We start from the raw sequence: 56,265 nt of genomic DNA on the forward strand, positions 1-56,265 counted from the left end.
TCTCTGACTCCAGCGCGGCCGGCTCACATCCCCAAGCCGACTCTTCGGACAAGCCACTTCCCGGACCCGCCGACACCCAGCCTAGAACCTCACTCCCGGCGGCCTCTTGACATAGAGGGGAGCCATGTCCGCGCGTCCGGCAGGCGGCGGAAGGACGCGCCTCCGCCACCGCCGAGTCGCTCCTGGCCCGAGCGTCACCGATCCCATCTGGGGCCGGTTCTGTTCGAGCAGCTCAACATCGCGGAGACTGCTCGAGAGATCTCGACCCGAGCAAAGGAAGAACCGCCCACGGTCTCGGGTCCGCGAGCGGTTCTGAGAATGAATCTACGCCGAGGTTGTCCTCAGCGCAGGCACAGATGATGCCCGCTCGTGCCACTGAACAGCCAAGGGTTCGCAACAACGCACTCGAGGACCCGCCGCCCCTCGGTCCGTGATCCCGCAGGCCGACTCGCCGCGTATGACGCGCTTGCGGAGGCTGTCGCGTCTCTTCTTTCGGCCACTCCCCTGACGTGGCAAGGTGACCTCTTCCCGGGAGACCGGCCCACTAGCCTGACGCTGAGGGGATGACGTTGTTCCTGCTACGCAAGATTGGTCGGGGGTGGGGGGTCATCATGATGACCCTGGGCATCTTTGGCGTCGGATCCTCGGTGTTCGCTTCGGAGACGTCAAAGCCGACGTCCCTTGTCCTGAGCGTCATCCTGCTGTTCTGCGGCGCTGGACTGTTCTTCGTCTCAAACCGAGGTTCAGAGAGCGAAGGTTGACCTCCTCGGCAGCCGGAGCCCGCTCATTGGCACGGGAGAGCGAGATCTCCGCGTCCGATGGCGGTGGTATGACGCACTTGCGCCGACTGCCATCCGCCCTCAACCCGGTCGCCCTCCCAGTTGGGGTCCTGCACTCGTGCGCACGGTTCGCGGCTGTCCAGCACCGGACCACCACCAGACGGCGCCGACCTAGGGCACAATGCCCACATGACGCCCGTGCCCCGGGGTGGTAATCCCGAGCTGCGGGTCCGTCTTGCCGCGGAGGTCTCCAGCGTTCCCGGTGCGCGGAGGTTCATCACCGACGGGCTCTTGGACTGGGGCCGCGAGCATCTCGTGGACGATGCAGCACTGTGCGTCACCGAGATGGCGGCGAACTCCGCCCTGCACAGCGGCAGCGCCTACATGCAGGTCGGGATGAGCGACCTCGACCCAGCCGTGCGGCTCAGCGTCGAGGACGCCGGCGGGCTGGTCCCGCTCCCGGCGGTGAGACCGCCTCCTGTGCTCAGCTCCGGTGATGCACCCCCAGTCGACGCCTTGGGCACGACAGGGCGCGGACTGGCCATCGTGTCGGTGCTGGCGGAGTCTTGGGGCATTGAGGAGCGCGCCGACGGTCGGCGGATATGGGCCGACCTCGCCGGTGACGGAGTCGAGCACCAGGTCCGGCCGCCGATGGTGGCTGTCCGCGACGGGACGACACCGGGTCCGGGCGTGCTGCCCGCGGACTGGGCGAGGGTGCGTATGGTCCAGTGCCCGGTGCAACTCGCGCTTCGGATCGACCAGCGGCTCGACGACCTGATCCGGGAGCTTCAGCTCATCGATTCCGAGGAGGGCTCCAGCCCGCCGCGCGAGCTCGGCCTGCTCATCGAGCGCTTGGTGACACGCCCGGCCTTCGCACGGCACATGGGTCGCCGGATCGCCCTAGACGCCGCAGCGGCGGGGCTCGAGTACGTCGACATTGAGATGACACTGCCCCGCGAGTTGGCCTCCAGCGTCGGCGAACTCCTGGCCGCGGACAACCTGGCCGACGAGATCTGCGAGACCTATCAGCTGCTCACCCCCCGGTCCACACCCGAGATGGTGTCGCTCCGCACCTGGATAACCGAGTGCATCATCACCCAGGCGGGTCGTGACGCCGCCGCGGTGCCCTACGACGATTGGCTTCAGCACAGACCGTGAGGCCCACCTCACGCGGCGACCTTGCAAAGGGTCTAAGCCCCGCTCGTCGCCAACCCGGCCTACCCAAGCCACATCGACGCTAGTCCCGTGGGCTCGTCGTGACCGCGTTCACAGTCGGCGAAAGGACGCAGGGTCTGCCTGGTTGGTCGAATCAGGCGACCTGTTGTCGCAGACAAGACAGGGGAGATAGGAGAGTCCAAGAACTCGGTTGGCCGCGCTGCCTCGCTACGCTGAGACGGTCGAAGGGACTGCCATGGAGACTGTTGCGCTCGGCGTACTCGGCGAGAAGCTGTTGGCGGAGGCTCGGTCCGCATCAAGCGGCCGGTACGGCGTCACCATCCACGGCGGACATGTCCATTCGTTGCGCCGGACGTTGATCGGGGGTTGCCGCCGGCCACGCGCTCGAGGAGCACGAGAACACCGACGAGGTGACCCTCCACTTGATTCGCGGCCGCGCGGGTGATCGCGGGGCCCCACACTGCTGAGCTTGCCCCAGCGATTACGTCGTGCGCTCGAATGGGACTCTTTCGAGGCGCTCGAGGACACCGTGGTTCTACTCACGGCCCCCACTCGGGGCACACCGGACTGACATCCGCGCGGCAGCAGCGGGGTTTCCGTCACTCCGGTCCGTCAGCCGGGCGAAACCACTCGTCTGGCGCGAACTCACGACCGAAGTCAACACAGGCTTCGTTCTCGCACCTGCCTTGCGTCTCGAACGAGATCCCGGCGTTGCCGGAGGCGGTGACGAACGCAGCGTTCTCGCGTGACATGTGGCCGCCGTGGCGCAGCGGCTGTCCACACGTCGGGCAGCACGGATCGGAGCCCGCCTGCGCCTTGCTCATCCCTCCACGGTAGGCGTCGAAGACCCGCGTGACCATGCCCTCGGATCTGCTACTCGTCCGCGGTGGCCGCGGCAGATCAGGACGCTTCCGAGCGCATCCGTAGCGGAAATGGGACATTGCCGCTTCGCGGCGGTAAGACGCAGCTCTGAAGACGCCTGATCGCGGCTGGTGCCGCATCGTCGAGCTGGCGCGAGCTCCGGCGATACCGGGCGGTGGCTATTGTCACGCCCCGCGGCCGCCGCGCGTCACGTTGTGAGCGTCTTGGCCAACAGTCGAGAGAGGACGGGCTACAGCAGGGACAGCGGCCCGTGAACGGTGCCCTGCATCGGTTGGTAGCCAAGGTCCCTTTGGGCTGGCTGGCTTCGCTTCGATCGGACACTGTGCTCTTGGGTGTCAGCGGATGCGGATCCTGGCCCAGGCGCTGTAGGGAGAGGTGCCGAAGGCATTGGTGGCTGCGATTCGGAACTTGTAGCGGCCGGGCTTGAGCTGCCTGAACACGGTCTTGCGAGCAGAACCGCCCACCGTCTTGTCCTTGCCCTTGCTGATGTCGACCACATACTTGGACACGGCGCTGCCGTTGGCGCTTGCTGCGGTCCACCGAACGATGGCCTTGGTCCCCCGGACGACGAGCCTGGGTGCTTTCATCTGGCTGGGGGCGGTCGCGGGCAGCGGCGTCGGGGTGGAGGAGGCCGGCGGGGCTGGCACCGGGACGGGGCAGCCCTGGTTCGAGAGTGGGCCCGGCACGGTGAGGCAGGCGTCGGTCGTGTCCGGCACCCCATCGCCATCGGCGTCTCCGCCGGCGTCGGGGGGAGGCAGCTGAACCGGGCAGCCGTTGTTGCTCGCCGGCCCCGCAACGGTCGGGCACGCGTCGGTTGCGTCTTGTACCCCATCACCATCGGCGTCTCCGCCGGCGTCGGGGGGAGGCTGCTGGACCGGGCAGCCGTTGTTGCTCGCCGGCCCTGCAACGGTCGGGCAGGCGTCACTGGGGTCGGGGAGCCCGTCACCATCGGTGTCGGGTGGCGGGACCGGCACGCACGTCAGCGTCACGGCCGTGCACGGCTGCCAGCTCGAGCCGACGAAGCCGAGCTCGGCGCTCCACGGGGTCCAGATCTTGGTGGTCGAGGAGCCGTTGGCGCTCATCGAGAACAGCTCGACGCCCGAGCGCACGTAGGAGCCGTTCTGGCACGACACGTTGCGGTCGCCGGTGAACAGGATGCGCTGCCCGTCGGGCGACCAGCTCGCCTCTCGCTCCGACAGCTCGAACTCACCCGAGGTCGAACCCACCTTGCTCAGCGGGGCGTCGGGCGAGGCGGTCACCGTGAACAGGTCGGAGTTGTTCCACGCGCCTGTCTGGCCGATGGGGTGACAGGTCCCGCCTTCGGAGCCGTCGTCCATCGACGTCAGGATCAGGTCTTGGCTCGGGTGCCACTCGGCACCGCTGGGGACCGAGGCCAACATGTTGTTCGGGGGCTGACCTCGCAGGTTGGTGTCGGCGTAGCGCGCGTCCAGCGCCCCGTCCGCGACGTCGAAGCCGTAGATGCCCCAGCCGATCGGGTCGCTGTCGCAGTCCGCGGTCGCGACCGTGCTGAGCCTCGAGCCGTCCGGCGAGAAGCTGGCGCCGAGCTCGCCGTACTCGCAGCCGCGAAGCCATTCGAAGGCACCTCCGGGGATCGACAGCAGCCCGGTCCGGCTGTCGATCTCGACCGCCAAAGTGCCCCCGTCCGGTGACCACTCGAGATGGCTCACGCAGCCGGCCGCCAGGTGCTGCCGGTCGGTGCCGTCTGCCTTGATGGTCCAGACCTGTCCACTCGACGCCCAGGCGATCCGGTTGCCGTCCGGCGACCAGTCCAGGTCGAAGCCACACAAGCTTCGCTTCGCGGCGTCCGCCACCAGCACCTGCGCCCCGCTGCCGTCGGGCTTCATCACCACGAGGTCGAGCTCCTCGGAGATGTGGGCACCCTGCTGCCACGCGAACGTGGCGATCATTCCGTTGGTGACCGGTCCTGCGGCTGCCGCGCTCGCTGTTGCGGCGGATGGGGTCACGGTGAGACCCGGGCCCATCAGCAGCAGTGGCACGACGAGAGCCATTGCCACCGTCCCCCGAAGATGTACGGCCTTGTGCATTCGTATCGACATTGTGCTCCCTCGTGAAGCCCGAGAGCGCCGACAGTCCCACACCCCTGGGAGTGCCCATCCCGATTCATGCGTCCAGATGCCATGGTTTAGGTATGGCGCAGGCCGAGTGCGTCCTTCTGGGCGCAATGGGCTAGTCCTCGTCAAGCCTGTGGCATGCCAGCGGGGGAGGGCGAGGCAGGCTGGTACCCGAGACGCGTAGTGGGAACTCCGCGCGGCGGCGTGCACTCTCCTTTTGCAACTTTGGCGGGGGACCAGCAGGGGAGAAGGGCGAGCGCGTCAGCGCGGGCGACGATTGGAAGCCGATCCAGCAGTGCGGTCCAGTCCGCAAGTTCGCGATGACTACCCGAAAATGGCCCGGTCTAGTGATGTCCCCGACCCTGGCCTCTGCCAGCCTGCTGAGACGCGGGGTGACGTTGGGGTCTCCTGCGGTCGACTCGGGAGACATCATGAAACGACCCCTGGCTGTTGCCGTCATCCTCGGCGCCTTGGCGACTGCGCTGACCGCGCCGCCGGCGGAAGCCTTCAAGCCCTACACGCACATCAGCACCGCACAACCTGCACTGGCCGACGTTCAGGACGACGGCCAGGTCACCATCGGCGGCCGCGAGTACGCCGTGCGCCCGGCCGTCGTGCAGGCGCTGCGCGACTGGCCGACCTACTACCAGGCCGGCGTGATCGGCCCGGACGGGTTCCCGGATCTGACCTTCGGGCAGTCCACGATCCACCCCGACGAGACGGGCAAGTGGATCGGCCACCTGATGACGGAGTCCTGGGCCGCGCAGTCGGACCCGGCGTACAACGTGGCCGAACGCGGGCAGATCCTCGCCTTCACCTACGGTTTCGCCACTCACGCTGCGGGCGACATGTGGGCGCACACGTTCGTCAACGACTTCGCGCACGGCATCTTCCCGGCAGTCGGCGACATCGTCACCGACGTGGACAAGGCCGAAATCGCGCTGCGCCACATCATCGTGGAGGGCTACATCGGGGACGCGACGTCCGGGTACGACGGCAACCCGGACCGCACGCTGCTCGCGGATGGCGACGTCTCCAGCGACTCCACGCCCGCCATCGCCTTCGACGCCCCCAACCGGTGGATCTACGACGTCCTCGTCGACCCGGACACGCCGCTGCCGGTTGGTCGATGCGGCGACGGGCTCGACGACGATCAGGACGGCGAGCCTGACGACGGCTGCCCCGGAGGCGGCCCATTCACGGTCGGCGACAAGCCCGAGCCCGTGCGCGGCCCGCTGATCGACTACTTCCTCGACCTCCGCTCCGATCTCCAGATCCAGAAGGCCGTGCGCCAGGCCGACCGCTCCTACGACGACTGCGCGCTCATCGACCCGGACTGCTACGCGCGGACCGCGACCGTCACCATCGGCACGGTCCGTGGCCAGCGCTCCGGCACCTACCAGCGCAACGAGTGCATCGGCGCGACGATCGGCTGCCTCCCGGACCCATTCGAGGCGGGCGACGACCTCATCTTCCAGAACATCGTGATCGCCTACCTCAACGCCTGGATCGACGACATCGACGCCGGTCTGGAGGAGTGGGGAAGGGTCGGTCTGGGCTCCACCCGCGCCCTGTTCGACGCCCAGGCCCTGCGCAACACCCAGAACGACGAGTGCGAGCACCTCGGCTCCGAGGGCAGCCTCCCTCGCGCCAACTGTGAGGACGCCATCGGCGCCACAGACGTACTACTGCACGAGCTCGACCCGTTCATCAACGAACACATGATCTCGATGCTGGGTGCTCCCGATGTCGTCGGCGAGGCCCGCTCGATCCTGCAGTCCTTCTCCGCGATCCTCGACGACATCCTCGGTCCGGCACTCAACCCGCTCCGCATGGTGACCGCCGAGATCAAGGAGCTGGCGAAGGAGATCGTCATCGAGGAGATCAACAAGGCGTTCGGCGTCGATGTGGAGGTGCTGGCGTCGTTCCTCAAGCATCCCTCGTACTGGCTCGACGTGGAGCAGGTCTCCCTCGACCTCGGCCCGTTGGGCACCCAGCAGGTGGACCTGTTCGAGCCCGGCGACCACGCGCGGCTCGACGCGCTGATGGGCATGCCGGCCGACCACCACACCGACCGGACGATCGAGCTGCCCGGCGGCGGCACGGCCACGTCGTCGGAGCTGTCCGACTCGGCAGTCTTCGGTGACCTCGCCATCTTCGACAACTCCGTCACCACCGCGAAGATGGTGCTGCTCGACGCCTCCGCGCTCAACGAGCTCGCGGGCGACGAGCTGGCCGAGGCGGGCGTGGTGAGGTCGGCCTCGTCGATCACCACGTACGCCGACGCGCCCGGGCGGCCGGCCAACGTGATGGTCGACGGGCTCGGGGGCGTGAACTGGCTCTCGACGATCGATGGCGACCACGTGTGGCGTGCCGACGGCCTGCCTCGTTTCGGCCCCGAGGAGGACCCGGACGATCCGCACGGCGGCGCCGGGACCTTCCCGCTGTGGGAGTCGTGCGTGCTCAGGCCGGCGTTCCGGCGCCTCTTCGAGGACTGGGAGACCAACCCGGCGTGGTGGCCGAAGCTCGAGCAGCTCGAGATCGACGACCCGAACTTCCCGGCGCTAGGCGACGGCACATCCGCGGACCCGAGCGACACCTCGGCGCCGACGATGACGACCGTGGTCGGCGGTGGCCCGGTGTACGACGCTCCTGACGGCACGCACTTCGTGGGTCCCGGTACGTCGATCACGGTGACTGCGACGGACGCCGTGTTCACGGAGTCGCTCGTCGACGTCCAGTCGCGGGTCTACCGTCAGGGCACGACGCCTCCGGCCTGGGCCGATGCGCCCAACGGGGTGGCCGTTCCGCTCGCCTCGATGCCGGACGGTCGCTATGTCCTCGAGTCCCGGGCCGGTGACCCCTGCCATGCGGTGACCTCGGCGCCGGTGCAGACCACGGAGTTCGTCCTGGATACGACGGCGCCCGTCATCACCGTCACGTCCCCGGCACCAGAGGCTCGGGAGTTCGACACCGACGACCAGTTCCCGATCTCGTGGACCACGGACGACGGCCCGGACGGATCCGGTGTCGACTCGGAGAGTGCGACCCTCGACGGGTCGGCCGCGACGAACGGACAGCCGGTCGACGCGTTCCTGCTCGACGCGGGCCTGCATTCGGTTGTCGTGACGGCGGCGGACAACCTCGGCAACGTCGGCACACTGACGCGCACTTTCCGCGTCCGAGCCACCTCGGCCAGCCTTCTCTCCAACATCGTCCGCGCCTGTGAGGAGGGACTGATTACGAACACCGGCACCTGCAACGGACTGCAGGCCATCCTCCGGGCCGCCGTCGCGTCCCACGATCGCGGCGCCCACACGCCCACCGAGGTCAACCAGCTCGGTGCCGCGCTGAATGTCGTGGACGCGCAGACGAGCCGAGGCATCGAGCCGGAGTTCGGTGCCCGGTTGCGGGGCTGGCTGACCGACCTGATCACCAACCATTAAGCCAAGTAGGCAGGGCGCACTCAGGAGCACCTAAGGGGTTGTGCATGCCGAGTTCACAACGAGACATAGAGGCCATTGCTGCGGAGCAGGTCGCACGGAGCAACGCGACCGGTCGTAAGCCGGCAGCTCGCACTATTCAGGTCCGGCAACCACGCTCGCGCGCTGCCTCCCTCCGGCCGAGATCTCCGCGGCCAGCGGCAGCAGCGCCAGGAGCGCGGCCGCGGGCTGCACGTAGAACTGCACGACCCCGATCGGAATCACCCGGGAGAATCCGAACACGACCAGAGCGGCCGCGATCAGCAGGGCCTCGGTCCTTCCCCTTGGGGCGGACCGCACAATGGCCGCTGCGAACAGGGTCGTGCCGGCCGCGAACACCACGGATCCGCTGACCAGGACACTGATGAACCAGGGCTGGAGGGCGTCCTGGGCCGCCGCGATGTCGGTGCCGGTTTCGTGAGCCGCAAGCGCCGAGAACTCCATGCCCGGCAGTACGGCGTACAGCGTGTTCCCGACCACCACGAGCGCAAGTCCCACCGCGCTGAGCCAGCCGTCGCCTCGCTCACGGAGATAGCTCCGGATCCCGATGAAGGCGACGGTGATTGCGGCAGCGGCGACTGCCGCGGCCAGGTGGGACAGTCCCCACCTGGTGACGTCTGCGGCCGCCGCCTCAGCCACGGCGTCGTTGTCGGGTAACCGTCCCAGAAGCGGCGGATGCCAGAGCAGCGCCCCCAGAAGCAGCACCGGTCCGGCAGCGACGGTGATCGCGATTGCCTTCGAAGGGGACCGGGACGACCTCGGTGCTGAGGGTTGAACTGGCATGACGCCCTCCTATCGCGCTATGTGCGGCCTCGGTCCTTAGCAGGCTCTTTCGTCTGCGCGGGGGCCGCGATCTTCTTGACGACTACGTCGCGTCCCGGCCCACGCCGGGGAGCACCATCGAGCTGAGGGCGTACTGGAACGAGAGACCATAGAAGAAGAGGCCGGGTGCCGAGTCGACCACTCCACGGTACTCCCGCCGCCAGCCGTCGTCGCCGACTATCGGCACGTCCATCCAGTCGAAGGTCTGCCGGAAAGCCGGTGCACCAGATGCCGTTGGCGACGTCGAGCACCCGTCCGTCATCCAGCACCGGTCTCCCGTCGGCCGACACCGCGGACACCCTTCCGTCGACCACCTCGAAGCCGCGTTCGGGGAGGTGCTTCGCCTCGACCCGGAGCCTCGGAGCGCCGGGGAGCGCACCGCCTGCATCTGCTTGCGCCCCATCGGGGTGCGGCGGGTCAGCAGGTGCAGCCAGACGAAGACAATGATCGGCAGCACCTCACGGATCATCGGGGAGCCAGTCGAGAGGGACCAGTCCGTGGTCGGGACCGACCAAGAACGTCGGGCGCGCGGCGGCCCCCTCGTAAGCGATGTCGCACCCCGTGTGGGAGGCGCCGACCTCCAACGTCGGCCCAGGAGCCAGCTCGAAGGGTCGGCGGTACGCCGTGGAGTGCCCCTGCCGGGCGCACGGATCGAGTCGGGCGGCGAACCTCGGGAACTGCGGCGTACGGCTGTCTCGGTGCCGAGATGGGCGATGAACCCGCCGTCGACACGTGCTTCCAGCCGATCGACCCGGGTCTTGCCACAGTTCGACCATGACGAGCAGCAGTGTCACTGCCGCCGCGGGCATTTCGTGCCGGCAGGTCCATCTCGACCGTGACATCGGGCGGGACGCCTTCCAGACGTCGGGACTGTTCGGCACTGCTGGCGCTCGGGCGAGGTGTGTAGCAAGGGTTTGGCGCTGTGATCAGTGCAACTCTCGGGCCGAAGCGGACGCCCATTCTGGGCGGTGCGGGACGGGGTTCGAGGATGTGGACCCTCACGTCTGGAGTGCTTGATGCGGAAGCGGGACGAGCGCGTCGTGAGACGATGGCGAGACCCGTCCGCCGGCCAGGCATGAACGCCGACGCTCGGCGCGGATGACGCACAGGAAACGCATCTGCCCAGATCAAGGCTGCAGTGGTCTTCTTCACTGCGGTCAAGACCGACGAGGCCGCTTTGGTGTCCAATCGTCAGCTCGTTGAGCTGTTGCACGGTTTCAGGTGTGTAGTTGATTGGGCACGTCATGAACGGGCGGCCCACGTGGCCTCGAAACGAGCACGCACCGTCTCTGCAGGGATCGCGCGCGACGGGTCGGCCTTCAACGCGTCGAACGCCGGAGCGGGCCGCGGTGTGCTGCCCTCGGCAGCCCGGTCGAAAGCCTCATCCGACTCGACCGATTCGAGAAGCCTCAGGGCCACAATCTTGCGCACCTCAGGAGGCAGGGACATCCCCGCCTCGTAGAACTCCGATGCACTGAACGTCATGCGAGGAGCCTACGTCTGGCAGATGACAGCCGGCAGCCCTCGAGCATTCTGACCGCGGATCCGGGCGAGCCTAGCCGCCCCCAATCGGCGGCAGCAGTTCCGGCTCGTCACCGAGGCAAGTGCGTGTAGCCGACAAAGAGTTCGGGGCCGCCCGTGGGCAGCCCCGAACCCTTCAGTTGTCGCCTCTAGTGGACGACGATGTTGCCTCCCTTGAGCGGCTTGGCGCCGCCGGTCGTGAACACTGTCGTCCCACCGGAGGTCTGCACCAGCAGTGAGATGGTGTCGCCCTTCTTACCACTGGTGCCGTTGTCGACGACGCTCGCCGTGAACTTGTAACCGGCGACGCCGTTCCACTTACCGGTACCGGTCCAAGTGGCGGTGTTCCCGCTGCCGCTCAGGGTCAGCACCACCTTGCCGTGGAACTTCGCCTTGCTGGACGATGACGGCTGGATGGCGATCTGGCCGTGCAGTCCCGTGACGTCGCTCTTGGCGTTGAACCCGAACGACGTCTTGCCGGTGCCCTGGCTGATCCACCCGCCGCCGGTGACCTTGAACTTCGCGGGCGAGACCGTCACGATCGTCTCGCTCGTGGTCTGGCAGTTGTAGTAGTAGGCATCCCCGGCGAACGACGCGTTCAGCGCGTAGACCCCTTCTGCTAGCGGGACCGGGACACTCACCACGCCAGCGCCGTTCGTCGTGCCGGTGAACGGCCCGACGGGTCCGGAGCCATCGGTGCCCGAGAACGAGATCGTCTTCCCGGAGCGGTCTCCCGGGGATGAGTCCGGCTCGCCCAAGGTCGCGGTGAGCGTGGTGTTACCCGCAGCACTGGACTGGATCGTCACCGGTGCGGTGAGGGTGCAGTCCTCCTTGGTGATGGTGATGTCGTCGGACGACGTCGAGGAGTCGGTGCCGTCATTTGCCGTGTACTTCACCGGATACGCCGCGGGAACGGCGGTCGCGGTGCCACTCACGGAGAACCCGCCGGAGCCGTTGTCGCTGCCCGACAGTGCTGCCGGCAACGCCGTCGCGCTCATCGTCAGCGGGTCGCTGTCAGGGTCGGTTGCCGAAGCCAGCATCGTCGGCGCCAAAGCGTCGCTGTACTGCACCGTGGTCGAATCCGAGCTGATGTTCGGCGCGTTGTTGGCGGCGACCGACCAGGTGGCTGTCACCCGGTTGGAGCGCTGGGTGCGGCCGAGCCCGTCGAGGAACGTTGCCTCGATGGTGTCCTCACCGACGGCCGCTCCTGGGTAGGAGAAGGAGGCCACCCCCGAGGCATTGGTGGTGCCCGTTCCCGTCGTACCCGTGTTCGGACCGGCGATCACGGTGAAGGTGACCGTGGTTCCCACCACCGGACTTCCCGGCGAGGGGTCGTCCGAGGTGACCGTGGCAGTCACGGTGTGGGTCTGGCCCACCTTCTTGGCTGCCGTTAGCGGCGCGAGATCGATGTCCGAGACGACCGTCACCCCGCGAGCCAGGATGTACGGCGTCCCCACCGAGCCGTCAGTCGCTGTGTAGGACGTGCCGATGCCCTGCGCGATCGCCAGCACCTCGAAGGAGACCGGGAAGGAGTCGAAGGCCTCGTGGACCGAGCAGGACCAGTTCGACAGGGTAGCGTCGGTGAGCCCGGTCAGTGCCGGGTGGGTGGCGACGATGTGCGCGTCGTTGTAGCAGCCCACGCCAGTCATCGTGAAGGTGCCGAAACCGCTCAGCAGTGGCACCGGGGTGTTCGGTGCAGTGTCGTGGTAATAGCAGCTCAGAGAGATGTAAGCGCCGGTCTTGCCGGGTTGGGCCACGGTGAACGCCGCAGCGCTGGCCATCAACTGGTCGCCGCCCTGGGTCTCGTGGAAGGTCTCGTCGCTACCGATCGCGATGACGTTTCCGTCCACGACCGAGGACCAGACGGCGGCGTTCGCCTCAGCCGCTGCGGGAACCGACGCGCCGCAGTTCGGGTCCCCGAGCACGATCGCGTCGTAGGCATCGAACTGGGCAGCGGTCATCGACGCCCAGGTGGCATCGTCGACGACAACGGGCGTCTTCCCGGCCGCAACGAACTTCTGGGCCAGGGTGCTGCCTGCCCCGCCACTCACCGTGCTGTCGAGAACCAGCACTTCGCCAGCGGCGGCGTCCGCCGACGACACCGTTCCAGCTTGTAGGGCAAGCTGCGTGGCCGCCAGCGCCAGTGCGACAAACCCTGCTCGGGCACGCCTGGAAACATTTCGGACGCTCACGATTCCTCCTGTTGTCCTGCATTACCGGTCCTCGAGCACGGCCTCGTGTGGCCCCCCAGACAATCAGGGGTGGGGGGTGGGGGCATCCCCGATTTGGGGGCAAGCCGTCCGTGGTTGCCACCGAAGAATCGAAGGTCGTCCGCGGGGACTGGATCGTCCCCACTGCCGGGAAGGTCACGTTTGCTGTCTTCTACAACGGCTGGGCACCTCGACAGGTGTGGCTGTCCTCGACCCGGGAGAACGCCGATCTGGCCGCCGCCGGAGCGCCTTTCCGCGACCTGCCGCTGCGAACGATTCGGCGCTCGCACGTCGAGGCTTGGGTGAAACAGATGATTGCCACATCTGTGTGGTGGACGTTCGGGCTCTTGAGCTCTTGAGCTCTCGGGACTCGGTGAAGCCGCCAGCCCCGTGAGCGACCGCACCGCCTTGCACTCTCCCTTCTACTCGCACTCTCCCTTTTAAACTTTGGCGGGCGAAAGCTAAGACGCGGTTTGAGCCTGCAAATGCACCCTGCCCAGGTTGGTTGTCTGAGGGGCTCGTCAGTGGACCGTGGACCCGAGGTCGACGACTTGACAGGTCATACGAGCCGGTATGACGCAGTTGCACGTGCGCCTAGGAGGCACCAGCTGTCGCGGGCTCTCTACGGTGAGCATCTGCGAACCGCGGCAGGCCGCTTCGCTGCCTAGATCCGGATGGGGTTAGTCTCGCGTCTCCACGCTGGGGCAGAGATGCTTGCGCTCGCGGCCGCCACGACGTCCGAGACTCCGGTGAGACCATGCGGTCCCCGACACCCCGAGAACGTTGCGCCATGATCCCGAAGTCGGATGACGGGTGTACTCAAGAAGTGGATCACGCGGAGGAGAGACCTACAACGACTGGATGCTCCTCCACTGCCTCGTCGGTCGACACCTCACCGGAGCAGTAGCACGTTGGCGTCGGCCTCGACATGGACCCGCGATCCGAAGCGACGGCTGGCCTTGCGCAGGACCCGGTGCAGCCACCTCGTGTCCTCTTCCGTCGCGAGCCGCAAGCGCATCTGCCGCGACTGCAACGGCACCATCCGCAGCTCGTCGAGCCTTCCGGCTGGGTCGAGCCGGACGACGTACAACAGCCGCAGGTCATCACGGAACCGCTCCTTGCCTCCGATTCCCTCGTAGTCGTTGATCAGGTCGCCACAGCCGTAGAGCACGAGCCGGTCGCGATAGACCTCGATCGGACGCGGGTGGTGCGAGGAGTGCCCGTGGATCACGTCTACGCCGCTGTCGATGAGCCCATGGGCCAAGCGGACCTGCGCACGCGGCACCTCGTATCCCCAATTCGATCCCCAGTGGACGGAAACGACCGCGATGTCGCCCGGCTGTTTCACCCGGCGCACCCGCTCGCAGATCGCGTGGATGTCGGCGTCGGAGTGCTCGCTGAGGAAGGCGACTCCGGCGCCTCCCGGTCCTGCCGCCCAGCTGCGCGGCACACCGCTGGAGGCCGACCCCACCGACCAGACCAGGACCCGATGGCCATCCGCGGTCAGCACGACTGGGCGCCATGCCTGCTGCTTGTCGCATCCCGCGCCCACGGGTCCCAGGCCCGCCTGGGTGAGCACCTCGAGGGTCTCCTCCAGGCCGCCCACGCCGAAGTCCAGCACGTGGTTGTTGGCGAGCGCGCAGGCATCGAGCCGGGCAATAGTCAGGCAGGCGACATTGCCCGGGTGCATCCTGTACAGCACGGCCTTCGCGGGCTGGAAGTCGTCACTGCTGGTGATGCTGGTCTCCAGGTTGGCGATGCGGAAATCTGGCGCCAGCTCGTCGAGGACCTGCATCGCATCGCCCCACGGCCACGAGAAGTCCACCGGCTGAGGGATAGGACCGGACGCTGCCTCGACCAGCGCGACGTAGTGCCTAGCGCTGACGGCGTACTGCTCCCACAGACGTGGGTCACCCGCCGCAGGCAGAATCTGGTCCACACCCCGGCCCGTCATCACGTCACCGGTCAGGCACAGCACGACCACACTCCCATCGTGGCACTCACCGGCCGCGCGAGGATGGTCGCATGTGGCCGGCGGCGAGCACCCGACCGATCAATCACGCCACGCTGGATTTGCAGTGCGTGCGCAGTGAAGCTCGCTGGTGTCCCCGCGGACTGCACCCTGGACTCCAACAGAGCAGGGGTGGGGCGCTGACGCAGGCCTGCACGTTCCCACTGCTCGCCCGCGGATCAGCTGCCGGCCCCCTGATCCGCATGACAGGGGGATAGATCGCGTCCGGCGAGCCCTTGCCTTCGGATCCGTTCCGGAGGTACTGGTTGGTTATGACCAGTACACCGATCGAGCCAGGTTCCGACCCTGAAATCGTTCCCTCTGGTGATCCCGGGATGGATCCGTTGGATCCCGGCGAGGAGCCGGGTGCGCCCATCCCGGAGTTGGAGCCCACAGACTCCTAATCGGCATCGGCATCGGCAGCGTTCAGCCGCGCCGCCATCAGGGTTAGGCACTCAAGATGCGATCAACCCGGTCCGAACTCCTGAAGCCTGTTCTGCGGGCGACAGCTTGTCCATTCAGGCCAGTCGCGGCAGTGGGAGAAGCTGCGTCACAAGTTGCGGCACTCTTCGCCCATGCCCAATGGCGGCGGTAGGACGTGCAGCGAGGAGACCAGGTCGCGGCATGGCGGCCACGCCGAGGGGCCGCCGCTTGGGATTAAACGACAAGTCCCAGAAGTGTGGTCGTCACGCTGCCGCAGCTGGGCTGGCCAGCCGTTCACACGCCACGACGGTCCACGCCAAGCCGGGATGCCGATAGCGGAGGGCCATACCGTGGGACCGCACGACGGCGACCATCGCCTCGGGTGGGTGGACGAATGCCCTGAAGTCGGTGCCTCGATGCTTGCGTACCAAGTTGGCGAGGCCGAAGTTCGACCGTGTAAGGAGGTTGCACGGCGGGTGCGAGAACACCAGAAGCTGCCGGGCATGGCGCGCCGCCGCAGATTGCAGCCGCTCATAGTCCGGATAGCAGCACACCACCCGGTGGAGGACGACCATATCGCGCCGGCTCCACCTCGAGTCGGAACTTGGTGACCGCCAGATCCACGTCGCGCTCGCTCGAAGAGGCCGGACGTGGCGCGTAAAGTAGAGCGCGGCAGGCGCTTGTCATGGATCCACCGGGAGGTTTTCCATGAGCGCAACGGAGAGTCGCAAGATCGTGGTCGGGCTTGACCGATCGGTCGGTGGTCGACGGGCCCTCACTTGGGCTCTGGGTGAGGCAAGGCGCCGTGGCGCCGAGCTGCATGTGGTCACGGCCTGGCACTGGGACGGCATCGAGGAGGCGTTCCTCGGCGCGAGCAACCCCACCGAGGCGCGTGAAGCGGCGGAGCGGCATCAGCGCGAGGCGCTCGACGAGGCGCTATCGGATGTGGCGCAGCAGCTTCCTCCCATCGTCCCTCAGGTGCTGCGGGGCGACTCAGCGGATGTGCTGGTCCACGCGGGGCAGGACGCCGAGCTGCTCGTCGTCGCTAGCCATGGACGCCGTGGGCGACAGCGGCGAGCACCGCTTGGCTCGGTGAGCGCGCGGGTCGTGCAGCACGCGACGTGCCCCGTGGTGGTCGTCCCGGTGCCGCACGCCGAGCGGGGGAAGGACACTGCCCGAACGGCGGAGCACTCTCGGCGCTGAGCCGCGCGGCAGATCCGGTAAACCCACTGGCCCGGCTTCAAGGGGCGCGGCTCAGCCGGCCAGCCGGTTGAGCTTGCGGATCTGCTTGTCGAAGGCCCGGGCGGGCACGATCCGGCGCAGGGCGCTGACGCGTCCGGCCGTAGAGCCGGCGGTGTACCGCAGTTTGGGCTTCAGGTCGGTCGCGGCCGCGACGATTACCCTGGCGACGGTGGCCGGGTCGTCGCCGCCCTGGATCGCAGTGGCCATCACGCGGTCGAAGACCTGCCGCTGTTCCGCATAGATCGGCAGGGGTGTGTCGGGCTGCATGATGTTCGCATCGAACCCGGTCCTGGTGAAGGCGGGCTGGACGAGCAGTACCCGAACACCGTGCTCGCGGACCTCGTGGTCCAGGGACTCGGAGTAGCCCTCGACCGCGTGCTTGGTCGCGGCATAGGCGGCCATGTACGGCGCGGGGACGAACCCGAGCACGGAGGAGATGTTGATGATGCGTCCGCCTCCGCGGGCGCGCATGTGTGGCAGGACGGCCTTGGTCATCCGGATGAGGCCGAAGACGTTGATGTCGAAGACGCTCTGGTCCTGGGCGACCGAGCGCTCCTCGGCGGCACCCGCCGAGCCGATACCGGCGTTGTTGACCAGGACGTCGAGCCGACCGAACCGGTCGATCACCCGCGCGACCACGGTGGCCACCGACTCGTCGCTGGCGACGTCGAGATCGAGGAAGGTCACCCCGTCGCGCTGGCTGATTCCCGAGGTGTTTCGGCTGGTGCCGACCACCGCGAAACCCGCCTCGACGAGCCCGAGGGCGGCTGCCTTCCCGATGCCCGAGGATGCACCTGTCACGAGCGCGACCGGCTGAGTTGTCGTCATCTGAATTCCCTGTCTATTGGATTACGATTATCATAGTACGATCATCAGACAATAGACTAGGGTGGAACCAAGAGGCAAGCGGTCGGTCCAGCGAGCGGAGGAACCCCGTGGCGCGATACGGCGCGGAGCACAAGCAGGAGACCAGGCGGCGGATCATCGAGACCGCCGGACGCCGGTTCAAGCGGGACGGTATCTACGGCTCCGGGATCGCCACGCTCATGAAGGACGCGGGGCTGACCAACGGCGCCTTCTACGCCCACTTCGAGTCGAAGGAGGACCTCGTCGCCACCGCGGTCGCCGACCAGCTCCGCGAACAGCGCGAGCGGTTCAACGCGCAACCACTGACTGGCGGGATCGAGCAGTTCGTGCGGGGCTACCTCTCCGCTGCACACCGTGACAACCCCGACCGCGGCTGCCCCTCCGCCGCCCTGCTCGACGAGATCGGGCGCGGCACCGACGCCACTAGGCAGGCCTACACCGACGGACTGCTGGCCATCATCGACGACATCGCCGCCCGCCTGGCGCCGGAGGACCCGCAGTCGGCACGCGGCAAGACGCTCAGCCTCTTTGCCATGATGGTCGGCCCGCTGCAACTCTCCCGAGCCATCGCCGACCGAGAGCTCGCCGATGAGATCCTCCAGCACGGCACCCAGAACGCCCTCGCGATCCTGGGCGCCGAGCACTAGTGACGCATCGGCCAGACGCCGGCGAGGCCTGCAAAAGACCTGCCACGCGACGAGCATCGCCGGAACCCAGGCCCTGGGAGAAGACTGCTGCTCCGCCACGGGATCGTCTACTACGGCGGGCAGGCGTGGACCGGCAAGCACGACGTGTGGATGCGCCACGAGGCCCAGCCGCAGCTGACCTCGCGGGCGACGCGGCTGGCGTTCGACTCCGACTACGAGGTCACCCTGGCCGTCAAGGCACGACGTGACCGCCTCGACCTGGCGATAGGCGAGATGGCCGCCGATTCCGATAACCAACCCGACTCGTCTATGTCTGGTCAAGTGGTCTGCGGACCTCCTTCGGGGGCAGCATGGAGCGTGTTCAGTGTCCGGTAGAGCTGGCGGGTGAGGTAGCGCTTGAGAAAGCGCCGGATCTCCTTGGTGGTGCGTCCCTCTTGCGCGGCGTCGCTCGACGTAGGCACGGTCGCGACGTCGTGAGTCAATCGGGTGATGGTGGCCATGTGAAGAGCACGGTTGAGCCGACGGTCACCGCCACGGTTGAGCCGATGACGGGTGGTGTTTCCCGACGAGGCGGGGATGGAATTGACTCCGGCAGAGGCAGCGAACGCCGCTTCGGAACGAACCCGGCCGGAGTGGGACCAAGCCGCGTAGACGACCGCAGCGGTGACGGGACCGATCCCGGTCTTGTCCAGCGGGACCGCTGCCCTGCTGGCCCGGAGGAGTTTCCTCTTACGGAATCGCCTCGCTCGCCACTTCGACGAGCGGGACGGAAAGACGACGCGACTGTGGACTGCCGCACTCGGTGTCGCTGCTCGGGCTGGCTTCGGCAGGTCCTTCAGGGCGCGGCGTATTGGGCCAGGCGATGAGCCAGCGTCAAGCCGGTGAGAACGGGGTTGACCGAGCCTACGATCGGAAAGATCGCCTGATCGCAACAGTAAGCGTTGGAGACGTGGTGGAAGCGGCCGAGTGGATCGGTCACCGAGGTTGGCACACTCGGATCGACCGTGCGCGGGAGTGGGCGGCGCGGACACCAGGTCGCGCCGGCTATCCGTCGCGAGGAGTCGCCCCGGGGCCGGGCCGGGGCGCGATCCGGCGGAGGTCGCCTACCTCGTGTCCCGCATGGCAGGTCGCGACCATGCGCATCACGGCGTCGCAGTCGCGGTGCACGAACTGGACCGGGGGACCGGCGGGGTCGGCGAGGTAGCGGTCACCCCACTGGGCGATTGCGATCAGCACCGGATAGAGGTCGATGCCCTTGTCGGTGAGTCGGTACTCGTGGCGGGCACGCTCGCCGGGCGACTTGTACGGCTCCTTGCGCAGGATCCCGTGCTCGACGAGAAGCGCGAGCCGGTCGGTGAGCACCTGCCGGGGGATCGAAGTGTGTCGGCGCATGTCGTCAAAGCGGCGGACCCCGTTGAACACTTCGCGCAGCACCACGAAGGTCCAGCGCTCTCCGAGGATCGCCATCGCCCGGCCGACGGTGCAGTTATCGACGGAGAAGGCCAGAGCGGGCGGCGTACGGACTCCTTCTGGAATCGTGTTCACGGTCACATGCTAAGTCTACTTGACAGACTCAGCAAGGGTGGGCACGCTGGATCCATGACGCAGACCCAGGACCATGCCCGGGACAAGGCCGAGCAGTCACCCGATCTGTCGCAGTGGCAAACCGAGACCCGCGAGGTCAGGTGGGCGATGCCGGGCCAGTGGAACTTCGAGGCCCTCGCGGCGATGGATGGACTCGGTCAGCTCCAGGCGATCGAGCAGGGCCTGATGCCGCCGCCGCCGGTCATGGCCACCGTCGACATGTGCGGCTTCCACGCCGAGCGGGGCTCGGTGACGGTCCGGATGTACGCGCAATCCTTCCACTACAACCCCCTCGGCGGCGTGCATGGCGGAATGATCGCGACGCTGCTCGACACAGCGGCCGGGTGCTCGGTGCACTCGACCCTCGCCGTCGGCGAGGGCTACACCTCGCTCGACCTCAGCACGAAGTTCCTGCGCCCGGTCACCACCGAATCCGGCCTGCTCACCTGCGTCGGGAAGGTCATCTCTCGCGGCCGGCGAACGGCGCTCGCCGAGGCACAGCTCACGGACGAGACCGGCCGGGTGCTCGCGCACGCCACGTCGAGCTGCATGATCTTCAGCTGACTTGCCTTCGGCCGAGCGAGCGCACCAGCGGCAGCACCCGGTAGGCACCTGGGTAGCGGCCAGCCTCCTCTGGAGAGTCACCACGCTTTCCAACCCGCCTCCTTGTTGGCATAGAGGATCCCCTTCCGGGGACTGAGGGCTGAACGCCCTACGCCAGCGAACGGAGTCCTGATCCAACGGGACGCGGGTTTCACACTCATGACGGCGTTTTCCGCCTGGTCGAGCGTGGCCTTCCTACGGTTCGACTCCCCCGTCGCGCACGTGTGACAGGCCCCCGGGTCCTCGGATCCGGGGCTTCGTCATTTCCGACTCCGCTCGTTGTGCTGTCGCTGGGTTGCCTTCGCGACATTCGGTTGTCGCCGCTGCTGCGGCGTCGTCCTCCTCATCGACACGTACGGGTGCAACATTCGCAGCGTTGTGTCTGCGGCGGGATCGAGTGCGGCGGCCCGGCCTCAAGGCGAGCTGCGCGTCGTAGCGTGGGAGCGTGGCCACGCACGCAGCAGCGGGAAACCTGCCGGCCGAGCTGAGTACGTTAGTGGGGCGGCGTCAGGAGCTGTCCGGGGTTCGTTCTCTCTTGGGTCGTGCCCGTCTGGTGACGCTGACCGGGATGGGTGGAGTGGGGAAGACCCGGCTGGCCGTTCAGGTGGCCCGTTCGGCATGCCGGGCGTTTCGCGACGGCGCCTGGCTTGTGGAGCTGGCCTCGGTCGCCGAACCGGGGCAGGTCGCTGAGGCGGTCGCGGGGTCGCTTCGCATCCCGGAGCAGTCGGGGCGGGATGCGAAGGAGGCGCTGTCGGAGTTCCTGGCGCGCCGGGAGCTGCTGCTGGTGATGGACAACTGCGAGCACCTGACCGACGGGTGTACGCCGTTACTGTCTGAGCTGCTCAAGCGGGCGGAGGGGCTGCGGGTGCTTGCCACGAGCCGGGAGGTCCTCGGTGTGCCGGGCGAGGTGGTGTACGACGTGGCGCCCTTGGCGGTACCGGCAGAGGGCGGGCCGCTGGATGAGACGGCCTCGCCGGCGCTTGCGCTGCTGGTCCAACGCGCCGGGGCTGCGTCAGCGGACTTCGAGGTGACCGAGGGCAACCTCGGGACCCTGGCGGAGATCTGCCGGCGCCTGGACGGGCTCCCCCTGGCGATCGAGCTGGCCGCCGTTCAACTGCGGGTCTTGTCGCCACAGGAGCTCTCCAGTCGGCTGCAGGACCGGTTCCGGCTACTCGTGAGCCCGGGCCAGCATTCCGGCCGGCGCACGCTGCGCCAGACCGTGGAGTGGAGCTATGACCTGTGTGAGAAGGCGGAGCGGAAGCTGTGGACCCGGCTGGCCGTCTTCGCCGACGACTTCACTCTCGCCGCCGCCGCCGCGGTGTGTTCTGGTGAGGATCTCGACGAGGGCGATGTCACCGAGGCGGTCCTGAGGCTCGTGAACAAGTCCGTGCTGCTGTCCTCTGCTGATGGGGGGACCCGGCGATTCCGGATGCTGGCCACGCTGCGTGAGTACGGCCTGGAGCGGCTCCGCGACGAGCACGGGGTCGGCGGGGACCCCTCGCCGTCGGAGGTCGAGCTGAGAGCCCGGCACCTCGCCTGGTGCGGCCAGCTGGCCGCACGGTTCGAGGGTGAGTGGTTCGGCCCGGATCAGCCGCGCTGGCGGGCTCAGCTGGTGGCGGAGCTGCCGAACATCCGCGCCGCGTTGCAGTTCGCCCTGGACCACCCTGGGCACACCTCGGCCGGCCAGCGGCTTGCCGCGGACCTGCGCGCCTTGTGGCTCACCGGGCCGATGCGGGAGGGAACCGTCTGGCTGGCCAGACTCATCGACGCCGCCCCGGAGCCGAGCCCGGAGCTCGTGCACGCGCTGTCGGCGTTGTCGTGGGTGGCTGCTGCGGCGGGGTCGGCGGACCGGTCGACGGAGGCCGCACGGAGCGCGGTGGAGCTGGCCGCGGAGCATGCCCCGGAGCGGCTGCCCCGCGCGCTGCACAACCTCGGCATGAACCTCGCGGCACGGGGCGACCCTTCGGCGTTGCCGCTGCTGGAGGAGTCCGTGGCGAGGGCCAGGAGTGCGCCCGGCGAGCGAAGCGAAGAGCTGGCCTACGCGCTCTTCACCCTCGGGTTCTGCGTGGGAGTGCAGGGCGACCTCGCACGCAGCGCGGACCTGTATGCCGAGAGCGTGTCGATCTGCCGTGGCGCCGGAGAGCGGTGGTGGCTGGCCTGGATGAGACTGGCCGAGGCCTACCGCTCCTCGATCCTGGAGGACCCGGCTGCACTGGAGTCTGCGGTCAGGGAGGCACTGGACCTGGCCAGGCAGGTCCCGGACGACCACGCGTGCGTGACCGCCCTGAGCCACCTCGCCCTTCGAGCGGAGGGAGCCGATGCCCGGCGGGCCGCCTTCCTCCTCGGCATCTGCGAGCAGTACTGGCGCGACGCCGGCGGGTTCATGCTCGCCGTCGAGCCGTGGGCTTCCGCGATCGAGCAAGCCAGGGAGTGGTGCCGGACGGCGCTGGGCGAGGCGGCGTACGAGGAGGAGCATCGGCGCGGCGAGGCGGCCACCTTGGAAGAGGGCATCGCGATGGTGCTCGGTGAGCGGCCGTCGGCCCCGTCCCGCACGGGAGCGGCCGTCACGGCCACCGGGGTGAAGCTGACCAAGCGAGAGGCCGAGATCGCCCGCCTGGTCGCCGAGGGGCTCAGCAACCGCGACATCGCAGCCCGGCTTGTCCTGTCCTCTCGCACGGTCGAGACCCATGTGCAGAACATCCTCACCAAGACTGGTTTCACCAGCCGGACGCAGATAGCGGCCTGGTACGCCGGGCTTGGCCGATCGGACGACGCGCCGCCCCAGGGGCCTGACGGCTGGCCGAGGAACTGGTGACCGTTTTGAGACGCATGCGGGCAGGTCATCGAATTCCGACCTGTGGAGTGGAGGTTCGACCTCTGGTGGCGCGGCGCGGGGCTGGGCAGTGTCGTCAGACTGGGCGAGCTTCGAGACGGGCCCGGAACCCCGTGATCAGTGCCTCGAGGCCCACCTCGAAGGCCTGGTCCGCCCGGCGGGCGCCAGTCGGGAGCGCCGCCAGGCAGCGACTCAGGCCGGGGTGCCGCTCCTCGTCCACCTCGATCATCCCTTCGGGCATGACCAGGTCAAGGGCGGACCCGAGCAGGAAGCTCTCCACGGCGACGATCACGGCGAGTACGTCACGGTCGCGGAATCCGGCGCGGAGAAATGCGGCGACGGCCTTCTCGTAGACGTCGACCACCTCGGACATCCGCACCGGCGCTGTCGCGAGCATCCGGATCGCTTTGGGATGCTCGGCGAAGAGGTCTCGATAAGTCCGCGCCCACCGGGCGAGTCCCTCGTCCCATGGGTCGGCGTCCAGCAGCGTGTGGTCCAGTTCCTGGACGACCTCGGCCCGCAGCAACTCGACGATCTCGGCCTTGCCTTCGACGTGGTGGTAGAGCGACGAGGGACGCACCCCGAGTCCCGCTGCCAGCTCGGGCATCGTGAAGTCGCCCTTCTCGTCGACCAATGCGAGCGCGGCTCGAGCTATCCCACTGCGGTCGAGCAGACGCTCCGGTGGCCGAGGCATGCCTCCCCCTTGGTCGTCACGGCAGAGAGCGAACTGGACGGTTCGCCATGGCCAAACATACCGAATGAAATTCGATAAATCTCTTGTGGTCTGGCCGCACCGCCCCTAACATCCTCTAAACCGAATAACGTTCGGTAAACGAGTGGAAGGCCCGTGTCTACAACCAGTTCGTGTACGTCGACCCTCCCAGCGCCGTGACGATCGTCAAGCTTTCCGCGAACCACAGGTACGGGATGACGTCGGACGAGGCCACGAACAGGGAGAACGAGACCCTCGCGGTCCTCCGCACCATCGTTCAGGAGGCGAACCCTTCATGACCGCCAAGCGCTCCATCACCCGCCGCGCGCTCGCAGCCGCCGCGTTTGCGGTGTCCCTCGGCTCGCTCAGCGCCGTGCCCGTCGGATTGGCAGGTGGTGCCCACGCATCCGACAGCGTTCAGACGGCCATCGATCTGGACGATCCGACCAAGCCATCCGAGTTCGGCCGGCTGCTTCCCTCGACCCCGATCGCCCCGGCGCGACACGTCCGGGCGCTCCGCCGCAGTCACGAGCAGATACCCGCATCGGTGCCGTGGGGCGACGGACAACGCAAGACGATCGCTGACTTCCTCACGACCACGAACACCCGAGGCTTCGTGGTGCTGCACCGCGGTCGACTGGTGACCGAGTGGTACGACGACCACACCGGACCCACGACGAAGCTGGCGTCCTGGTCGGTGGCCAAGTCGATGGCCGGCCTGCTGACCGGTCAGGCGATCGCCGAAGGCCGCCTCACTCTCAACACCCGGGTCGTCACGATCCTGCCCTGGCTGCGGGTCGAGAACCCCGCGGACGGTGACCCGCGGTTCAACACCATCACCGTTCGCCACCTGCTCGACATGACCAGCGGCATCGACGCCGCCGAGGGATATCAGGTGGACCCGCTCGAGGACCCGAGTGCGGCGCTCTCGATGCTCACCGGCACCTACCTGATGCTGGTCCACCCCGACATGCACAGCTACGCGTTGAGCCACCGGCGCATGGTCTTCGACCCCGGCACCCGGGGCGAGTACGCCAGCTACAACACCCAGCTCTTGTCGATGGTGCTGAGCAAGGTGTTCGGCACCGACTACATCACCGCCTTCGTGAACCGGCTCTGGAGACCCGCAGGCGCCCAGCACGCGGCAACCTGGAACCTCGACCACGGCGGCGGTATCGCCAAGGCCTTCTGTTGCCTCAACGCCACCGCCCGCGACTTCGCCCGCCTCGGACTCCTCGCCGCCGAGGCAGGCGGCCCAGGCTCCCGCGTCAGCAGAGCCTGGCTCGACCGGATCCTCACGCCGCAGCCGACGCCGCTCGGGGGCTGGCCTTACTCGACCCAGTTCTGGCACGTGCCCGGCGACCAACACGGCAAGCGCGCCAACGATGTCAGCGCCATCGGCGTCTTCGGCCAGTACATCTACGTCAACCCGCGCACCCAGACCGTGATCGTCAAACTCAGCGACCACGGCATCGAGCAGGACGAAGCCCTCACTTTCCGCGCAATGCGCTCTATGGCCCGCTCCTGGCGCCACTGAGCCGGGAGCATCCCACGGCGATCAGCATGCTGTGATGGCCGGCAGCCCGCGCATCGACCGGCCGAAGCGGACGAACCCGACTTGCGCCTCCGCGTCGGCGCATGCTCGGCTCCAGTCACCTAAGTCGCCGGGCGGCAACCGCTTCCAACGGTGGCTCAGGCCGGCCAGCCGGTGTAGCCCTCGGCGAGGTAGGTCGAGCCGGCGGTGGAGCCCACGACCGACGCGAGCTCGCCGAGCTGGCGTCGTACGTCGAAGGCGGTCGCGCCGGGCAGCGTGTGGAGCATCGTCGTCATCCAGTACGAGAAGTGCTGCGCGCGCCAGACGCGGTCGAGGGCGCGAGGGCTGTAACGATCGAGGGCGCCGTCGTCGTTCTCGCGCACCGCCCGCTCGAGCAGTTCCGCGAGGACGCGGACGTCCGCCAGTGCCAGGTTGAGGCCCTTCGCGCCGGTCGGTGGAACCGTGTGTGCGGCGTCGCCTGCGAGGAGCAGGCGACCGTGGCGCATCGGCTCGGCGACGAAGCTGCGGAACCGCAGCACCGCCTTGTCGGTGATGGTGCCCTCGTTGAGGGTGAAGCCGTCGGGACCCGCGACCCGCGACTGGAGCTCCGCCCAGATCCGGTCCTCCGACCACTGGTCGACGTCCTCGTCGGGGTTGCACTGGAAGTACATCCGCTGCAGGGTCTCGGTGCGTTGGCTGATCAGCGCGAAACCGCGCTCGGAGTGGGTGTAGACCAGCTCGGGCGCGCTCGGTGCCGCCTCGGCGAGGATCCCGAACCACGCGAACGGGTACTCGCGGAAGTAGTGCCGCCGCCGCGCTTCGGGCACTTCCTGCCGACAGGTCGACCGGGACCCGTCGGCCCCGACGAGGTAGTCGCAGCGGATCTCCTGGGGCACACCGTCGGCGTCGGTGAACAGGATGCCGGGGCGCGGGCCGGTGAGGTCGACGACGCGGGTGTCGCGGATGCCGAACCGGACGTCGCCGGCGTCGCGGGTGCGGGCGTCCGCGAGGTCGATGAAGACATCGGTCTGCGGGTAGAGCCAGGCCGACTCGCCGACCAGTGCCTTGAAGTCGACCCGGTGGCTGGTGCCGCCGAACCGCAGCGCGATCCCGCCGTGTGCGTGCCCCTCGCGGTGCACCCGGTCCGAGACTCCGGAGTCGACGAGCAGTCGGACGCTGTCGGCCTCGAGGATGCCGGCCCGGACGGTGGTCTCGATCTCCCGGCGGGTGCGATGGTCGACCACCACCGAGTCGATGCCGCTGAGCGCGAGCAGGTGGGAGAGCATCAGGCCGGCTGGGCCACCGCCGACGATGCCGACGGTGGTGCGGGTGAGACGTGGCTGCATGGGTCCGCCCTTTCAGCGTCCGGTGCCATCGACGAGCGGGACGTCGACGAGCGCGGTGAGGTCGTCGTACTCGATCCCGAACAGGTCGCGCACGACGACGCCCTCGGGCTCGATCAGGAACACGGCGAGGTCGGTGTAGACCCGGCTCACGCACTGCAGCCCGGTCAGCGGATAGGTGCACTCGGGGACCAGCTTGGCGCGCCCGTCCCGGGACAGCAGATTCATCATCACGAACGTCTGCCTGGCCCCGATGGCGAGATCCATCGCGCCCCCCACGGCCGGGATGTCATCCGGTCGGCCGGTGTGCCAGTTGGCCAGGTCGCCGCGCGCCGAGACCTGGTAGGCGCCGAGCACGCAGATGTCGAGGTGGCCGCCCCGCATCATCGCGAAGGAGTCGGCGTGGTGGAAGTACGACGCCCCCGGCAGCTCGGACACGGCGACCTTGCCGGCGTTGACCAGGTCCGGGTCGACCTCCTCGGCTCGAGCCTCGGGGCCCATGCCGAGCATCCCGTTCTCGGTGTGCAGCATGACGCCGCTGTCCGGCGCCAGGAAGTTGGCAACCTTGGTGGGGAGCCCGATCCCGAGGTTCACGAACGAACCCGCCGGGATGTCGGCTGCCACCTGCCGGGCGAGGGCGTCGCGGTCGATGCCGGTCGGTAGTGCGCTGGTCGAGCTGGTCGTGGTCATCGGGCGACTCCGGCTGCGACGGTGGGTGCGAGGGTGCGCGTGACCGGGACGACGCGGTCGACGTACACACAGGGTGTGACGACGTGCTCGGGGTCGATGGATCCGACCGCGACCACCTCATCGACCTGGACCACGGTGGTAGTGGCGGCGGCGGCCATGATCGGTCCGAAGTTGCGTGCCGTCTTCCGGTAGACGAGGTTCCCGAGCTCGTCGGCGCGGTGGGCGGCGACCAGGGCCAGGTCCCCGGCCAACGCGTACTCCAGGACGTGACCGCGGCCGTCGATCTCGCGGGTCTCCTTGCCCTCGGCCAGCGGCGTGCCGTAACCGGTCGGAGTGAAGAACGCGCCGATCCCGGCGCCTGCCGCGCGGATCCGCTCGGCCAGGTTGCCCTGAGGCACCAGCTCGAGCTCCAGCTCGCCCGCGCGGTACTTCTCGTCGAAGCACCACGAGTCCGACTGCCGCGGGAAGGAGCAGATCATCCTCCGGACCCGGCCCTCGCGGATGAGCGCGGCCAGGCCGTGGTCGCCGTTGCCGGCGTTGTTGCTCACCACTGTGAGGTCCTTGGCGCCGCTCTCGATGAGGCCCTCGATCAGCTCGACGGGCTGGCCGGCCGAGCCGAAGCCGCCGATCAGGACGACCGCTCCGTCGGGGGTGTCGGCGACCGCTTCTGCGGCGTCGTCGACGATGATCACCCTGCTCATCGGTGCTCAGCTCCTTGGTTGTTCTCGAGGACGACGGCAAGGCCCTGGCCGACACCGATGCAGATGGCGGCGACGCCCCAGCGTTGCCCCGACTCCGCGAGCGAGCGGGCCAGGGTGCCGAGGATCCGCGTGCCGGAGGCGCCGAGCGGGTGCCCGATCGCGACGGCGCCGCCGTGGGCGTTGACGATCCCGGGGTCGATGTCCCAGGCCTTGGTGCAGGCGAGCGACTGCGCGGCGAAGGCCTCGTTGAGCTCGACCGCGCCGACCTCGCTCCAGGCGATGCCGGCGCGCTTCAGCGCCAGGTTGGCGGCCTCGACCGGGGCGAACCCGAAGTACCGCGGTTCGTTCGCCGATGCGCCGCGGCCGGCGATCCTGGCGAGCGGCGCGCTGCCGAGGATGTCCTCGGCGGCAGCGCTGCCGAGCACGGCCGCCGACGCCCCGTCGTTCAGCGGCGACGCGTTGCCGGCGGTGACCGTCCCGTCCGGGCGGAACACCGGCCGCAGGCCGGCGAGCTTCTCAAGCGTGGTGTCGGGGCGGATCGACTCGTCGCGGTCCAGGTCGACGCCGGGGACGGCGACTACCTGGTCGTCGTAGAATCCGCGGTCCCAGGCCTCGGCCGCCCGTCGGTGCGAGCGGAGGGCGAACGCGTCCTGCTCCTCGCGGGACACACCCTCGCGCTCCCGCAGCAACTCGGTGGCCGCGCCGAGCGAGACCGTCCACTCTGCGGGCATGGCGGGGTTCACCAGACGCCAGCCGAGGGTGGTCGACACCAGCGTCGCGTCGGTCGTCGGGTGCGCCCTCTCGGGCTTGGGCAACACCCACGGCGCGCGGCTCATCGACTCCACTCCGCCGACGACGACCACGTCGGCCTCACCGACGGCGATCTGCCGCGAGCCGATGAAGGCAGCGTCGAGGCTGGAGCCGCAGAGACGGTTGACGGTCGTCGCCGGCACCGACGTGGGCAGACCAGCCAGCAGCCCGGCCATCCGGGCGACGTTGCGGTTCTCCTCACCGGCGCCGTTGGCGTTCCCGAGCACGACCTCGTCGACCCGGGCCGGGTCGAGGCCGGGTGCGCGCCCTAGGAGCGCCTTCAGGACGTGGGCGGCGAGGTCGTCCGGCCGGATCCCGGCCAGCGCGCCGCCGTACCGCCCGAACGGCGTGCGCACGGCGTCGTACACGAACACGTCGGCGACCGTCACCGGGGTCCCTCCTCGTCGACGACTCTCCTGGCCACGGCGAACGCGTGGTTCGCGGCCGGGACGCCGCAGTACACGGCGCTCTGCAGGATGACCTCGCCGATCTCCTCGACGGTGAGCCCGTTGCGGCGCGCCGCGGCGACGTGCATCTCGAGCTCGTCCCAGTGGCCGTGGGCGATCAGCGCAGTGAGCGTGATCGCGCTGCGTGTCCGCCGGTCGAGCCCGGGGCGGGTCCAGATCTCCCCCCAGGCGTAGCGGGTGATCAGGTCCTGGAAGTCCTCGGTGAAGGCGTTCTTGGTCGCCTCCGCACGGTCGACGTGCTCGTCGCCGAGCACCTCGCGGCGGACCGCCATGCCGGCGTCGTGCCGATCGGCGTTCATCGGGTCGCCTCCTGTCCGATCAAGAAGCCCGCCGCCGCGGCGGCGGTCGCCACCGGGTCTTCCGCGGGCGGGAGGTGGCCGCAGGCGGCCAGGACTCCGAGGCCGGCCCCGGGCAGGCTGCTCCTGGCCGCTTCGGCGTCCGCGGGCGGCACGACGACGTCGTGCTCGCCGGCCAGCACCAGCAACGGCACGAGTGGTCGGGGTGTCCCTACCGCACGGTCGAGGTCGGCGAGCGCCTCGCAGGCCCAGGCGTAGGAGCGCGGGTCTGCATGGGACAGGGACGTCAGCAGCGCGGCCGCGCCTTCGGGATGCTCGTCGATGAACCCGGGCGCGAACCAGCGCGCAGCGGAGCTCGACACCATCACCGACGTGCCGGCTCGGCGCACTAGCGCGGCGCGCTCCCGCCAGGCCGCGGGCTCGCCGATCCGTGGCTCGGACGCGATGGTCACGACCGCGGTGAATGGTCCGGGGTCGGCTGCCAGCTCGAAGCCGATCACGCCCCCGAGCGAGACGCCGGCGTACGCCGCGGGCCGGCCGCCCGCCAGCCCGCTCGCACGGTCCCGGACCACGTCGGTGAGCTCGGCGACCGAGAACGGCGCCTCTGCGGCCGGGCTGCTCCCGTGGCCGGGAAGGTCCCAGCCGACGACCTCGAAGCGGTCGCCGAGCAGGGCGGCGCACGCGCCCCACAGCGCGGCGACCGAGGTGCCGAGGGACGGCCCGACCACCAGCAGGTGCGGCGACTCCGGGCCACCGGAGAGGCGCGAGAGCGTCAGGTCAGGCGTCACGGGGGCCTCCTCGGAAGCGGATGAGGGCCGCGTCGACGAAGGCGTGGGTCGCGCCCAGGTAGGTAGCGGGGTCGCCCGTGCCCTCACCGCCGCGCTCGGCGAGGAGCTGGTCGACCGCTGCGTGGGTCCGGCTGGCCATCGCCTCGGTGTCGACCTCGAGCCCCGCGACCAGCTCGGCGGCCTGAGCGGTCGCCACCACGCTCAGTCGGAGCAGCCGGCGCAAGGCCGGCCACTCGGCGTGCCAGGCGCCGGGCGGGCGCTCGTCGACGGCCTGGCTCGCGCACAGGTGGAGCTGCGCGCCCAGCTGCGGTGCCTGCAGGGCGGCGGCGTGCACGAGCGTGGCCAGCACGGGGTTCTGCTTGTGCGGCAGGGTGGACGATCCGCCGCGACCGGGCGCCGGCGCCTCCCGCACCTCGCCGATCTCGGGGCGCCCCAGGGTCAGGATGTCGGCCGCCACGACGCCGAGCGTGTCGAGGACCTCGACGATCGCGTCGCCGACCCTGGTCACCGGAGCCCGTCGGGTGTGCCACGGCAGGCCGGGCCACGCCAGCCCGAGCCGGTTCGCCAGCGCCGCCGCAGCCCGGGCTGGGTCCGGCACCAGGTCCGCAGCACGCGAGAGCGTCCCGGCTGCACCCCCGCACTGGACCGGCAGGGAGCGTCGTACGGCGTCGAGGTGGTCGGCGGCGTCCAGCACGCCGGTCAGCCACTGGGCGGCCTTGAGTCCGAAGGTCGTGGGAACGGCGTACTGCGTCAGCGTCCGGCCGGCCATCAGGGAGCCCCGGTGCTCGTCGGCGAGCCGGGCCAGCGCCTGCGCCGTACGGCCGAGGTCCTCTCGAAGCCGGGCCATCGCGTCCTGCACGAGCAGCATCAGGCCCGAGTCGAGCACGTCCTGGCTGGTGAGGCCCACGTGCAGCAGCCGGGCGGCTTCGGGGTCGTCGACCCGGGCGCGGAGGGCGCGGACGAGCGGCAGCACCGGGTTGCCCGCGTCCTCGACCTCGGTCGGGTCCAGGGTCGGCTGCCACCCGTGGACGGCGTGGACGACCGCGTCGACGTGGTCGGCCTTCGCGGCACCACTGTCGGCCAGCGCCTGCATCCAGGCGACTTCGACCCGCAGCATCGCCGCGAGCAACACCGCGTCGTCGGCGACGCCGTGGGCCCGGTAAGCACCGGGCTCGAGGGGCCCGCCGTCGTTCACGGTCGGTCCCGGTGGCGGGGGAAGGAGAGGAAGACCGTCTCCCGCTCGCCCTGGAGGTGGATGTCGAACCGGAGGCCGCCGTCGGGCTCGCGTACGGCGACGAGGCGCGCGCGCTCGTCGGCAGGCAGCCCCGCCAGCAGCGGGTCCGCGGCAAGGGCGGCTTCGTCGCTGGGCACGTAGGCCCGGGTGAAGAGCCGGTTGAGCAGCCCGCGGGCGAAGACAGTGACCGCGAAGCAGGCCACGCCGCCGTCCCGGGTCGGCCCCGGCTCCAGGGTGCTGAACCAGTAGTGGCCGGTCCGGTCGGTGGTGCTGCGCCCCCACCCGGTGAACGCGCCGCCCTGACGGCGGAGCGATCCCTCGACGGTCGGGACGGTGCCGGTCGGGTCGGCGTGCCTGATCTCCAGGAGCGCGTCCGGGATGCCGCTGCCGGCGCCGTCGTACACGTAGCCGTGGAGCCTCACGGCGTCGGCCCGGCAGGGTGGCACCAGCTCGCGGTCGTGGTCGTATGGAAGCGCGTGGTGGAAGAACGGGCCGATCGTCTGGCCGGGAGTGGGTGCGAGGTCAGTCATGGTCGCCGTCCTCGGGCTCGACGTAGGTGGCGTGGCTCCCGGTCAGCACGATGTCCCACCGGTAGCCGAGGACCCACTCGTGCTCGGACAGGTCGTGGTCGTACGACGCCACCAGCCGCGCCCGCGCGTCCTCGCCGGTGATCGACTGCAGGATCGGATCCAGCGCGACGAGCGGGTCGCCCGGGAAGTACATCTGGGTGATCATCCGCTGCGTGAAGTCCGTGCCGAACAGCGAGAAGTGGATGTGGGCGGGCCGCCACGCGTTGCGGTGGTTGCGCCACGGGTACGGCCCGGGCTTGATCGTGGTGAACCTGTAGCCGCCCCCGTCGTCGGTCAGGCAGCGGCCCAGCCCGGTGAAGTGGGGATCGAGCGGTGCGGGGTGCTGGTCCCGCTGGTGGACGTAACGGCCGGCGGCGTTCGCCTGCCAGATCTCGACGAGCTGGCCGCGGACCGGGCGGCCCGCGCCGTCGAGGATGCGACCGCTGACCACGATCCGCTCGCCGATCGGCTCGCCTCCCGACTGGATGGTCAGGTCCGCCTCGAGGGGGTCGACGTCGGAGTGGCCGAAGACCGGGGCCACCAGCTCCGCACCCTCGGGGTCGGCGGGGCGGGGGTCCCGGGTGGGGTGGCGCAGGACCGAGCTGCGGTACGGCGGGAAGTCCAGCAGCGGCTGGCTCAGTCCGGGCCGGGAAGCGTGGAGGTCGGCCATCTCCTTGCTGATCAGCTCCTGGGACTCCATGCCGGCAAGCCAACCGCGCGGGTCCCGGCCCGTCGAGGCTAACCTTCCACTGAGTGGAAGGGGTGTCATGGCCGGCAACACGTCCCGACCCGGCGCGACCGTGGTCTCGCGCGTCCTCGCGCTCCTCGGCGCGTTCGACGAGACGCATCGCCGGCTCACGCTCACCGAGCTGGCCCGGCGGGCCGACCTGCCGGTCCCGACCGCGCACCGCCTGGTCGGCGAGCTCGCCGCCCACGGTGCGCTCGCGCGCACGCCGTCGGGGGAGTACGTCGTCGGCCGGCAGATCTGGTCGCTGGGCGTGCTCGCACCGGTGCAGACCGGGCTCCTCGAGGCCGCGTCGCCGTTCCTGCACGACCTGTACGCCGCCACCCTGGCCACCGTGCACCTCGCCGTGCGCGACGGCACCCAGGTGCTCTACCTGGACCGGCTCTCCGGTCGCCGGTCGGTGCCGGTCGTCAGCACGGTCGGCTCTCGGCTCCCGCTCTACCCGACCGGCGTCGGCAAGGTGCTCCTGGCCCACGCACCGGAGCGTGTTCAGGTGGAGGTGCTGTCCTCGCTCACGCGGATCACGCCGCACACGATCACCCAGCCGGCCCGGCTCCGGGCCCAGCTCGCTCGGGTACGGAGCGACGGCTACGCGACCACGGTCGAGGAGATGACGCTCGGCGCGTGCTCGGTCGCAGTCCCTGTCCGCCGCAACGAGGCCGAGGTGGTGGCCGCGCTCGGCATCGTGGTGCCGAGCCTCCGCCGCGACCGGCCGCGCCTGGTCGCCGCGCTGCAGGTCGCCGCGCACGGGATCGGGAGGAGCATCAGCGACGGGTCATGAACCCATGCGCCGGGCGGGTCAGCGGGGCGTGTCACCGCTCAGCGCGTGGCGGCAGCGCACGAGGTAGGTGCGCAGGATCTCGGTCTGCCCGACATCGAAGCCCTCGAGCATCCGGGACTCGATGTCGGCGACCGAGTCGTGGAGCTCGTCGAGGACCCGCTGCCCGTCGGCGCTCAGCGACAACAGGTACTGCTTGCGGTTGCGCTCGTCGCGCTCGCGGGTGACCAGGCCGCGGCCGAGGAGGAAGGTCACCATCTCGGCCATCGACTGGGCGCGGACGAACGAGTTCCGCGCCAGCTCGGCTGAGGTGATGCCGGGGTGCCGCTCGAGCACGGTCAGCGCGGTGTACTGCGGCGTGGTCAGGTCGGCGGTGGCAACCACGTCGTCCAGCGCCTGCCGGACCGCCAGCTCCACCTGCTTGATCAGGTAGAGCAGCGTGACGTCGCGGTCGTGCCCGGACGCGGGGTGGGGAGCAGTGGTGCTCATGCGGCCTCACCGGCCTGTCGGCGATCCTGCATCATCTGTGCGGCCATCCCTCCCCATACCGTGCCGAGTCCTCCGACCGCGGCCATGATCACGTCAGGTGAACGACTCTACGGCCGGGAAGGATTGGGCTGACACGCGGCGCGATGATCCCCCCCGCTGCGCGTGCCCGGGTCGGATCACTCTTCGTCGGCAGCGGGCTCCGTGAGCCGGTGAAGGATCGCAACCATGACGCGGGACATCAAGGACGCGTCCTCCTCACCGAGGGGATCACGGAGGATGTCCGGGTCGGCGAACCACACGACGACCGAGCCGACCACGTGGGCCGCCATCGCCCGCGTGAGGTCACGGATCACGAAGGGCTGCCTCATCCGTAGCCCATAGGTGTCCAGCAAGGCTTGCCACGCCTGGTCCGCCACGTCGTAGAACGTGGCCTGTCGGTGTGCGATCGCCGCGCGTAGGCGGGCGTCGCCGGCGCCGAGCAGGAAGCTCAGCTCTACCCGGAAGAGCGGATCCTCACGGTAGTGACGATGTACCTCCTCCATGAGTCTCATGAGCACGGTCTCGAGCGGGAGGTCCTCGGACTCGGCCTCTCTGAACTCCACCACGCTCTCGGCGAGTCCAGGCACCAGGGCCGCCTGCAGGTCCGCGATGTGGAAGAGCAGATCGATCTGGAAGTCGGCCTGCGACGGCCACTGCTGGTAGATCGCCCCTGTCGTGATGGGTCGCGCGCCGTCATCGTGAGTCTGTTCCCGCACGATCGCCGTGGCTCGCTGCGCAACCTGGGTCAGCCGCAGGTGTGCCAGGGCGGCCGCCAGCACCTCGTCTCCCGAGGCCTGGGCACGCTCGCGGATGAGGTCGACGGCAGCACGCAGCATGAGGTCGCGGGTCTCCTCTGGAGTGCGCCTCGGCATCCGGGTTCCAGTACGGCGGGACATGAACCTCCAGTGTGGCGGGGTGAGGCCCGGCGACCCCGTTGACACTCACGTGCCCAGCCCCCTAACCTCATCCGTAGAAAATCTACGGATCTGACATTATCAGGCGGCCGGCGAGCGCCCGGTGCCACCGGTCGAGAGGTTGGACGACATGACGCTGACCCAGCTGGGCGACTCGCCTTCCACCCGCGACCCGAGCCGGCTGTGCGCGCTCCCCGCCGCCGAGCTCTCTCGCCGCATCGCGCGAGGCGATGTGACCGCACGAGCGGTGGTCGACGCGCACCTGGACCGGATCAACGAGGTCAACCCCACTGTCAACGCGGTCACGGCGGTCCTCGGGGAATCGGCACTCGCCGAGGCCGCCCGGATCGACAGCGCCGTCGCCCAGGGCCAGCCGCTCGGCCCCCTGGCCGGGGTCCCGTTCACGATCAAGGAGAACATCGACGTGGCCGGGCAGCCGACCACCGACGGTGTCGCGGCCTTCCGGGATCGGGTGGCCGCGGTCGACGCGCCGGCGGTCGCACAGCTCCGGGCAGCCGGTGCCATCCCCCTCGCCCGGACCAACATGCCCGACCTCGGCATGCGATGGCACACCGACAGCGGGCTGTTCGGTGCGACCCGCAACCCGTGGAACGCCGCCCTGTCAGCCGCCGGATCCAGCGGCGGTGAGGCGGTCGCGCTGGCAACCGGGATGTCGCCTCTGGGCATCGGCAACGACTACGGGGGCTCGATCCGGCTGCCCTCGGCGGCGGCCGGCACGGTCGGCCTCCGGCCCACCGCAGGCAGGGTGGCCTCGGCCAGCTCCACCAACCCCTTCCCGCCGCCGCCGACGCTGCAGCTCTTCGCCGTCGACGGCCCGATGGGGCGTCGGGTCGAGGACGTTCGGCTCGCCTACGAGCTCATGTGCGGACCGGACTCCCGCGATCCGAAGTGGGTGCCGGCACCGGTCCGGCAGCAGGTGCCGGACCCGATCAGGGTCGCGGTCGCCACGGATCCCGGCGCCGACGGCGTCCACCCCGACATCGCGTTGGCCGTTCGCCGTGCGGCCGACGCGCTTGCCGACGCCGGAGCGATCGTCGAGGAGGCCGATCCGCCGCAGGTGCTCGGGGCGGCCGAGCTGTGGCGCACGCTGACGACAGCAGAGCTCCAGGGAGCGCTCGACCACGTCATCCGTCCGCTGGGTTCGGCCGACGCATCGACCTATCTCGAGCAATCCATGGCGCACGTCGCGCGGCTCGACCTGGCTGGGTACGTCGACGGCCTGGCCAAGAGGCACGCCATCGCGGCGGCCTGGTCCGACTTCTACGCGGGTTACGACCTGGTCCTGGGCCCCGTCGCGACGCAGCCCGTGCATGCCGTCGGATTCGACCTCGGTGGCCCGGACAACGCCGACGCGCTCTGGCACTCGCACCGACTGGTCGTCACCGTCAACCTCTTGGGTCTCCCAGCCCTGGTGGTCCCGGTCGGGCTCGATCGGTCGCACCTGCCGCAGGGCGTGCAGCTGATCGCTGACCGTTTCCGGGAGAGCACCTGCCTGCACGCCGGCCTCCTCGTCGAGCGGGCACTCGGCTCGATCACACCCATCGACCCGACCTGAGCGGACACGCGCACGTCGAGTCCGCGGTCGGGAGCGTCGGTCACGGTCCGCGTCTGGCATGAGGGATCGGGATCAGACCCACACCGGCCATCACCTGCGTCGGGATCGCGCTGCGCTGTTCGACGCCGAAAGTCACGACGTCGCCAGGTCCTCCTGGTGGGTGCGAATCCATGCCGTCGCGACCCCACAGCTCGGCCAGGCAAACGCGGTGGCACAGGCGTCGATCACGAGCACCCCGTCGGCGCCGTGACGTTCGTCGGGTGAGCCGGAGCTACCTCGGGGGCTCGCCGCTCAGCGAGTGCCTGCAGCGCAGGAGGTAGGTGCGCAGGATCTCGGTCTGGCCGCCGTCGAACCCGTCGAGCATCTTGGTCTCGATGTCGGCGACTGCGTCCAACAGCTCCTCGAGCACGCGCTGCCCCTCCGACGTCAGGGTCAGGAGGTACTGCTTGCGATTGGTCTCGTCGCGCTCCCGCGCCACCAGCCCCCGGGCGAGCAGGTAGGTGATCATCTCGGCCATGGTCTGGGCGCGCACGAACGAGTTGCGCGCGAGCTCGGCCGACGTGATGCCCGGGTGTCGCTCGAGGACGGTGAGCGCGGTGTACTGCAGCGTGGTCAGGTCGGCGGTCGCCACCACGTCGTCGAGCGCCTGCCGGACCGCGAGCTCCACCTGCTTGATGAGGTAGAGCAGGGTGACGTCGCGGTCTCGGGCAGCCTCCTCGGCAGTGCTGGCCAACGGCACGCTCATCCCGGCGCCTCGACGCGCGCTCGCTCCAGCAGCCGGCCGACACCGGCGTCGACGCTCGGGACGACACCTCGTGGCATGAAGAGCAGCGCGAGCACGAGCAGGGCGCCGTAGGTGGCGTACTGCATGATCGGGGCCGCCGTCGGCGGGAGTCCGGGCTGGCTGCTGACCGTGTTGAGGACCTGGAGGAGCACCGAGACGATGACGGCTCCGACCACCCCTCCCCAGATCGTCCCGAGGCCGCCGACCACGGCCATGATCACGTAGGTGAACGACTCCAAGGCGGGGAAGGAGTCCGGGCTCACGTAGGGCGTGAAGAACGCCGAGAGTCCGCCCGCAAGCCCGGCATAGCCCGCCGACAGCGCGAAGATGGTGACCTTGCTGCGGTTGACCGGCACCCCCGCCGACTCTGCTGCGGTCTGGCTACCGGCCAGGGCCTGGATGCCGCGACCGAAGCGGCTGTGCACCGTCCGATGGCTCAGCAGCAGCACCAGCCCCAGGCAACCCAGCGCCAGATAGACGTAGGGCAGCTGCCCGACGACGACCCGGTCGCCCACACCCAGCGGCGGGATGCCGCTGACCCCGAGGGCGCCCCCGAGCACGTCGAAGGTGCTCATGGCCGCCTGCACCATCAACAACAGGGCGAGCGTCCCGAAGGCCAGGTAGTGCCCGTGCAACCGGAGGAGAGGTACGCCGACCAGCGCCGCGAAACCCGCCGCCACCAGCGGCGCGGCGAGCAGCGCGACCAGCGGTGGGAGCTCGAACCTCGTGGTGCCGACCGCCACGGTGAGCGCCCCGGCGGCCACGAACGCACCCTGACCGAGGGACGCCTGGCCGGAGTAGCCCATCAGCATCGACAGGCCGGTGACCACGATCGCGGCCATCACCATGCGCATGAAGAAGGTCAGGTCGGGAAGCACCAGAGGGGCCACGCACGCGGCCACGCAGGCAAGGACCACCAGGGCGGTCCGGGGCTGGGGTCGCGACATCACTCGCGACATCACTGGGGCCATCACTTTGCCTCCTCGTGGGCGAAGCTGCGGCTCCGCGCGATCATGATGACGATCATCAGCAGAAGGGCCACCTCGGTCTGGTAGGACCCATTGAGGTAACCCGCCGTGAGCTGGCCGGCGACGCCGAGCCCGAGACCGCCGACCAGGGTGCGCAGCGGGCTGACCAGCCCGCCGAAGACGGCGGCGGCGAACCCGCCGAGGGCCATCGGCAAGTCGGAGTAAAAGGACAGTGCGTTGCTGGGTGCGATCAACACGCCCGCCATCCCGCCCAGGATCCCGGAGAGTCCGAAGGCGACGAGTCCCATGCGACGTACGTCGATACCGACGAGCCGCGCGGCGAAGGGATTCGAGGCGCTCGCGGTGAGCGCCTTGCCGACGTAGGTGCGGGAGAAGAACAGTGAGAGTGCCGCGAACGCCACCAGCGTCACGACGAGCACCAGCAGTCGCTGCCGCTCCACCTCGGCACCGAGGATCGTCGCGAACCCGTCGAGACCGGGTGGCGACACGGGGTCCTGGCCCCACAGCCAGATGATGGCGGCGGAGAACACCATCGAGACGCCGAGGGTGACGATCAGCGAGATCAGGGGTGGGGTGCCGCGCCTGCCGATGGCGATGACGCCGACCAGCACGCCGACCACCCCGCACACCACGACGGTCACCGCCTCCCCCACCACGTGCGGCAGTCGCCCGGCCAGCAACGAGGCGGACAGCATCGCGCCGAGCACGGCCAGGGAGCCCTGCGCGAAGTTGACGACGCAAGTGACGCGGTGCACGACCACGAAGCCGCTGCCGATCAGCGCGAACGAGGAGCCCAGGGCGATCCCGGTGACCAGGTAGGTGACGAACTCACTCATCGGGACACCTCCACGTCGGCAAGCTCGGCGAGGTCGCCGAAGTAGGCCTTGCGTACGGCATCGCTCTCTGCGAGCTCGGAGCTCGGCCCGGTCACCACGACCCGGCCCGCCTCCAGCACACAGGCGCGGGCGCACAGGTTGAAGGCGAGCGTGACCTCCTGCTCGACCAGGAGGACGGCGGTGCCACGTTCGGTGTTGAGGTAGCGCAGGTGCTCGGCGAGCTCGTCGACCACGATGGGCGCGAGGCCCAGCGACAGCTCGTCGATGGCCAGGAGGTCAGGCCGCGCCATCAGGGCGCGACCGATCGCCACCATCTGCTGCTGTCCGCCTGAGAGCCGACCCGCCTTGCGCCGGCGCATTCCGGCCAGGTCCGGGAGCAGGTCGAACACCTCGTCCAGCTGTCGGTTCCGGATCGACCAGCCCCCGAGGAGGAGGTTGTCCTCGACGCTCATGTCCGGGAACATCTGGCGGCCCTCGGGGACCTGGGCCACGGTGCCCTCGACGACGACCGATCCAGATGCCGGCTTGAGCAGCCCGCTGACGGTGTTGATCAGCGTTGACTTGCCGGCCCCGTTGGGTCCGACCAGGGCGACCATCTCGCCCCGGCCGACGTTGAGGGACACCCCGTCGAGGGCCACCGCCGAGCCGTAGCGCACGACGAGGTCAGTGATGTGCAGCATGGTCTGCTCCGGTTCCGAGGTAGGCCTTGACGACGGCGGGGTCGGAGGTGACCTCCGCCGGGGTGCCGTCGGCGATCACCGTGCCTAGGTCCAGCACCGTGATGCGATGGGCCAACGAGGTGACCATGCCGACGTCGTGCTCGACGAGGAGGATGGTCGTGCCTGCCCCGTTCAGCTCGCGGATGAGGTCGGCGAGCTGCGTGCGCTCTGCCGCCCGCAGGCCGGAGGCGGGCTCGTCGAGAAGAAGCAGCCGTGGCCGGCCGGCCAGCGCCCGCGCCACCTGGAGGCGGCGCTGCTGGCCCAGCGGCAGGCCTTCGGCCGGCCGGTCAGCCAGCTCGAGCAGCCCGACGCGGTCCAGGCACTGCTCGGCCTGGGTCCGAATCTCCCGCTCCTCCCGGCGTTGGGCCGGCGGGCGGAACGCAGCCGACACCAGGCCCGCCCGCGAGCGCGCGTGCGCACCCACCATCACGTTCTGAAGCAGCGACATGCCCGCGAACAACCGGGCGCCCTGGAAAACGATCGCCACGCCTCGGCGCGCGCGGACGTGGGGTGGCAACCGGTCGATGTGCGCCCCGGCCAGGCTGATCGAGCCGGCGTCCGGACGCAGGTGGCCGGCGATCAGGTTGAACAGCGTCGACTTGCCGGCGCCGTTGGGACCGATCACCCCGCGCAGCTCGCCCTCGGCGACCTCGAGGCTGACGTCCCGGTTGGCGTAGACACCGCCGAAGTGCTTCGACATGCGTTCGACCTTGAGCATGCTGGCCTCCGCTGAGTGGTTGGGTTGTGCTGGCTGGTGTGGTGGGAAGGTGCGGGCCGGACGGCTGCGTGTCAGCCCGGCCCGCACCGGTCTCATGACGTCGGACCGCTGGGCCCGACTACTCGGGCAGGCTGGCCTTGAACGCCTCGAGGGAGTACGGCGTCGCCTTCAGGTCCCCGTCCTTGACCTCGACGATCGCGATGGCGTCCTTGCCGATGCCGCCGTGGTCGTCCTCGGAGAACTGGAACCTGCCGATGGGCGTGAGCACGTCGAGAGACTCCAAGGCGTCGCGCACCTTCTCCCGGTCGGTGGACTCCGCCTTCTCGATCGCGGCCACCAGCAGCTGGATGCCGGCGGCGCCGTCGAACGCGAACTGGGGCGGGTAGACGTCGTTCTGCTCCAGCCACGGGTTGGCGAACGCGTCGACGGCGTCCTTGAGCGGGCCGGCCGGCAGCTCGCGTCCCGGGACGGCGATGCTGCTGGTCATCACGACCCCCTCGGCCTCGGCGCCCGCGGGCTCGACGTACAGGTTCGAGGCCTGCGCACCGGTCATGATGAGGGGGATGCCGGACCCGGCGAACTGCTTGGTGATGATGACTGATGCCGGACCGGCGACCCAGACCAGGAAGGCGTCGGGCTTGGCGGCCTTCACCTTCGAGATCGCCGCGGTGAAGTCTGTCGCCGCGACATCGATCGCCTCGTCGACCACCACCTCGATGCCCGCCGCCTCGGCGGCCGCGACGGTCGCGGCGTGGCCGTTCTTGCCGTAGGGGTCCTCCGACGTGTAGGCAATCGCGAGGGACTCGATCCCTTCCGACTCGAGGTAGTCGACTGCCGCCTCGGCGTAGAGCTCGGGAATCGCCACGCACGTGAAGGCGTAGTCGTTCGAGCCGTCCTTGAAGGCGCTGACCGGCCCGAGGGCGATGGTCGGGATCCTGTTGCTCTCTGCGCTGGGACCGATCGCGGTCGAGGCCGCGACGTTGGAGGAGGACAGGATCGCGGTGTAGCTGCGGTCCGCGGCCATCTGGTTGTACTCGGTCACCGATTGTGGGACCTCGGTCTTGTCGTCCTTGATCGTCACCTCGAGGTCACGTCCCAGAACTCCGCCCTCGGCGTTGATCCGGTCCACCTCCTGCTCGATCGCGGCCTTGTCACCGATGCCGAGAGGCGAGAACGGTCCGGTGAGGGGCACGACGACGCCGATCTTGATCGGGCCCGACGAGCTCTCGGTCCCTCCTTCCGCAGACCCGCACGCGGCCAGGCCCAGGGCCAGGGCCAGCGCTCCAGCGACGGTCGGGACGGTGAGTCTTGTGCTGAACATGCGTCACCTCGAGGGATTGTCCGAGAGTCGGAAGTTATCAGGGTCCCTGTCTGTCAGGGAACCTGAAGATGGAGTATGATCACCGTCACACCGGGTGTCAATAGGCAGTTCCAGGCTGCTGCCAGCCGCGGTACGGAGCGGGTTTCACGCCTGCTCCGACTGCCGGCCACCGGTGGCCGACTGAGCATTGACAACGTGACTGTCGCCACATCACACTGTGTCTTCGACAGGAACCCTGATAACCTGGGATGGCAATGATGAGCGAAGAGGCACAGCAGCTCCCGCCCCGACAGCTGTTCGTCGGCGGCGCGTGGCGCGATGGGAACGCAGGCATGCGGCGCGACGTGGTCGACCCCGCCACCGGGGGCATCCTCACCACGGTGGTGGAGGCCGACGCGACGGATGTCGACGTCGCCGTACGCAACGCCCGCGAGGCGTTCGATGACGGCCCGTGGCCGCGGATGCCGGCCCGCGACCGGGCGCGCATCCTGCACCGGGCCGCCGACCTGATCCGGGAGCGAGCCGACGAGCTCGTCGCCCTCGAGAGCCACGACGTCGGCAAGCCGGTGTCCTTGTGCCGTGCGGTCGACGTCGAGACCGCCGCCCAGCAGTACGAGTACTGCGCGGCCCTGGCCCAGGGCCTCGACGGCGCCACCCGCTCCACGCCGATCCCGTCCTTCGCTTACACGATGCGGCTGCCGGTGGGTGTCGTGGGCGCCATCACCCCCTTCAACTTCCCGCTGATCCTGTCGAGCACCAAGATCGCCGCGGCCCTGGCCGCCGGCAACGTCGTGGTCCACAAGCCCGCCGACGACACCCCGCTCAGCGCGCTCTTCATGGCCGAGCTGTTGAAGGACGCCGGAGTGCCGGACGGAGTGCTCAACGTCGTCACGGGCAGCGGCCAGGTCGTCGGGGAGGCGCTGCTGCGTCACCCGGGCGTGGACAAGATCGCCTTCACCGGGTCCACGGCGATCGGCCGCCACGCGGCCAGCGTGGCCGGCGAGCACCTCAAGCCGGTCACCATGGAGCTCGGCGGCAACGCCGCCCACATCGTCTTCGACGACGCCGACCTCGACGTCGCCATCGGCGCGGTGATCAAGGCGTTCGTCTTCAACTCCGGCCAGTTCTGCATGGCCGGCCCGCGCCTGCTGGTCGCGCGGCCACTTCACGACACCGTCCTCGGGATCCTCGAGCACGCGGTGCCCACGGTGCCCATCGGCAACCCGCGTGACCCGGCGACGGTGATCGGCCCGATGGCCGGCGAGCGCCAGCTGAAGAAGGTCGAGGAGTACATCGAGCTGGCCCGCAAGGAGGGCGGCCGGATCGTCTGCGGCGGTGAGCGGCTCGACCTCGATGGCGGCTTCTACTACCGGCCGACCGTGATCGCCGACCTGCCCGCCGACTCGCGGGTGATCGCCGAGGAGGTCTTCGGACCGGTGCTCACAGTGCAGCCGTTCGACGACGAGGACGAGGCGGTGGCCCTCGCCAACAGCACGCCCTACGGACTCGCGGCCGGTCTGCAGACGCGCGACGTGACCCGCGCCCACCGGGTCGCGGCCCGTCTGGACGCCGGGATCGTGTGGGTCAACGACTGGGCGATGCTCGACCCGGCTGTGCCCTTCGGTGGCGTGAAGGACTCCGGCTTCGGCCGCGAATACGGCCCCGAGTCGCTGGAGGCCTACACCAGGGTCAAGTCCGTCGTCGTCTCCCTTCCCCCAGTGACCCAGGAGCAGTCATGACCATCACCACCCAGGCCGCCGTCGTCGAGTCGGGCGGCGCCCCCTTCACCCTGGTCGACGTCGAGCTCGACCAGCCCCGCGCCGACGAGGTGCTCGTCCGGATGACCGCGGCCGGGCTGTGCCACACCGACCTCGGCGTGGCCTCGGGCGGGCTGCCGTTCCCGCTGCCCGGCGTGCTCGGTCACGAGGGTGCCGGCGTCGTCGAGCGGGTCGGCTCGGCCGTCACCACAGTGGTGCCGGGCGACCACGTCCTCCTGTCGTTCACCTCGTGCGGGTCATGCCGCAACTGTCGCGGGGGGCACCCGGCCTACTGCGCCACCTGGTTGCCGGACAACCTGATCGGCGGCGCTCGCCGGGACGGATCGGCCACCATCTGTCGCTCCGGCGAGGCGCTCGGCAGCCACTTCTTCGGCCAGTCGTCGTTCGCCCGCCATGCGGTGGCGGACGAACGCAGCGTGGTCAAGGTCGACTCCCGCTCGCCGCTGGAGACCCTAGCGCCGCTCGGCTGCGGGGTGCAGACCGGCGTCGGCGCGGTGTGGAACGTGCTCAAGCCCGGCCCCGGCAGCACCGTCGTCGTCGCCGGCGCCGGCGCGGTCGGCCTCTCGGCGGTGATGGCCGCCGCCCTCACCCCGGCGCAGCGGATCGTGGCCGTCGACGTCTTGCCCCATCGGCTAGACCTGGCTCGCAAGCTGGGCGCGACCCACGTCGTCGACGCCTCGCAGGAGGACTACGCGGAGCGGATCGCCGAGATCACCGGCGGGGCCGGCTGTGACGGCGTCATCGAGACCACTGGCAACGTCACGGTGCTGCGCCAGGCGGTCGACAGCCTCGCCGCTCGTGGCACCGCGGTCATCGTCGGCGCGCCGCCCTTCGGCACCGAGGTCGGGCTCGAGGTCAACGGCCTCCTCGGCGGCAAGCACATTGTCGGCATCACCCTCGGCGACAGCGAGACCCAGACGTTCATCCCGCTGCTCGCGGAGATGGTCGCCGACGGGCGGCTGCCGGTCTCCGAGCTGATCACCACCTACGACTTCGCGGACATCCAGCAGGCGGTCGAGGACGTCAGGACCGGCGCGACCATCAAGCCGGTCCTGACCTTCGGCTGACCCGCGCACCATCCACGCACCACCCACCACCAGGAGCAGAGACCAGATGGACATCACCGGAAAAGTCGCCGTCGTCACCGGCGCCGGGCAGGGCCTCGGCCGCGCCTACGCCACCGCCCTCGCCGACGCCGGAGCGGCGGTGGTCGTCAACGACGTGAACGACGAGACGGCAGGCGCTGTCGTCGACGCGATCACAGCGGCCGGTGGCCGGGCAGTGGCCGAGGTCGTGCCGGTCGGCACTACCGCCGCCGCCGAGCGGCTCGTCGCCCGTGCCGTCGACACCTTCGGCCGGCTCGACGTCATGGTCACCAACGCCGGTGTGCTCCGCGACCGGGTGCTGTGGAACATGAGCGACGACGACTTCGACACCGTCATCCAGGTGCACCTCCGCGGCACGTTCACGTGCGTCCGCGAGGCGGCCAGGCACTTCCGGGCCCAGGGCGAAGGGGGACGCGTCATCCTCGCCGGGTCACCGGCCGGTCAGCGCGGCAACTTCGGCCAGACCAACTACGCCGCTGCGAAGGCCGGCATCGTCGCGATGGCGCGCACGTGGGCGATGGAGCTGGCACGGGCCGACGTCACCGTCAACGCCGTGGTCCCCAACGCCGCCACCGCGATGACCGAGACCATCCCGTTCCTGGCACCGTACGTCGAGCTGATGGAGCAGGGTCTCCCGGTCCCGTCGGTGGTTCGACGGGCCGCCTCGTTCGGCACCGCCGAGGACGTCGCCGGGCTGATCGTCTACCTCGCCTCGGACGCGTCCGCCGGTGTCACCGGCCAGGCGATCGGGATCGGCGGCGACCGACTCTCCCTGTGGTCGCACCCGACCGAGATCCGCAGCGCCTTCCGGGACGGGGGCTGGACCGCCGACGTGATCGCCGAGGCGTTCGAGTCGACCGTGGGTGAGGTGCAGGAGACCTACGGCATTCCCGCGCCCAAGCTCCCCACGCTCCAGCCGCAAGAGGCATAGAGGTCGACGTGCCCGAGCCCTACACCTCCCGGATCGACGTGTCGGCCCTCACCGCGATCGACGTGCACACGCACGCCGAGACCGACGGGTGCGGCCACTACTCGCTCCCCGAGAATCTCCGCGCCGGCGCCGACCACTACTTCGGGGTCGACGGTGGAGGGCCGCCCGACCTCGACCAGCTCGCGGCGTACTACCGCGAACGCCGGATGGCGGCCGTGGTCTTCACCGTCGACGCAGAGTCCGCGCTCGGCCACACCCGGATCGCCAACGAGGCCGTGGTCGAGGGCGCCAGCCGCAACGCCGACGTGCTGATCCCGTTCGCCAGCATCGACCCGGCCAAGGGCCGGGCCGGCGTGCGGGAGGCGCGGCGGCTGGTCGAGGAGCTCGGGGTGCGCGGCTTCAAGTTCCATCCCAGCGTGCAGGCGTTCTATCCCAACGACCGCGCGGCCTACCCGCTCTACGAGGTACTGGAGGAGCTCGGCGTGCCGGCCCTCTTCCACAGCGGGCAGACCGGCATCGGCTCCGGGCTTCGGGGCGGGGGAGGGATCCGGCTGAAGTACTCCAATCCCCTCCACCTCGACGACGTCGCGGTCGACTTCCCCGACCTGACCATCGTCATCGCCCACCCGTCGTTCCCCTGGCAGGACGAGGCGCTCGCAGTCGCGTCGCACAAGCCCAAGGTCTACATCGACCTGTCCGGGTGGTCGCCGAAGTACTTTCCGCCCCAGCTGGTGCGCTACGCCAACAGCCTGCTCAAGCACAAGGTGCTGTTCGGCTCGGACTTCCCGCTGATCTCGCCCGACCGCTGGCTGGCGGACTTCGACAAGCTCGAGATCAAGGACGAGGTGCGGCCATTGATCCTCAAGGACAACGCCGTCGCCGCTCTGGGTCTGACGGTTTCGGTCGTCGGGGCGGCGACATGATCGGCCCCGGCATCGGGAGCTGGCCCGCCCGCCGGGCGCGGATGAACCCCGCGACGGTGGCGCTGTGCACCGACGACGAGGAGCTCACGTACGCCGAGCTCGCCGTGCGGGTCGAGCACACCGCGGCCCGCCTCCGAGAGCTCGGGGTCTCGGCCGGCACCCGGGTCGCCTACCTCGGACCCAACAGCATCGACACCTGGGTCTGCTTCTTCGCGACCGCCCGTGCCGGCGGCATCTTCGTCTCGCTCAACATCCGGCTGGCCGCGCCCGAGATCGGCTACATGCTCGCCGACAGCGGCAGTCACGTGCTCGTCCACGGCCCGGAGTGCGCGGAGCTGGCGACCGCCTCCGACCCGGCCGAGCACGGCGTCGCCCACGTGCTGCCCGCCGCGGACCTCCGGCCCTCCAGCCGGCCGGAGGCCGCGGTCGGGTCGCCGATGCCTGCCCCGATCGCCGAAGAGGACCCGGTCGAGCTCGACGATCCCGTGCTGATCCTCTACACGTCGGGGACCACTGGCCGTCCCAAGGGCGCCGTCCTCACCCACGGCAACCTCACCTGGAACACGGTCAACCAGCTTGCCCACGTCGACGTGTTGAGCACCGACGTCGCGCTGTGTGTCGCGCCGCTCTTCCACGTCACCGGGCTGGGCCAGGTCTCGATGCCGACCCTGCTCAAGGGCGGCGCCGTCGTCGTCGTCCCGAAGTTCGAAGCCGGCGGCTTCCTGGCACTCATCGTCCGCCGTCGAGCGACCTGCTTCTCAGCGGTGCCGACCATGCTCCAGATGATGTGCGAGCACCCCGACTGGGAGTCGGCCGACCTGTCCTCGCTGCGCTACGTGATCTACGGCGGCTCGCCGATCGCCGAGGAGGTCGCGCAGGCCTGGCTCGACCGCGGCGTCGTCGTCCAACAGGGCTACGGCATGACCGAGGCCTCGCCGGGCGTGTTCATGGCCCTGCCCGACGGCGCCTCGTCGCGACCGGTCTCCGCCGGCGTCCCGCACTTCTTCACCGACGTCCGGCTGGACGCCGAGGGCGAGCCGGTCGCCGGACCTGGCCGCGGTGAGCTGCTGGTGCGCGGTCCCCACGTCTTTGCCGGCTACTGGAACAGGCCGGAGGAGACCGCGCAGGTCCTCGACAAGGGCTGGTATCGCTCCGGCGACGTGCTGCGGATCGAGGACGACGGCTGGGCGTATGTCGTCGACCGGGTCAAGGACATGATCATCTCCGGCGGCGAGAACATCTATCCCGCCGAGGTCGAAGCCGCGATCGCCGAGCTCGCCGACGTCTCGGCCGCGGCCGTCGTGGGCGTACCGGACCAGACGTGGGGCGAGGTCGGCTGCGCCTACGTCGTGCTCCGTTCGGGCGCCGATCTCGACGAGATCGCCCTGCGCGCCCACCTCGAGCAGCGACTGGCCCGCTACAAGATCCCGCGCTACGTCGAGATGTGCGACGAGCTGCCGCGCAACGCCACCGGGAAGGTCTTGCGCTCCGTGCTGCGCGAGCAGGCCCGCCAGGACCACCCCTCGGCCCACTGACCAGACCCCCGTCCACCGCACCACCACGACCCATGGAGGCCCCATGACCACGATCGCCCATCCCAAGGACCTGCTGACCATGATCGGCGAGGACCTCGGCAGCAGCCCCTGGCTCGACGTGACCCAGGAACGGATCAACCTGTTCGCCGACGCCACCGACGACCACCAGTGGATCCACGTCGACGTCGAGCGGGCCAAGGACGGCCCCTTCGGCGGACCGATCGCCCATGGCTACCTCACGCTGTCGCTGCTGATCCCGCTCTGGACCGAGATCCTCGTCATCGAGGAGATCGACATGGCCGTCAACTATGGCCTGAACAAGGTGCGATTCCCCGCACCCGTGCCTGCCGGGTCCCGGGTCCAGGTGAGCGCCACCCTCGCCGACGCCGAGGAGGTCCCCGGCGGCGGAATCCAGGCGACGATCGACACCGTCATGCGGGTCGAGAATGCCGACAAGCCGGTCTGCATCGCGCAGATGGTCCACCGCTACTACAAGGCGTGATCCGGATGACCCACGCCTACGACCAAGAGCTCGCCCCCTGGGCCCCGGCCTTCGCGCAGCTGTCTTTCGCCGACATCCCGGCCGCCCGCGCCGGGGAGGCGGAGCTGATCGCGGCGCTGCCGCCGTACGAAGCGCCCGTCCCGCTGCACACCGACGAGCTGCTGGTCCCGGGGCCGGAGGGTGCTCCCGAGGTCCGGGTGCGTCGATACCGCCCTGCCGACCACGAGGGGCCCCTCCCCGCGCTGGTCTACATCCACGGCGGCGGCTTCGTCGTCGGCAGCCTCGACCTCTACGACGCCGACTGCCGGCGGATCGCGGCCGAGGTCGGCGCGGTGGTGTTCTCGGTGGACTACCGGCTGGCACCGGAGCACCCGTTCCCGGCCGGGCTCGAGGACTGCTATGCCACCCTGGTCTGGGTCGCGGAGAACGCCGGCGACCTCGGTGTCGACCCGGACCGGATCGCGGTCGGAGGTGAGAGCGCGGGGGGCGGCCTGAGCGCAGGCGTTGCCCTGCTGGCTCGCGACCGCAGCGGTCCGCGCCTGTGCCTGCAGTTCCTCGGCATCCCGGAGATCGACGACCGGCTCGAGACGGATTCGATGCGGTACCTAGGTGTCGGCACCCCCATCACCACCGTCGCGAACGGCGAGATCAGCTGGGACAGCTACCTCGGGGCAGGGGTGCGCGGGACCGACCGGGTCTCGCCGTACGCCGCGCCTGCGCGGGCCACCGACCTCACTGGGCTACCGCCCGCCGTGGTGACCGTGTACGAGTTCGACGCGCTCCGGGACGAGGGCATCGCCTACGCCCAACGGCTGCTCTCGGCCGGGGTGCCGACCGAGCTGCACGTCTACCCGGGGGCCTTCCACGCGTGCACCTGGCTCTCGCACGCGGCGATCTGCCAGAAGATCCTGGGCGACCTGGTCGACGCCCTGCGACGCCGGCTGCACGCGGCGGTGCCGGAGGCCGTGTGAGATGACCGAGCTGATGCCGAGCGGCAAGGTGACCGCGAAGATCTTCCCGCACCCGCTCAACGCCTGGTACGCCGCGGCCTGGGACCACGAGGTCACCAGCAAGGCCCCGATGGCACGGACCATCGCCGGGAAGCCGATGGCGCTCTACCGCACGAGGGACGGCCGCCCGGTCGCGCTCGCCGATGCCTGCTGGCACCGGCTCGCCCCGCTCTCGATGGGCAAGCTGGTCGGGAACGACGAGGTGCAGTGCCCCTACCACGGGCTGCGCTACAACTCCGCCGGTCGCTGCACGGCGATGCCGGCGCAGGAGACGGTCAACCCGAGCGCGATGGTGCCGTCGTATCCCGTCGTCGAGCGGTACCGCTACCTCTGGGTCTGGCCCGGTGACATCACCATGGCCGACCCCGACCTGATCCCCGACATGCACCAGATGGTCGACCCGGGCTGGGCCGGCGACGGCCTCACCATCGAGGCGCCCTGCAACTACCAGCTGATCCTCGACAACCTGATGGACCTCACGCACGAGGAGTTCGTGCACGGCAGCAGCATCGGGCAGGAGGAGCTGAGCGAGTCGGAGTTCCGGACCCGGCTCGAGGACGACGGCAGCGTCACCGTCGAGCGGTGGATGCTCGATGTCGAGCCGCCACCGTTCTGGCGCAAGAACATCCGGGACCGGTTCCCGGACTTCGAGGGCAGGGTCGACCGGTGGCAGATCATCCACTACTACGCGCCCTCGACGATCTGCATCGACGTCGGTGTCGCGCGCGCCGGGACCGGCGCGCCCGAGGGCGACCGGAGCCAGGGCGTCAACGGCTACGTGATGAACACGATCACCCCGGAGACCGATCGCACGTCCCACTACTTCTGGGCGTTCATGCGCAACTACCGGCTCGACAGTCAGCTGATCACCACGCAGCTGCGCGAGGGAGTGAAGGGCGTGTTCGCCGAGGACGAGGCGATGCTCGCGGCCCAGCAGGCGGCGATCGACGCCAACCCCGGGCACGAGTTCTACAGCCTCAACATCGACGCGGGCGGCATGTGGGTGCGCCGGATCCTCGACCGGATGCTCCAGGCCGAGGGCCGCGCTCTGGCCGGGTCAGCGCGATGACCAGCAGTGCCCAGCCCGACTGGTGCACCGGCCGGGTGCTCGCCACCACCCCGGTAGCACGGGACGTCCAGCGGATCACGATCGAACGCCCGGCACGGGGTCGCGCGGCGCCGGGCAGCCACCTCGACGTGCGGGTGCCCGTCGGCGACTCCACCGACGTCCGGTCCTACTCCATCGTCGAGTCCGACGACGAGGGGTTGCTGCTGACGATCAGCGTGCTCCGGGTCCCACAGTCCCGTGGCGGCTCGACCTTCATGCACTCGCTCGTCCCAGGGGACGCGCTCCAGGTGACGCAGCCGCTGCAGAACTTCCCGCTCCGCATGGGCGCCCCGCGGTACCTGTTGCTGGCGGGGGGCATCGGCATCACCGCGGTGGCGGGGATGGCGCGCGCGCTGCGCGGCGCGGGTGCCGACTACACGCTGGTGTACGTCGGCAGGAGCCGGGACCGGATGGCCTACGTCGACGAGCTGGCGCAGCTCCACGGCGAGCGGCTCGTCCTCCGGGTCGACGACGAAGGCACGCCGCTCGACGTGGCGCAGCTGGTCCGGTCAGTCGACGCGCACCCCTTGCGTGGCGCGACCGAGCTCTACATGTGCGGGCCGATCCGGCTGATGGACGCCGTACGCCGGGAATGGGAGGCAGCCGCACTGCCGCCGGTCAACCTCCGCTACGAGACCTTCGGCAGCAGCGGCTGGTTCCAGCCCGTGGAGTTCGTGGTCAGCGTCCCGCAACGTCAGGTGCAGACGACCGTGCGCACCGACGAGACCGTCCTCGAGGCACTGATCCGTGCCGGTGTCGACCTCATGTACGACTGCCGCAAGGGCGAGTGCGGGCTGTGCCTGCTGGACGTCGACGCTGTCGACGGCGTGCTCGATCACCGCGATGTCTTCCTCAGCGCCGCCCAGAAGAACTGTGGGCGGTCGTTGTCCACGTGCGTGTCCCGAGTGGCCGCTCCCGAGGGCTCGAGCACGAGGCCGTGGGTCTCGCTCATGCTCCCGTGAACCAACTCCTGGGCACTCTCGACCGACCGACGGCCTCAACACGGGTGCACCACGGTGCTGGTGCCGGCATGGAACCAGGGGCACCGGGGTAGGAGCAGGAACGCGGCCTGCCCCGGGCGCCGCAAGACGGGTCGCGATGCAGCGGGCACCGCCATAGGATGCGCGCATGGCTGAGCAGCGGGGGCAGCAGAGGGGCGCGCCGCGCTCGCCGAGCATGGCGCAGGTCGCCCAGCGGGCGGGTGTGTCGCACCAGACCGTCTCCCGGGTGCTCAATGACGCTTCCCTGGTGAAGGAGGAGACGCGCCTCCGGGTGCTGGCCGCCATCGAGGAGCTCGGCTACCGCCGCAACTTCGCGGCCCGGCTCCTCGCCACGAACCGGTCGCGCCGGATCGGGGTGGTCTCGGCGCACCTGGTCCTCCACGGGCCGAGCATGATCGCGTCTGCGGTGCAGGAGGCCGGCCAGGCGGAGGGATACGACGTGTCCCTGATCGGGCTGTCGGAGTTCTCCGTCGAGGCCCTCGAGAGTGCGGTCGACCGGTTGTGTGACCAGGCTGTGGAGGCGATCGTCGTCGCCGTGGCCCACCGGGAGGCAGCCGAGATGACGCGGGCCCTGCAGCTGCCCATCCCCGTCGTGATCGTGCAGGGGGTCGTCGCGGGGCAGCCGCTGACTGCCGGCATCGACCAGGAAGCAGGGGCGATCATGGGCGTGTCCCACCTGCTCGACCTGGGGCACCGTCACGTCGCCCATGTCAGTGGTCCCCGCGAATGGACCGAGGCGAGCCAGCGTCGCCTCGGCTGGCGGAGGGCGCACGAGGAGCGAGGCCTGTTGCCGGGACCGGAGCTCGACGGCGACTGGTCGCCCGCCAGCGGCTACCGAGCCGGCCTGATGATCGCTGAGGACAGCGCGGTCACGGCCGTGTTCGCCGGGAACGACTCCATGGCACTGGGCCTGTTGAAGGCACTGCACGAGCGCGGCCGTCGGGTGCCGGACGACATCAGCGTCGTCGGCTTCGACAACGTGCCCGAGGCCGCCTTCTTCTGGCCTGCGCTCACGACCGTCGCCCAGGACTTCGCCGAGCTCGGCCGACGGGCCCTCAGTCTCGCGCTCGCCGCGGTGCGCGGTGACGAGGAGGCCTCCACCGACCTGATCGCTCCGAGCCTCTGTGTCAGGGAGTCGACCGCTGCACCCCGGCAGTCGCGTCCTGCCTAGGGAGTCACCGTCACCGCTCGTCCGGGTAGGCGGCGAGGAGTGCGCCCTCGGGGAGGCCGTAGAGGGCCTCGAGCCGTGCGCGCGTGCGGTGCAGTGGGCGAGCGCGACCCTGCTCCCACCCCCGGACGGTCGAGGGGTGGCACCCGCACCGCTCGGCCAGGGCACCCTGGGTCAGGCCGCTCCACTGGCGTAGCGCGACGAGTGCCTGGGGCAGGTCTCCCGGGGACCAGCGGCGCACGTCGAGCAGTGGCGGGGCGGACACGCCAGAGGCCCGGGCCACGCGGGAGACCGGTACGCCGTAGACGGCGGCCAGGCGGCGGACCGCCCAGAGGGGCGGCTGCTCCCCCCGCTCCCAGGCGCCGAGCCGGTGCCGGGTCGTGCCCACGCGCTGCGCGACGGCCGTCTGCGAGAGGCCCGTGCGTCGTCTGAGCCGACGCAGCTCGGAGGCGGGCTGCTCGCGGCGACTGGCCGGGGCATCGGCGAGGTGCCGCCGGAGTGCCGGCACCCCGATGCCCAGAAGCGCGGCCAGGTCCGGGAGGTGCTCGAGGGGGAGCCTGGCCCTGCCCGCCTCCCAGTTGTAGACGGTGGCAGGGAGCACCCCCAGTCGCCGCGCCACCCGGCGGACCGGGATGCCCGCTGCCTGCCGGAGGGTCCGCAGTCCGTGCGCGCGAAGGCCCACCGACGGCTCGGCGGTCGGACGAGCCTCGTCGAAGAAGCCGGCCACCATCGACGTCTCCAGGTCGAGCGTGCTCGCAAGCGCCTTGACGTGGCCCGGTCCCGGCAGGCGCTCGCGGCGCTCCCATCGCAGCACCGACATCGGATGGACGTCCAGGCGGCGGGCCACGTCCTCGGCGGACAGGGCCCGGTGCTCGCGCTGGTCGCGGAGGAACGTGTTCACGGGAGCTCCCTGATGAGAGTGCGGGCCCAAGGGTGAACGTTCACATTCTGTGTGGAAGATTCTCCCCAGAGGGCTTGACTCGCGTAATGTTAGCGCTCACACTCGACGCACAGTGACACCGGTCACACCGGGCGAGACAGCCCCTTTCACTTGGAGGAAGACCAGTGCTGAAGAAGACCCTGATCGCCGTCAGCGCGATCCCCCTGACCACCCTGGCGCTGACCTCGTGCGGCTCTGACTCGGCCGCCGGGGGGACCGATGACGACGGCACGATCACCATGGGCTTCGCCCAGGTGGGCGCCGAAAGCGGCTGGCGCACCGCGAACACCAAGTCGATCCAGGAGACCGCGGAGGCGGAAGGGATCGACCTGAAGTTCTCCGACGCCCAGCAGAAGCAGGAGAACCAGATCAAGGCGATCCGCTCCTACATCCAGCAGAAGGTCGACATCATCGCCTTCAGCCCCGTGGTCGAGACCGGCTGGGACACCGTCCTGCTGGAGGCCAAGCGGGCCGGCATCCCGGTGATCCTCACCGACCGCGCGGTGGACTCCGAGGACACCTCCCTGTACGAGACCTTCCTCGGCTCGGACTTCGTGCTCGAGGGCGAGAAGGCCGGCGAGTGGCTGGTCGAGAACGCCGCGGAGGCCGACGTCGACGGCGACGGCGACGTCAACGTCGTCGAGCTGCAGGGCACGACCGGTGCCGCCCCGGCGATCGACCGCAAGACCGGCTTCGAGAGCGCCATCGCCGCGGACGACTCGATCAGCATCGGCGCCTCGCAGACCGGTGACTTCACCCGCGACGGCGGCAAGAAGGTCATGGAGGCGTTCCTGAAGTCCGAGGACGGGATCGACGTGGTCTTCGCCCACAACGACGACATGGGCCTGGGCGCCATCGAGGCGATCGAGGCCGCCGGCCTGACCCCTGGCAAGGACGTCAAGATCATCACCATCGACGCCGTCAAGGACGGCATGGCGGCTCTCGCCGAGGGCAAGATCAGCTTCATCGTCGAGTGCAACCCGCTCCTCGGTCCCCAGCTGATGGACCTCGCCAAGAAGGTCCTCGCGGGCGAGGAGGTCCCCGAGCGGGTCGTGACCGAGGAGACCACCTTCACCCAGGAGCAGGCCAAGGAAGTCCTGCCCGAGCGGCAGTACTGATCGGCGCGCGGCCCGTGCCCCGCACGGGCCGCGCCCCAGTCACTCGGGTGACGAGGTCCGCGCGACGTGCATCGGGCCCGTCCGGACTGTCCGGCCGGGCCCGACACCACGCACGCGGAGACAGGCAGAGCCAGAGAGGATCGAGATGACCCAGATGGAGACGCAGCCGGCGGCCATCGCCCCAGGGCGGGTGGAGCCGCACCCTGTGATCGAGATGCGCGACATCACCATCGCCTTCGGCGGTGTGCGGGCCCTCGACGGTGTGGGGCTCAGGCTCTTCCCCGGAGAGGTGCACGCGCTGATGGGCGAGAACGGCGCCGGGAAGTCGACCCTGATCAAGGCGCTCACCGGTGTCTACTCCATCGACTCCGGCTCGATCCTCATCGACGGCGAGGAGCACACGTTCTCCACGCCGGCCGCCGCCCAGGGTGCGGGGATCAGCACGGTCTACCAGGAGGTCAACCTGGTGCCGAACCTCACCGTCGCGGAGAACATGCTGCTCGGTCGCGAGCCACGCAAGCTCGGGCGGATCGACGTGCGCGCCATGAACCGGCGGGCCCAGGAGACCCTGGACCGGCTCGGGCTGGACATCTCCCCGACGTCAGTGCTCGGCGAGCACCCCATCGCCGTCCAGCAGCTCGTGGCCATCGCCCGGGCGGTGGACGTGGAGGCCCGCGTCCTGATCCTCGACGAGCCCACCTCCAGCCTCGACGCCGACGAGGTGGAGAAGCTCTTCGAGGTGATGCGCAGCCTGCGTGACCACGGCGTCGCCATCGTCTTCGTCTCCCACTTCCTGGACCAGATCTACGAGATCTCCGACCGGATGACGATCCTGCGCAACGGCACGCTCGTCGGCGAGCGGATGGTGGCGGAGACGACCCAGCTCGAGCTGGTCAAGCTGATGATCGGCCGCGAGCT

At 69.7% G+C, this 56,265-nt stretch carries 53 protein-coding genes and 1 pseudogene (1 of these 54 only partly in view); 24 read left to right on the forward strand and 30 right to left on the reverse strand.

Annotated features, from left to right (window positions below; translation table 11 throughout):
* Window positions 1-563: 563 nt before the first annotated feature.
* Both DDE18_RS11875 and DDE18_RS11880 read left to right on the forward strand, forming a co-directional pair.
* Window positions 564-761, forward strand: a complete 198-nt coding sequence (locus DDE18_RS11875; RefSeq protein ID WP_116572499.1) for a hypothetical protein — start codon at window positions 564-566, stop codon at window positions 759-761.
* A 207-nt stretch (window positions 762-968) separates the two neighbouring features.
* Complete coding sequence (locus tag DDE18_RS11880; RefSeq protein ID WP_342748936.1) at window positions 969-1,937, forward strand: ATP-binding protein; 969 nt, start codon at window positions 969-971, stop codon at window positions 1,935-1,937.
* 617 nt (window positions 1,938-2,554) lie between these two features.
* Here DDE18_RS11880 and DDE18_RS11885 read toward each other — a convergent pair.
* Both DDE18_RS11885 and DDE18_RS11890 read right to left on the reverse strand, forming a co-directional pair.
* A complete protein-coding gene (locus DDE18_RS11885) occupies window positions 2,555-2,779 on the reverse strand; it encodes a hypothetical protein (RefSeq protein WP_133241218.1) in 225 nt (74 codons plus the stop codon).
* 393 nt (window positions 2,780-3,172) lie between these two features.
* Complete coding sequence (locus tag DDE18_RS11890; protein WP_165821132.1) at window positions 3,173-4,867, reverse strand: thrombospondin type 3 repeat-containing protein; 1,695 nt, start codon at window positions 4,865-4,867, stop codon at window positions 3,173-3,175.
* 494 nt (window positions 4,868-5,361) lie between these two features.
* On the opposite strand from DDE18_RS11890, the gene DDE18_RS11895 reads away from it, so the two are divergent.
* Complete coding sequence (locus tag DDE18_RS11895; RefSeq protein WP_133241219.1) at window positions 5,362-8,376, forward strand: hypothetical protein; 3,015 nt, start codon at window positions 5,362-5,364, stop codon at window positions 8,374-8,376.
* A 132-nt stretch (window positions 8,377-8,508) separates the two neighbouring features.
* On the opposite strand, the gene DDE18_RS11900 is transcribed toward DDE18_RS11895, so the two are convergent.
* The 4 genes from DDE18_RS11900 to DDE18_RS11915 all read right to left on the reverse strand — a co-directional run bounded on the left by DDE18_RS11900 (window position 8,509) and on the right by DDE18_RS11915 (window position 12,857).
* Entirely contained in the window at window positions 8,509-9,051 is a 543-nt protein-coding gene (locus tag DDE18_RS11900; protein WP_116572504.1) for a hypothetical protein, read from the reverse strand.
* Between the two features lie 226 nt (window positions 9,052-9,277).
* Window positions 9,278-9,427: a hypothetical protein gene (locus tag DDE18_RS22960; protein ID WP_165821133.1), complete on the reverse strand. Its 150-nt coding sequence runs from the start codon at window positions 9,425-9,427 to the stop codon at window positions 9,278-9,280.
* A gap of 1,049 nt (window positions 9,428-10,476) precedes the next feature.
* Window positions 10,477-10,719 carry a hypothetical protein gene (locus DDE18_RS11910; protein WP_116572506.1) on the reverse strand — a complete coding sequence of 81 codons (243 nt, stop codon included), beginning with the start codon at window positions 10,717-10,719 and terminating at the stop codon, window positions 10,477-10,479.
* 185 nt (window positions 10,720-10,904) lie between these two features.
* Window positions 10,905-12,857, reverse strand: coding sequence for a post-COAP-1 domain-containing protein (locus DDE18_RS11915; protein WP_116572507.1), 1,953 nt, complete (start codon window positions 12,855-12,857; stop codon window positions 10,905-10,907).
* A gap of 200 nt (window positions 12,858-13,057) precedes the next feature.
* Here DDE18_RS11915 and DDE18_RS22645 point away from each other — a divergent pair, with 200 nt between their 5' ends.
* Window positions 13,058-13,324, forward strand: coding sequence for a hypothetical protein (locus tag DDE18_RS22645; RefSeq protein ID WP_133241220.1), 267 nt, complete (start codon window positions 13,058-13,060; stop codon window positions 13,322-13,324).
* Between the two features lie 533 nt (window positions 13,325-13,857).
* Here the strand turns inward: DDE18_RS22645 and DDE18_RS11920 are convergent.
* Window positions 13,858-14,949 (reverse strand): CapA family protein, encoded by a 1,092-nt coding sequence (locus DDE18_RS11920; protein ID WP_211754528.1) that lies wholly within the window; start codon window positions 14,947-14,949, stop codon window positions 13,858-13,860.
* A gap of 1,158 nt (window positions 14,950-16,107) precedes the next feature.
* Here DDE18_RS11920 and DDE18_RS11925 point away from each other — a divergent pair.
* Entirely contained in the window at window positions 16,108-16,602 is a 495-nt protein-coding gene (locus DDE18_RS11925; RefSeq protein ID WP_116572508.1) for a universal stress protein, read from the forward strand.
* Window positions 16,603-16,653: 51 nt separating this feature from the next.
* Here the strand turns inward: DDE18_RS11925 and DDE18_RS11930 are convergent, their stop codons facing one another.
* Window positions 16,654-17,469, reverse strand: a complete 816-nt coding sequence (locus DDE18_RS11930; RefSeq protein WP_116572509.1) for an oxidoreductase — start codon at window positions 17,467-17,469, stop codon at window positions 16,654-16,656.
* Between the two features lie 107 nt (window positions 17,470-17,576).
* On the opposite strand from DDE18_RS11930, the gene DDE18_RS11935 reads away from it, so the two are divergent.
* Window positions 17,577-18,155, forward strand: a complete 579-nt coding sequence (locus DDE18_RS11935) for a TetR/AcrR family transcriptional regulator (RefSeq protein ID WP_116572510.1) — start codon at window positions 17,577-17,579, stop codon at window positions 18,153-18,155.
* A gap of 317 nt (window positions 18,156-18,472) precedes the next feature.
* Here the strand turns inward: DDE18_RS11935 and DDE18_RS23660 are convergent.
* The 3 genes and pseudogenes from DDE18_RS23660 to DDE18_RS11950 all read right to left on the reverse strand — a co-directional run.
* A pseudogene (locus tag DDE18_RS23660) lies at window positions 18,473-18,880 on the reverse strand (transposase); the annotation flags it as partial.
* Window positions 18,881-18,990: 110 nt separating this feature from the next.
* A complete protein-coding gene (locus tag DDE18_RS24255; RefSeq protein ID WP_425437564.1) occupies window positions 18,991-19,146 on the reverse strand; it encodes a GMC oxidoreductase in 156 nt (51 codons plus the stop codon).
* Between the two features lie 53 nt (window positions 19,147-19,199).
* Window positions 19,200-19,700, reverse strand: a complete 501-nt coding sequence (locus DDE18_RS11950) for a winged helix-turn-helix transcriptional regulator (RefSeq protein WP_245916644.1) — start codon at window positions 19,698-19,700, stop codon at window positions 19,200-19,202.
* A gap of 54 nt (window positions 19,701-19,754) precedes the next feature.
* Between DDE18_RS11950 and DDE18_RS11955 the strand changes: the two genes are divergently transcribed.
* Entirely contained in the window at window positions 19,755-20,303 is a 549-nt protein-coding gene (locus tag DDE18_RS11955; protein WP_211754530.1) for a PaaI family thioesterase, read from the forward strand.
* Window positions 20,304-20,895: 592 nt separating this feature from the next.
* Window positions 20,896-23,157 carry an ATP-binding protein gene (locus tag DDE18_RS11960; RefSeq protein ID WP_116572513.1) on the forward strand — a complete coding sequence of 754 codons (2,262 nt, stop codon included), beginning with the start codon at window positions 20,896-20,898 and terminating at the stop codon, window positions 23,155-23,157.
* A 94-nt stretch (window positions 23,158-23,251) separates the two neighbouring features.
* Here the strand turns inward: DDE18_RS11960 and DDE18_RS11965 are convergent, their stop codons facing one another.
* Window positions 23,252-23,869, reverse strand: a complete 618-nt coding sequence (locus DDE18_RS11965; RefSeq protein ID WP_116572514.1) for a TetR/AcrR family transcriptional regulator C-terminal domain-containing protein — start codon at window positions 23,867-23,869, stop codon at window positions 23,252-23,254.
* Between the two features lie 170 nt (window positions 23,870-24,039).
* On the opposite strand from DDE18_RS11965, the gene DDE18_RS22965 reads away from it, so the two are divergent.
* Window positions 24,040-24,186, forward strand: a complete 147-nt coding sequence (locus DDE18_RS22965; RefSeq protein ID WP_165821134.1) for a hypothetical protein — start codon at window positions 24,040-24,042, stop codon at window positions 24,184-24,186.
* The gene (locus DDE18_RS11970; protein ID WP_116572515.1) at window positions 24,183-25,424 is read left to right on the forward strand and encodes a serine hydrolase domain-containing protein; all 1,242 of its coding nucleotides are present in this window, start codon (window positions 24,183-24,185) and stop codon (window positions 25,422-25,424) included. Before DDE18_RS22965 ends, DDE18_RS11970 begins: the two co-directional genes overlap by 4 nt.
* Window positions 25,425-25,579: 155 nt before the next feature.
* On the opposite strand, the gene DDE18_RS11975 is transcribed toward DDE18_RS11970, so the two are convergent.
* Genes DDE18_RS11975 through pcaH form a run of 9 tightly spaced genes read right to left on the reverse strand, consistent with a single transcriptional unit; the run spans window position 25,580 to window position 33,019 of the window.
* Complete coding sequence (locus DDE18_RS11975) at window positions 25,580-26,767, reverse strand: 4-hydroxybenzoate 3-monooxygenase (protein ID WP_116572516.1); 1,188 nt, start codon at window positions 26,765-26,767, stop codon at window positions 25,580-25,582.
* Between the two features lie 12 nt (window positions 26,768-26,779).
* A complete protein-coding gene (locus DDE18_RS11980; protein WP_116572517.1) occupies window positions 26,780-27,454 on the reverse strand; it encodes a 3-oxoacid CoA-transferase subunit B in 675 nt (224 codons plus the stop codon).
* A complete protein-coding gene (locus DDE18_RS11985; RefSeq protein ID WP_116572518.1) occupies window positions 27,451-28,155 on the reverse strand; it encodes a 3-oxoacid CoA-transferase subunit A in 705 nt (234 codons plus the stop codon). Before DDE18_RS11985 ends, DDE18_RS11980 begins: the two co-directional genes overlap by 4 nt.
* Window positions 28,152-29,354, reverse strand: coding sequence for a thiolase family protein (locus tag DDE18_RS11990; RefSeq protein ID WP_116572519.1), 1,203 nt, complete (start codon window positions 29,352-29,354; stop codon window positions 28,152-28,154). Before DDE18_RS11990 ends, DDE18_RS11985 begins: the two co-directional genes overlap by 4 nt.
* Window positions 29,351-29,731, reverse strand: coding sequence for a 4-carboxymuconolactone decarboxylase (gene pcaC / locus DDE18_RS11995; RefSeq protein ID WP_116572520.1), 381 nt, complete (start codon window positions 29,729-29,731; stop codon window positions 29,351-29,353). Before pcaC ends, DDE18_RS11990 begins: the two co-directional genes overlap by 4 nt.
* Complete coding sequence (locus DDE18_RS12000) at window positions 29,728-30,516, reverse strand: alpha/beta fold hydrolase (RefSeq protein ID WP_165821135.1); 789 nt, start codon at window positions 30,514-30,516, stop codon at window positions 29,728-29,730. Before DDE18_RS12000 ends, pcaC begins: the two co-directional genes overlap by 4 nt.
* On the reverse strand, window positions 30,506-31,711 hold the full coding sequence (locus DDE18_RS12005; RefSeq protein ID WP_245916646.1) for a lyase family protein: 1,206 nt from the start codon (window positions 31,709-31,711) through the stop codon (window positions 30,506-30,508). The genes DDE18_RS12000 and DDE18_RS12005 overlap by 11 nt, the downstream gene beginning before the upstream one ends.
* Window positions 31,708-32,280 carry a protocatechuate 3,4-dioxygenase subunit alpha gene (gene pcaG / locus DDE18_RS12010; protein ID WP_116572522.1) on the reverse strand — a complete coding sequence of 191 codons (573 nt, stop codon included), beginning with the start codon at window positions 32,278-32,280 and terminating at the stop codon, window positions 31,708-31,710. The genes DDE18_RS12005 and pcaG overlap by 4 nt, the downstream gene beginning before the upstream one ends.
* Entirely contained in the window at window positions 32,273-33,019 is a 747-nt protein-coding gene (gene pcaH / locus DDE18_RS12015; RefSeq protein ID WP_116572523.1) for a protocatechuate 3,4-dioxygenase subunit beta, read from the reverse strand. The genes pcaG and pcaH overlap by 8 nt, the downstream gene beginning before the upstream one ends.
* Window positions 33,020-33,086: 67 nt before the next feature.
* Here pcaH and DDE18_RS12020 point away from each other — a divergent pair, with 67 nt between their 5' ends.
* Window positions 33,087-33,845, forward strand: coding sequence for an IclR family transcriptional regulator (locus DDE18_RS12020; protein WP_116572524.1), 759 nt, complete (start codon window positions 33,087-33,089; stop codon window positions 33,843-33,845).
* An 18-nt stretch (window positions 33,846-33,863) separates the two neighbouring features.
* Here DDE18_RS12020 and DDE18_RS12025 read toward each other — a convergent pair whose 3' ends face one another.
* Both DDE18_RS12025 and DDE18_RS12030 read right to left on the reverse strand, forming a co-directional pair.
* Complete coding sequence (locus DDE18_RS12025) at window positions 33,864-34,331, reverse strand: MarR family winged helix-turn-helix transcriptional regulator (protein WP_116572525.1); 468 nt, start codon at window positions 34,329-34,331, stop codon at window positions 33,864-33,866.
* A 176-nt stretch (window positions 34,332-34,507) separates the two neighbouring features.
* Window positions 34,508-35,266, reverse strand: coding sequence for a hypothetical protein (locus tag DDE18_RS12030; protein WP_133241222.1), 759 nt, complete (start codon window positions 35,264-35,266; stop codon window positions 34,508-34,510).
* Window positions 35,267-35,414: 148 nt separating this feature from the next.
* On the opposite strand from DDE18_RS12030, the gene DDE18_RS12035 reads away from it, so the two are divergent.
* A complete protein-coding gene (locus DDE18_RS12035; RefSeq protein ID WP_116572527.1) occupies window positions 35,415-36,860 on the forward strand; it encodes an amidase in 1,446 nt (481 codons plus the stop codon).
* Window positions 36,861-37,131: 271 nt separating this feature from the next.
* Here DDE18_RS12035 and DDE18_RS12040 read toward each other — a convergent pair whose 3' ends face one another.
* From DDE18_RS12040 to DDE18_RS12065, 6 genes are all read right to left on the reverse strand, one after another.
* Window positions 37,132-37,605 (reverse strand): MarR family winged helix-turn-helix transcriptional regulator, encoded by a 474-nt coding sequence (locus tag DDE18_RS12040; protein WP_116572528.1) that lies wholly within the window; start codon window positions 37,603-37,605, stop codon window positions 37,132-37,134.
* Complete coding sequence (locus tag DDE18_RS12045) at window positions 37,602-38,591, reverse strand: branched-chain amino acid ABC transporter permease (protein WP_116572529.1); 990 nt, start codon at window positions 38,589-38,591, stop codon at window positions 37,602-37,604. Before DDE18_RS12045 ends, DDE18_RS12040 begins: the two co-directional genes overlap by 4 nt.
* Window positions 38,592-38,614: 23 nt before the next feature.
* Window positions 38,615-39,469, reverse strand: coding sequence for a branched-chain amino acid ABC transporter permease (locus DDE18_RS12050; protein ID WP_116572530.1), 855 nt, complete (start codon window positions 39,467-39,469; stop codon window positions 38,615-38,617).
* The gene (locus tag DDE18_RS12055) at window positions 39,466-40,149 is read right to left on the reverse strand and encodes an ABC transporter ATP-binding protein (protein ID WP_116572531.1); all 684 of its coding nucleotides are present in this window, start codon (window positions 40,147-40,149) and stop codon (window positions 39,466-39,468) included. The genes DDE18_RS12050 and DDE18_RS12055 overlap by 4 nt, the downstream gene beginning before the upstream one ends.
* The gene (locus DDE18_RS12060; RefSeq protein ID WP_165821136.1) at window positions 40,133-40,888 is read right to left on the reverse strand and encodes an ABC transporter ATP-binding protein; all 756 of its coding nucleotides are present in this window, start codon (window positions 40,886-40,888) and stop codon (window positions 40,133-40,135) included. The genes DDE18_RS12055 and DDE18_RS12060 overlap by 17 nt, the downstream gene beginning before the upstream one ends.
* 136 nt (window positions 40,889-41,024) lie before the next feature.
* On the reverse strand, window positions 41,025-42,227 hold the full coding sequence (locus DDE18_RS12065) for an ABC transporter substrate-binding protein (RefSeq protein WP_116572533.1): 1,203 nt from the start codon (window positions 42,225-42,227) through the stop codon (window positions 41,025-41,027).
* Between the two features lie 257 nt (window positions 42,228-42,484).
* Between DDE18_RS12065 and DDE18_RS12070 the strand changes: the two genes are divergently transcribed.
* The 10 genes from DDE18_RS12070 to DDE18_RS12115 all read left to right on the forward strand — a co-directional run bounded on the left by DDE18_RS12070 (window position 42,485) and on the right by DDE18_RS12115 (window position 53,292).
* Window positions 42,485-43,966 (forward strand): aldehyde dehydrogenase family protein, encoded by a 1,482-nt coding sequence (locus DDE18_RS12070; protein WP_116572853.1) that lies wholly within the window; start codon window positions 42,485-42,487, stop codon window positions 43,964-43,966.
* Window positions 43,963-45,072 (forward strand): NAD(P)-dependent alcohol dehydrogenase, encoded by a 1,110-nt coding sequence (locus DDE18_RS12075; RefSeq protein WP_116572534.1) that lies wholly within the window; start codon window positions 43,963-43,965, stop codon window positions 45,070-45,072. Before DDE18_RS12070 ends, DDE18_RS12075 begins: the two co-directional genes overlap by 4 nt.
* A gap of 46 nt (window positions 45,073-45,118) precedes the next feature.
* Window positions 45,119-46,042: an SDR family oxidoreductase gene (locus tag DDE18_RS12080; RefSeq protein WP_116572535.1), complete on the forward strand. Its 924-nt coding sequence runs from the start codon at window positions 45,119-45,121 to the stop codon at window positions 46,040-46,042.
* A gap of 8 nt (window positions 46,043-46,050) precedes the next feature.
* The gene (locus tag DDE18_RS12085; protein WP_281258371.1) at window positions 46,051-46,965 is read left to right on the forward strand and encodes an amidohydrolase family protein; all 915 of its coding nucleotides are present in this window, start codon (window positions 46,051-46,053) and stop codon (window positions 46,963-46,965) included.
* Window positions 46,962-48,500: an acyl-CoA synthetase gene (locus tag DDE18_RS12090; RefSeq protein ID WP_116572536.1), complete on the forward strand. Its 1,539-nt coding sequence runs from the start codon at window positions 46,962-46,964 to the stop codon at window positions 48,498-48,500. The genes DDE18_RS12085 and DDE18_RS12090 overlap by 4 nt, the downstream gene beginning before the upstream one ends.
* Window positions 48,501-48,543: 43 nt before the next feature.
* Window positions 48,544-49,002 carry a MaoC family dehydratase gene (locus DDE18_RS12095; protein ID WP_116572537.1) on the forward strand — a complete coding sequence of 153 codons (459 nt, stop codon included), beginning with the start codon at window positions 48,544-48,546 and terminating at the stop codon, window positions 49,000-49,002.
* A gap of 5 nt (window positions 49,003-49,007) precedes the next feature.
* Window positions 49,008-49,973, forward strand: coding sequence for an alpha/beta hydrolase (locus DDE18_RS12100; RefSeq protein WP_116572538.1), 966 nt, complete (start codon window positions 49,008-49,010; stop codon window positions 49,971-49,973).
* 1 nt (window position 49,974) lies between these two features.
* Window positions 49,975-51,081: an aromatic ring-hydroxylating dioxygenase subunit alpha gene (locus tag DDE18_RS12105; protein ID WP_116572539.1), complete on the forward strand. Its 1,107-nt coding sequence runs from the start codon at window positions 49,975-49,977 to the stop codon at window positions 51,079-51,081.
* Window positions 51,078-52,082, forward strand: a complete 1,005-nt coding sequence (locus tag DDE18_RS12110) for a PDR/VanB family oxidoreductase (protein ID WP_116572540.1) — start codon at window positions 51,078-51,080, stop codon at window positions 52,080-52,082. Before DDE18_RS12105 ends, DDE18_RS12110 begins: the two co-directional genes overlap by 4 nt.
* 166 nt (window positions 52,083-52,248) lie before the next feature.
* Window positions 52,249-53,292: a LacI family DNA-binding transcriptional regulator gene (locus DDE18_RS12115; protein ID WP_116572541.1), complete on the forward strand. Its 1,044-nt coding sequence runs from the start codon at window positions 52,249-52,251 to the stop codon at window positions 53,290-53,292.
* Between the two features lie 10 nt (window positions 53,293-53,302).
* Here the strand turns inward: DDE18_RS12115 and DDE18_RS12120 are convergent, their stop codons facing one another.
* Window positions 53,303-54,190 carry a helix-turn-helix transcriptional regulator gene (locus DDE18_RS12120; protein ID WP_133241223.1) on the reverse strand — a complete coding sequence of 296 codons (888 nt, stop codon included), beginning with the start codon at window positions 54,188-54,190 and terminating at the stop codon, window positions 53,303-53,305.
* Between the two features lie 164 nt (window positions 54,191-54,354).
* Here DDE18_RS12120 and DDE18_RS12125 point away from each other — a divergent pair, with 164 nt between their 5' ends.
* Window positions 54,355-55,347: an ABC transporter substrate-binding protein gene (locus DDE18_RS12125; RefSeq protein WP_116572543.1), complete on the forward strand. Its 993-nt coding sequence runs from the start codon at window positions 54,355-54,357 to the stop codon at window positions 55,345-55,347.
* Between the two features lie 145 nt (window positions 55,348-55,492).
* Window positions 55,493-56,265 carry the start of a sugar ABC transporter ATP-binding protein gene (locus DDE18_RS12130; protein ID WP_245916648.1) on the forward strand. It continues 808 nt past the right edge of the window, so only the first 773 of its 1,581 coding nucleotides appear in the window; its start codon is at window positions 55,493-55,495; its stop codon lies beyond the right edge, outside the window.

This window comes from Nocardioides gansuensis, from assembly GCF_003076135.1.
In the GTDB taxonomy this organism is placed as follows: Bacteria; Actinomycetota; Actinomycetes; order Propionibacteriales; family Nocardioidaceae; genus Nocardioides; species Nocardioides gansuensis.

What these genes read in the sequence shown, in the direction of transcription:
- DDE18_RS11875 (WP_116572499.1), top strand. Translation starts at nt 564, where the DNA reads ATGACGTTGTTCCTGCTACGCAAGATTGGTCGGGGGTGGGGGGTCATC.
- DDE18_RS11880 (WP_342748936.1), top strand. Translation starts at nt 969, where the DNA reads ATGACGCCCGTGCCCCGGGGTGGTAATCCCGAGCTGCGGGTCCGTCTT.
- DDE18_RS11885 (WP_133241218.1), bottom strand. Translation starts at nt 2,779, where the DNA reads ATGAGCAAGGCGCAGGCGGGCTCCGATCCGTGCTGCCCGACGTGTGGA.
- DDE18_RS11890 (WP_165821132.1), bottom strand. Translation starts at nt 4,867, where the DNA reads ATGGCTCTCGTCGTGCCACTGCTGCTGATGGGCCCGGGTCTCACCGTG.
- DDE18_RS11895 (WP_133241219.1), top strand. Translation starts at nt 5,362, where the DNA reads ATGAAACGACCCCTGGCTGTTGCCGTCATCCTCGGCGCCTTGGCGACT.
- DDE18_RS22960 (WP_165821133.1), bottom strand. Translation starts at nt 9,427, where the DNA reads ATGGACGTGCCGATAGTCGGCGACGACGGCTGGCGGCGGGAGTACCGT.
- DDE18_RS11910 (WP_116572506.1), bottom strand. Translation starts at nt 10,719, where the DNA reads ATGACGTTCAGTGCATCGGAGTTCTACGAGGCGGGGATGTCCCTGCCT.
- DDE18_RS11925 (WP_116572508.1), top strand. Translation starts at nt 16,108, where the DNA reads ATGAGCGCAACGGAGAGTCGCAAGATCGTGGTCGGGCTTGACCGATCG.
- DDE18_RS11930 (WP_116572509.1), bottom strand. Translation starts at nt 17,469, where the DNA reads ATGACGACAACTCAGCCGGTCGCGCTCGTGACAGGTGCATCCTCGGGC.
- DDE18_RS11955 (WP_211754530.1), top strand. Translation starts at nt 19,755, where the DNA reads ATGACGCAGACCCAGGACCATGCCCGGGACAAGGCCGAGCAGTCACCC.
- DDE18_RS11965 (WP_116572514.1), bottom strand. Translation starts at nt 23,869, where the DNA reads ATGCCTCGGCCACCGGAGCGTCTGCTCGACCGCAGTGGGATAGCTCGA.
- DDE18_RS11970 (WP_116572515.1), top strand. Translation starts at nt 24,183, where the DNA reads ATGACCGCCAAGCGCTCCATCACCCGCCGCGCGCTCGCAGCCGCCGCG.
- DDE18_RS11975 (WP_116572516.1), bottom strand. Translation starts at nt 26,767, where the DNA reads ATGCAGCCACGTCTCACCCGCACCACCGTCGGCATCGTCGGCGGTGGC.
- DDE18_RS11980 (WP_116572517.1), bottom strand. Translation starts at nt 27,454, where the DNA reads ATGACCACGACCAGCTCGACCAGCGCACTACCGACCGGCATCGACCGC.
- DDE18_RS11985 (WP_116572518.1), bottom strand. Translation starts at nt 28,155, where the DNA reads ATGAGCAGGGTGATCATCGTCGACGACGCCGCAGAAGCGGTCGCCGAC.
- pcaC (WP_116572520.1), bottom strand. Translation starts at nt 29,731, where the DNA reads ATGAACGCCGATCGGCACGACGCCGGCATGGCGGTCCGCCGCGAGGTG.
- pcaG (WP_116572522.1), bottom strand. Translation starts at nt 32,280, where the DNA reads ATGACTGACCTCGCACCCACTCCCGGCCAGACGATCGGCCCGTTCTTC.
- pcaH (WP_116572523.1), bottom strand. Translation starts at nt 33,019, where the DNA reads ATGGAGTCCCAGGAGCTGATCAGCAAGGAGATGGCCGACCTCCACGCT.
- DDE18_RS12020 (WP_116572524.1), top strand. Translation starts at nt 33,087, where the DNA reads ATGGCCGGCAACACGTCCCGACCCGGCGCGACCGTGGTCTCGCGCGTC.
- DDE18_RS12025 (WP_116572525.1), bottom strand. Translation starts at nt 34,331, where the DNA reads ATGAGCACCACTGCTCCCCACCCCGCGTCCGGGCACGACCGCGACGTC.
- DDE18_RS12030 (WP_133241222.1), bottom strand. Translation starts at nt 35,266, where the DNA reads ATGTCCCGCCGTACTGGAACCCGGATGCCGAGGCGCACTCCAGAGGAG.
- DDE18_RS12035 (WP_116572527.1), top strand. Translation starts at nt 35,415, where the DNA reads ATGACGCTGACCCAGCTGGGCGACTCGCCTTCCACCCGCGACCCGAGC.
- DDE18_RS12040 (WP_116572528.1), bottom strand. Translation starts at nt 37,605, where the DNA reads ATGAGCGTGCCGTTGGCCAGCACTGCCGAGGAGGCTGCCCGAGACCGC.
- DDE18_RS12045 (WP_116572529.1), bottom strand. Translation starts at nt 38,591, where the DNA reads ATGTCGCGACCCCAGCCCCGGACCGCCCTGGTGGTCCTTGCCTGCGTG.
- DDE18_RS12050 (WP_116572530.1), bottom strand. Translation starts at nt 39,469, where the DNA reads ATGAGTGAGTTCGTCACCTACCTGGTCACCGGGATCGCCCTGGGCTCC.
- DDE18_RS12055 (WP_116572531.1), bottom strand. Translation starts at nt 40,149, where the DNA reads ATGCTGCACATCACTGACCTCGTCGTGCGCTACGGCTCGGCGGTGGCC.
- DDE18_RS12060 (WP_165821136.1), bottom strand. Translation starts at nt 40,888, where the DNA reads ATGTCGAAGCACTTCGGCGGTGTCTACGCCAACCGGGACGTCAGCCTC.
- DDE18_RS12065 (WP_116572533.1), bottom strand. Translation starts at nt 42,227, where the DNA reads ATGTTCAGCACAAGACTCACCGTCCCGACCGTCGCTGGAGCGCTGGCC.
- DDE18_RS12070 (WP_116572853.1), top strand. Translation starts at nt 42,485, where the DNA reads ATGAGCGAAGAGGCACAGCAGCTCCCGCCCCGACAGCTGTTCGTCGGC.
- DDE18_RS12075 (WP_116572534.1), top strand. Translation starts at nt 43,963, where the DNA reads ATGACCATCACCACCCAGGCCGCCGTCGTCGAGTCGGGCGGCGCCCCC.
- DDE18_RS12080 (WP_116572535.1), top strand. Translation starts at nt 45,119, where the DNA reads ATGGACATCACCGGAAAAGTCGCCGTCGTCACCGGCGCCGGGCAGGGC.
- DDE18_RS12090 (WP_116572536.1), top strand. Translation starts at nt 46,962, where the DNA reads ATGATCGGCCCCGGCATCGGGAGCTGGCCCGCCCGCCGGGCGCGGATG.
- DDE18_RS12095 (WP_116572537.1), top strand. Translation starts at nt 48,544, where the DNA reads ATGACCACGATCGCCCATCCCAAGGACCTGCTGACCATGATCGGCGAG.
- DDE18_RS12100 (WP_116572538.1), top strand. Translation starts at nt 49,008, where the DNA reads ATGACCCACGCCTACGACCAAGAGCTCGCCCCCTGGGCCCCGGCCTTC.
- DDE18_RS12105 (WP_116572539.1), top strand. Translation starts at nt 49,975, where the DNA reads ATGACCGAGCTGATGCCGAGCGGCAAGGTGACCGCGAAGATCTTCCCG.
- DDE18_RS12110 (WP_116572540.1), top strand. Translation starts at nt 51,078, where the DNA reads ATGACCAGCAGTGCCCAGCCCGACTGGTGCACCGGCCGGGTGCTCGCC.
- DDE18_RS12115 (WP_116572541.1), top strand. Translation starts at nt 52,249, where the DNA reads ATGGCTGAGCAGCGGGGGCAGCAGAGGGGCGCGCCGCGCTCGCCGAGC.